The sequence below is a fragment of the Streptomyces sp. NPDC101165 genome (assembly GCF_044768135.1).
Classification (GTDB): domain Bacteria; phylum Actinomycetota; class Actinomycetes; order Streptomycetales; family Streptomycetaceae; genus Streptomyces.
This window is the reverse complement of sequence record NZ_JBIWPG010000011.1, coordinates 55,500-108,823: the sequence shown is the minus strand read 5'-3', so window position 1 is coordinate 108,823 and position 53,324 is coordinate 55,500. Positions and strand designations below refer to the sequence as shown.

At 70.8% G+C, this 53,324-nt stretch carries 58 protein-coding genes (2 of these 58 cut by a window edge); 19 read left to right on the top strand and 39 right to left on the bottom strand.

The genetic code is table 11. The annotated features are described in order from the left end of the window. Positions 1 to 120, bottom strand: partial view of a hypothetical protein gene (locus ACIRVH_RS24245; protein ID WP_403956572.1) — the beginning only. Its footprint begins 942 nt before the window's first position; the window shows 120 of its 1,062 coding nt (coding positions 1–120); its start codon is at positions 118 to 120; its stop codon lies beyond the left edge, outside the window. Positions 121 to 816: 696 nt separating this feature from the next. Here ACIRVH_RS24245 and ACIRVH_RS24240 point away from each other — a divergent pair. Then, positions 817 to 1,287 (top strand): hypothetical protein, encoded by a 471-nt coding sequence (locus tag ACIRVH_RS24240; protein ID WP_403956570.1) that lies wholly within the window; start codon positions 817 to 819, stop codon positions 1,285 to 1,287. A gap of 512 nt (positions 1,288 to 1,799) precedes the next feature. On the opposite strand, the gene ACIRVH_RS24235 is transcribed toward ACIRVH_RS24240, so the two are convergent. Next, positions 1,800 to 2,369 carry a DUF4232 domain-containing protein gene (locus ACIRVH_RS24235; protein ID WP_403956568.1) on the bottom strand — a complete coding sequence of 190 codons (570 nt, stop codon included), beginning with the start codon at positions 2,367 to 2,369 and terminating at the stop codon, positions 1,800 to 1,802. 982 nt (positions 2,370 to 3,351) lie between these two features. Then, positions 3,352 to 4,113 (bottom strand): phosphoglyceromutase, encoded by a 762-nt coding sequence (locus ACIRVH_RS24230; protein WP_145875934.1) that lies wholly within the window; start codon positions 4,111 to 4,113, stop codon positions 3,352 to 3,354. A gap of 162 nt (positions 4,114 to 4,275) precedes the next feature. Between ACIRVH_RS24230 and ACIRVH_RS24225 the strand changes: the two genes are divergently transcribed. The 4 genes from ACIRVH_RS24225 to ACIRVH_RS24210 all read left to right on the top strand — a co-directional run bounded on the left by ACIRVH_RS24225 (position 4,276) and on the right by ACIRVH_RS24210 (position 7,204). Then, positions 4,276 to 5,532, top strand: coding sequence for an MDR family MFS transporter (locus ACIRVH_RS24225; RefSeq protein ID WP_403956565.1), 1,257 nt, complete (start codon positions 4,276 to 4,278; stop codon positions 5,530 to 5,532). A 103-nt stretch (positions 5,533 to 5,635) separates the two neighbouring features. Further along, positions 5,636 to 6,109, top strand: coding sequence for a carboxymuconolactone decarboxylase family protein (locus ACIRVH_RS24220; RefSeq protein ID WP_145875930.1), 474 nt, complete (start codon positions 5,636 to 5,638; stop codon positions 6,107 to 6,109). Between the two features lie 242 nt (positions 6,110 to 6,351). After that, the gene (locus ACIRVH_RS24215; RefSeq protein WP_403956563.1) at positions 6,352 to 6,531 is read left to right on the top strand and encodes a hypothetical protein; all 180 of its coding nucleotides are present in this window, start codon (positions 6,352 to 6,354) and stop codon (positions 6,529 to 6,531) included. Between the two features lie 22 nt (positions 6,532 to 6,553). Continuing rightward, the gene (locus ACIRVH_RS24210) at positions 6,554 to 7,204 is read left to right on the top strand and encodes a DUF2637 domain-containing protein (protein WP_403956561.1); all 651 of its coding nucleotides are present in this window, start codon (positions 6,554 to 6,556) and stop codon (positions 7,202 to 7,204) included. A gap of 23 nt (positions 7,205 to 7,227) precedes the next feature. Here the strand turns inward: ACIRVH_RS24210 and ACIRVH_RS24205 are convergent, their stop codons facing one another. Further along, a complete protein-coding gene (locus ACIRVH_RS24205; protein ID WP_403956559.1) occupies positions 7,228 to 7,686 on the bottom strand; it encodes a DUF2000 family protein in 459 nt (152 codons plus the stop codon). Positions 7,687 to 7,735: 49 nt separating this feature from the next. On the opposite strand from ACIRVH_RS24205, the gene ACIRVH_RS24200 reads away from it, so the two are divergent. Further along, positions 7,736 to 8,536 carry an AraC family transcriptional regulator gene (locus ACIRVH_RS24200; RefSeq protein WP_403956557.1) on the top strand — a complete coding sequence of 267 codons (801 nt, stop codon included), beginning with the start codon at positions 7,736 to 7,738 and terminating at the stop codon, positions 8,534 to 8,536. Here the strand turns inward: ACIRVH_RS24200 and ACIRVH_RS24195 are convergent. From ACIRVH_RS24195 to mshA, 3 genes are all read right to left on the bottom strand, one after another. Further along, positions 8,515 to 10,170: a glycosyl hydrolase family 28-related protein gene (locus ACIRVH_RS24195; protein ID WP_403956555.1), complete on the bottom strand. Its 1,656-nt coding sequence runs from the start codon at positions 10,168 to 10,170 to the stop codon at positions 8,515 to 8,517. The two genes, ACIRVH_RS24200 and ACIRVH_RS24195, sit on opposite strands and share 22 nt — an antisense overlap. Before the next feature lie 144 nt (positions 10,171 to 10,314). After that, entirely contained in the window at positions 10,315 to 10,815 is a 501-nt protein-coding gene (locus ACIRVH_RS24190; protein ID WP_403956553.1) for a YbjN domain-containing protein, read from the bottom strand. Beyond that, the gene (gene mshA / locus ACIRVH_RS24185) at positions 10,808 to 12,145 is read right to left on the bottom strand and encodes a D-inositol-3-phosphate glycosyltransferase (RefSeq protein WP_403956552.1); all 1,338 of its coding nucleotides are present in this window, start codon (positions 12,143 to 12,145) and stop codon (positions 10,808 to 10,810) included. Before mshA ends, ACIRVH_RS24190 begins: the two co-directional genes overlap by 8 nt. A 286-nt stretch (positions 12,146 to 12,431) precedes the next feature. On the opposite strand from mshA, the gene ACIRVH_RS24180 reads away from it, so the two are divergent. From ACIRVH_RS24180 to ACIRVH_RS24170, 3 genes are all read left to right on the top strand, one after another. After that, positions 12,432 to 13,220 carry a class I SAM-dependent methyltransferase gene (locus tag ACIRVH_RS24180; protein ID WP_403956550.1) on the top strand — a complete coding sequence of 263 codons (789 nt, stop codon included), beginning with the start codon at positions 12,432 to 12,434 and terminating at the stop codon, positions 13,218 to 13,220. A 200-nt stretch (positions 13,221 to 13,420) separates the two neighbouring features. Beyond that, a complete protein-coding gene (locus ACIRVH_RS24175) occupies positions 13,421 to 14,506 on the top strand; it encodes an NlpC/P60 family protein (RefSeq protein WP_403956548.1) in 1,086 nt (361 codons plus the stop codon). Positions 14,507 to 14,813: 307 nt separating this feature from the next. Further along, entirely contained in the window at positions 14,814 to 16,118 is a 1,305-nt protein-coding gene (locus ACIRVH_RS24170; RefSeq protein ID WP_403956546.1) for a PP2C family protein-serine/threonine phosphatase, read from the top strand. An 18-nt stretch (positions 16,119 to 16,136) separates the two neighbouring features. Here the strand turns inward: ACIRVH_RS24170 and ACIRVH_RS24165 are convergent, their stop codons facing one another. The 3 genes from ACIRVH_RS24165 to ACIRVH_RS24155 all read right to left on the bottom strand — a co-directional run bounded on the left by ACIRVH_RS24165 (position 16,137) and on the right by ACIRVH_RS24155 (position 17,761). Continuing rightward, the gene (locus tag ACIRVH_RS24165; protein WP_403956544.1) at positions 16,137 to 16,478 is read right to left on the bottom strand and encodes a DUF2516 family protein; all 342 of its coding nucleotides are present in this window, start codon (positions 16,476 to 16,478) and stop codon (positions 16,137 to 16,139) included. A gap of 100 nt (positions 16,479 to 16,578) precedes the next feature. After that, entirely contained in the window at positions 16,579 to 17,181 is a 603-nt protein-coding gene (locus ACIRVH_RS24160) for a hypothetical protein (protein ID WP_403956542.1), read from the bottom strand. Between the two features lie 88 nt (positions 17,182 to 17,269). Continuing rightward, positions 17,270 to 17,761, bottom strand: a complete 492-nt coding sequence (locus ACIRVH_RS24155; RefSeq protein ID WP_403956540.1) for a helix-turn-helix domain-containing protein — start codon at positions 17,759 to 17,761, stop codon at positions 17,270 to 17,272. A gap of 221 nt (positions 17,762 to 17,982) precedes the next feature. Between ACIRVH_RS24155 and ACIRVH_RS24150 the strand changes: the two genes are divergently transcribed. Both ACIRVH_RS24150 and ACIRVH_RS24145 read left to right on the top strand, forming a co-directional pair. Continuing rightward, on the top strand, positions 17,983 to 19,179 hold the full coding sequence (locus ACIRVH_RS24150) for an NAD(P)/FAD-dependent oxidoreductase (protein ID WP_403956538.1): 1,197 nt from the start codon (positions 17,983 to 17,985) through the stop codon (positions 19,177 to 19,179). 25 nt (positions 19,180 to 19,204) lie between these two features. Next, entirely contained in the window at positions 19,205 to 20,101 is an 897-nt protein-coding gene (locus tag ACIRVH_RS24145) for an RNA polymerase sigma-70 factor (RefSeq protein ID WP_403956536.1), read from the top strand. On the opposite strand, the gene ACIRVH_RS24140 is transcribed toward ACIRVH_RS24145, so the two are convergent. After that, positions 20,025 to 21,437: an MFS transporter gene (locus ACIRVH_RS24140; RefSeq protein ID WP_403956535.1), complete on the bottom strand. Its 1,413-nt coding sequence runs from the start codon at positions 21,435 to 21,437 to the stop codon at positions 20,025 to 20,027. The two genes, ACIRVH_RS24145 and ACIRVH_RS24140, sit on opposite strands and share 77 nt — an antisense overlap. 160 nt (positions 21,438 to 21,597) lie before the next feature. After that, complete coding sequence (locus ACIRVH_RS24135; protein ID WP_403956533.1) at positions 21,598 to 22,263, bottom strand: DUF4097 family beta strand repeat-containing protein; 666 nt, start codon at positions 22,261 to 22,263, stop codon at positions 21,598 to 21,600. 232 nt (positions 22,264 to 22,495) lie between these two features. On the opposite strand from ACIRVH_RS24135, the gene ACIRVH_RS24130 reads away from it, so the two are divergent. Beyond that, positions 22,496 to 23,248, top strand: a complete 753-nt coding sequence (locus tag ACIRVH_RS24130) for a helix-turn-helix domain-containing protein (protein ID WP_403956531.1) — start codon at positions 22,496 to 22,498, stop codon at positions 23,246 to 23,248. Between the two features lie 16 nt (positions 23,249 to 23,264). On the opposite strand, the gene ACIRVH_RS24125 is transcribed toward ACIRVH_RS24130, so the two are convergent. Then, positions 23,265 to 23,750 (bottom strand): HAD domain-containing protein, encoded by a 486-nt coding sequence (locus ACIRVH_RS24125; protein WP_403956529.1) that lies wholly within the window; start codon positions 23,748 to 23,750, stop codon positions 23,265 to 23,267. 12 nt (positions 23,751 to 23,762) lie between these two features. After that, positions 23,763 to 24,386, bottom strand: a complete 624-nt coding sequence (locus ACIRVH_RS24120; RefSeq protein ID WP_403956527.1) for an RraA family protein — start codon at positions 24,384 to 24,386, stop codon at positions 23,763 to 23,765. Between the two features lie 158 nt (positions 24,387 to 24,544). Here ACIRVH_RS24120 and ACIRVH_RS24115 point away from each other — a divergent pair, with 158 nt between their 5' ends. After that, complete coding sequence (locus ACIRVH_RS24115; protein ID WP_403956525.1) at positions 24,545 to 25,387, top strand: nitroreductase family deazaflavin-dependent oxidoreductase; 843 nt, start codon at positions 24,545 to 24,547, stop codon at positions 25,385 to 25,387. Here ACIRVH_RS24115 and ACIRVH_RS24110 read toward each other — a convergent pair. From ACIRVH_RS24110 to ACIRVH_RS24090, 5 genes are all read right to left on the bottom strand, one after another. Further along, positions 25,384 to 27,423, bottom strand: coding sequence for a HelD family protein (locus ACIRVH_RS24110; protein WP_403956523.1), 2,040 nt, complete (start codon positions 27,421 to 27,423; stop codon positions 25,384 to 25,386). The genes ACIRVH_RS24115 and ACIRVH_RS24110 overlap by 4 nt on opposite strands. A gap of 40 nt (positions 27,424 to 27,463) precedes the next feature. Beyond that, positions 27,464 to 28,090, bottom strand: coding sequence for a TetR family transcriptional regulator (locus ACIRVH_RS24105; protein ID WP_403956521.1), 627 nt, complete (start codon positions 28,088 to 28,090; stop codon positions 27,464 to 27,466). 9 nt (positions 28,091 to 28,099) lie between these two features. Beyond that, positions 28,100 to 30,376 (bottom strand): phosphotransferase family protein, encoded by a 2,277-nt coding sequence (locus tag ACIRVH_RS24100; protein WP_403956519.1) that lies wholly within the window; start codon positions 30,374 to 30,376, stop codon positions 28,100 to 28,102. 86 nt (positions 30,377 to 30,462) lie between these two features. Next, the gene (locus tag ACIRVH_RS24095; protein WP_403956517.1) at positions 30,463 to 31,200 is read right to left on the bottom strand and encodes an HAD family hydrolase; all 738 of its coding nucleotides are present in this window, start codon (positions 31,198 to 31,200) and stop codon (positions 30,463 to 30,465) included. Then, positions 31,200 to 32,078, bottom strand: coding sequence for a GntR family transcriptional regulator (locus ACIRVH_RS24090; protein WP_403956515.1), 879 nt, complete (start codon positions 32,076 to 32,078; stop codon positions 31,200 to 31,202). The genes ACIRVH_RS24095 and ACIRVH_RS24090 overlap by 1 nt, the downstream gene beginning before the upstream one ends. A gap of 130 nt (positions 32,079 to 32,208) precedes the next feature. On the opposite strand from ACIRVH_RS24090, the gene ACIRVH_RS24085 reads away from it, so the two are divergent. After that, complete coding sequence (locus ACIRVH_RS24085) at positions 32,209 to 32,397, top strand: hypothetical protein (protein WP_403956513.1); 189 nt, start codon at positions 32,209 to 32,211, stop codon at positions 32,395 to 32,397. 13 nt (positions 32,398 to 32,410) lie between these two features. Here ACIRVH_RS24085 and ACIRVH_RS24080 read toward each other — a convergent pair whose 3' ends face one another. From ACIRVH_RS24080 to ACIRVH_RS24070, 3 genes are all read right to left on the bottom strand, one after another. Then, positions 32,411 to 33,319, bottom strand: a complete 909-nt coding sequence (locus ACIRVH_RS24080; protein ID WP_403956511.1) for a FadR/GntR family transcriptional regulator — start codon at positions 33,317 to 33,319, stop codon at positions 32,411 to 32,413. 303 nt (positions 33,320 to 33,622) lie between these two features. Next, on the bottom strand, positions 33,623 to 34,861 hold the full coding sequence (locus ACIRVH_RS24075; RefSeq protein WP_403956509.1) for a GNAT family N-acetyltransferase: 1,239 nt from the start codon (positions 34,859 to 34,861) through the stop codon (positions 33,623 to 33,625). A 58-nt stretch (positions 34,862 to 34,919) separates the two neighbouring features. After that, positions 34,920 to 35,510, bottom strand: coding sequence for an aerial mycelium formation protein (locus ACIRVH_RS24070; protein WP_403956507.1), 591 nt, complete (start codon positions 35,508 to 35,510; stop codon positions 34,920 to 34,922). Positions 35,511 to 35,669: 159 nt separating this feature from the next. Here ACIRVH_RS24070 and dtd point away from each other — a divergent pair, with 159 nt between their 5' ends. After that, positions 35,670 to 36,095 carry a D-aminoacyl-tRNA deacylase gene (gene dtd / locus ACIRVH_RS24065; protein ID WP_403957132.1) on the top strand — a complete coding sequence of 142 codons (426 nt, stop codon included), beginning with the start codon at positions 35,670 to 35,672 and terminating at the stop codon, positions 36,093 to 36,095. A gap of 33 nt (positions 36,096 to 36,128) precedes the next feature. Here dtd and ACIRVH_RS24060 read toward each other — a convergent pair whose 3' ends face one another. The 9 genes from ACIRVH_RS24060 to ACIRVH_RS24020 all read right to left on the bottom strand — a co-directional run bounded on the left by ACIRVH_RS24060 (position 36,129) and on the right by ACIRVH_RS24020 (position 44,182). After that, positions 36,129 to 37,094 carry a YgfZ/GcvT domain-containing protein gene (locus ACIRVH_RS24060; RefSeq protein WP_403956505.1) on the bottom strand — a complete coding sequence of 322 codons (966 nt, stop codon included), beginning with the start codon at positions 37,092 to 37,094 and terminating at the stop codon, positions 36,129 to 36,131. Positions 37,095 to 37,104: 10 nt separating this feature from the next. Then, positions 37,105 to 37,542: a Fur family transcriptional regulator gene (locus tag ACIRVH_RS24055; protein ID WP_145875871.1), complete on the bottom strand. Its 438-nt coding sequence runs from the start codon at positions 37,540 to 37,542 to the stop codon at positions 37,105 to 37,107. A 29-nt stretch (positions 37,543 to 37,571) separates the two neighbouring features. Beyond that, positions 37,572 to 38,204, bottom strand: a complete 633-nt coding sequence (locus ACIRVH_RS24050) for a restriction endonuclease subunit S (RefSeq protein ID WP_403956503.1) — start codon at positions 38,202 to 38,204, stop codon at positions 37,572 to 37,574. Continuing rightward, complete coding sequence (locus tag ACIRVH_RS24045; RefSeq protein ID WP_403956501.1) at positions 38,201 to 39,595, bottom strand: N-6 DNA methylase; 1,395 nt, start codon at positions 39,593 to 39,595, stop codon at positions 38,201 to 38,203. Before ACIRVH_RS24045 ends, ACIRVH_RS24050 begins: the two co-directional genes overlap by 4 nt. A gap of 299 nt (positions 39,596 to 39,894) precedes the next feature. After that, on the bottom strand, positions 39,895 to 40,563 hold the full coding sequence (locus ACIRVH_RS24040) for a hypothetical protein (RefSeq protein WP_403956499.1): 669 nt from the start codon (positions 40,561 to 40,563) through the stop codon (positions 39,895 to 39,897). Between the two features lie 392 nt (positions 40,564 to 40,955). Further along, on the bottom strand, positions 40,956 to 41,531 hold the full coding sequence (locus tag ACIRVH_RS24035; protein ID WP_403956497.1) for an FABP family protein: 576 nt from the start codon (positions 41,529 to 41,531) through the stop codon (positions 40,956 to 40,958). 226 nt (positions 41,532 to 41,757) lie between these two features. Continuing rightward, a complete protein-coding gene (locus ACIRVH_RS24030; RefSeq protein ID WP_403956495.1) occupies positions 41,758 to 42,675 on the bottom strand; it encodes a hypothetical protein in 918 nt (305 codons plus the stop codon). Continuing rightward, positions 42,672 to 43,439: a hypothetical protein gene (locus tag ACIRVH_RS24025; RefSeq protein ID WP_403956493.1), complete on the bottom strand. Its 768-nt coding sequence runs from the start codon at positions 43,437 to 43,439 to the stop codon at positions 42,672 to 42,674. The genes ACIRVH_RS24030 and ACIRVH_RS24025 overlap by 4 nt, the downstream gene beginning before the upstream one ends. Beyond that, the gene (locus ACIRVH_RS24020) at positions 43,436 to 44,182 is read right to left on the bottom strand and encodes a hypothetical protein (protein ID WP_403956491.1); all 747 of its coding nucleotides are present in this window, start codon (positions 44,180 to 44,182) and stop codon (positions 43,436 to 43,438) included. The genes ACIRVH_RS24025 and ACIRVH_RS24020 overlap by 4 nt, the downstream gene beginning before the upstream one ends. Positions 44,183 to 44,290: 108 nt before the next feature. Here ACIRVH_RS24020 and ACIRVH_RS24015 point away from each other — a divergent pair, with 108 nt between their 5' ends. Continuing rightward, complete coding sequence (locus ACIRVH_RS24015) at positions 44,291 to 44,653, top strand: DsrE family protein (protein WP_403956489.1); 363 nt, start codon at positions 44,291 to 44,293, stop codon at positions 44,651 to 44,653. 10 nt (positions 44,654 to 44,663) lie between these two features. Here ACIRVH_RS24015 and ACIRVH_RS24010 read toward each other — a convergent pair whose 3' ends face one another. From ACIRVH_RS24010 to ACIRVH_RS23975, 8 genes are all read right to left on the bottom strand, one after another. After that, complete coding sequence (locus ACIRVH_RS24010; RefSeq protein ID WP_403956487.1) at positions 44,664 to 44,927, bottom strand: DUF3099 domain-containing protein; 264 nt, start codon at positions 44,925 to 44,927, stop codon at positions 44,664 to 44,666. 89 nt (positions 44,928 to 45,016) lie between these two features. Then, complete coding sequence (locus ACIRVH_RS24005) at positions 45,017 to 45,304, bottom strand: DUF1416 domain-containing protein (protein WP_145875861.1); 288 nt, start codon at positions 45,302 to 45,304, stop codon at positions 45,017 to 45,019. A 44-nt stretch (positions 45,305 to 45,348) separates the two neighbouring features. Beyond that, the gene (locus ACIRVH_RS24000; protein WP_403956485.1) at positions 45,349 to 46,194 is read right to left on the bottom strand and encodes a sulfurtransferase; all 846 of its coding nucleotides are present in this window, start codon (positions 46,192 to 46,194) and stop codon (positions 45,349 to 45,351) included. A 131-nt stretch (positions 46,195 to 46,325) separates the two neighbouring features. After that, entirely contained in the window at positions 46,326 to 46,406 is an 81-nt protein-coding gene (locus ACIRVH_RS23995) for an Ms5788A family Cys-rich leader peptide (protein ID WP_350751515.1), read from the bottom strand. A 198-nt stretch (positions 46,407 to 46,604) separates the two neighbouring features. Next, positions 46,605 to 47,342: a DUF2993 domain-containing protein gene (locus tag ACIRVH_RS23990; RefSeq protein WP_403956483.1), complete on the bottom strand. Its 738-nt coding sequence runs from the start codon at positions 47,340 to 47,342 to the stop codon at positions 46,605 to 46,607. Between the two features lie 320 nt (positions 47,343 to 47,662). Further along, positions 47,663 to 48,865, bottom strand: coding sequence for a hypothetical protein (locus tag ACIRVH_RS23985; protein ID WP_403956481.1), 1,203 nt, complete (start codon positions 48,863 to 48,865; stop codon positions 47,663 to 47,665). A 4-nt stretch (positions 48,866 to 48,869) separates the two neighbouring features. Then, positions 48,870 to 49,124 (bottom strand): MoaD/ThiS family protein, encoded by a 255-nt coding sequence (locus ACIRVH_RS23980; protein ID WP_094217022.1) that lies wholly within the window; start codon positions 49,122 to 49,124, stop codon positions 48,870 to 48,872. 59 nt (positions 49,125 to 49,183) lie between these two features. After that, on the bottom strand, positions 49,184 to 50,089 hold the full coding sequence (locus ACIRVH_RS23975) for an alpha/beta hydrolase family protein (RefSeq protein WP_403956478.1): 906 nt from the start codon (positions 50,087 to 50,089) through the stop codon (positions 49,184 to 49,186). A 181-nt stretch (positions 50,090 to 50,270) separates the two neighbouring features. Here ACIRVH_RS23975 and ACIRVH_RS23970 point away from each other — a divergent pair, with 181 nt between their 5' ends. From ACIRVH_RS23970 to ACIRVH_RS23960, 3 genes are all read left to right on the top strand, one after another. Beyond that, entirely contained in the window at positions 50,271 to 51,050 is a 780-nt protein-coding gene (locus tag ACIRVH_RS23970; protein ID WP_403956476.1) for a winged-helix domain-containing protein, read from the top strand. Positions 51,051 to 51,147: 97 nt separating this feature from the next. After that, complete coding sequence (locus tag ACIRVH_RS23965) at positions 51,148 to 52,170, top strand: LacI family DNA-binding transcriptional regulator (protein WP_403956474.1); 1,023 nt, start codon at positions 51,148 to 51,150, stop codon at positions 52,168 to 52,170. A 162-nt stretch (positions 52,171 to 52,332) separates the two neighbouring features. Continuing rightward, positions 52,333 to 53,324, top strand: the 5' portion of a protein-coding gene (locus ACIRVH_RS23960; RefSeq protein WP_403956472.1) for a S1C family serine protease. Its footprint extends 22 nt past the window's final position; the window shows 992 of its 1,014 coding nt (coding positions 1–992); it begins with the start codon at positions 52,333 to 52,335; the stop codon falls past the right edge of the window.

The window sequence follows — 53,324 nt, the reverse complement described above, 5'->3', positions numbered from 1 at the left end:
GATCCGCGGGCGCAAAGCAAGAGCCAGGCCCAGAAGCACCAGGCCTATCATGGGCTGAACAACTGTGCGCAGTCCGACAACGATCAGCAACACGCTGCCGATGAACACCGCGGCCGTCACGAGATGGACCATGCCGGCGACGGCGTACGCGGCTGCCGGCCTGGCTTTTACACGCGTAGCGCTTACTGGCAGACTTCGGCGGTCACGTTCCACGAGTCCCCCTTGCGGTGAACGGCTGGTGCCGCTCGAACACGTGGTGATCCGACCATCGCGGCAGAGCCCGGGCAAGCGGTCTGAGCAACATCTGAGCCTGCTGGAGTCGGCACGTGGACAGCATCCCCGCCAACCGGCGGTTCTGGAACCAGAGCGAGTACGTAAGCGCAGGTCGAGGGCATGATCGCGAAAGCTACTTCTTCTTGCCCTGGGTTTCGACCGCCCGGTTTTTGGGGCTGGTCAGCGGGGTGCTCACCTCAACTGACCTGCGGCCGGGCGGTCGTTGGCGGTCGTTGTCTGTCGTTGCTGGTTGACCTCGGAGGTTCCAGAGAGGTTCCGGCTCCGGGGCCCCTCGCGGCCTCTACCGCTAGAGGTGAGACCCTCTAGCGGTAGAGGTTCTGCTAGCGGCCCGTACCACTCCTGACCAGGACGCTAGACGATAGAGCCCCATTCTCTGGAGCGCCGAGAAAACGGCCGTCCGGCAGGCCTCACGGCGGTCGCGCGCCCTGGCACTGGAACCAGCTCAGGCCAGCACAAGGCAGCCAGCATGCGTCAGCAGCGATGCTGTGGCCAACCGGCGCGGGATGTGGTCAACTCGCCGGCGTGGACACCGTCTTGGCCAGCGTGGTAGCCGTCGCTGGCACGCTGATCGGCTCGCTGAGCACTTATCTGTTCCAGCGCAGAACCACCGAGCACGCAGACGCCGTGGCACGGCAAGAACGTTTGCGGCAGGAGCGTCTGGCTGCCTACAGCGGATACGCCAGCGCCGTCACGGAACTCAAGCGTGGCGTAATCACGCTGTGGTTCCGCCGAAGGGCGTCCCCCCGCGACCAGGACGCCTACATGGCCGCACAGTTGGAGAGCGACAGGCTAGGAGCTGCGGCTGAAGCCGCCGCCTTCCATCTCCATCTGGTGGCAGACGACCCAGCACTCCGGCAGCTGATGGACGTCGTATCCGCCAAGATCGGTGCAATCGGCGAGGCCGATGACCGGCAACTACTCATCAGACTCGAAAACGAGTTGGAACAAGCGGTGCGTGCGTTCCTGGAAGCGGCCGCCCAGCGGATCCGCTGATCGCCGGGCCCTCACCGTGAGTCGTTAGGCCCGCTAACGTTAGCGACACCGATAGCAGGCACCCCTTACATTCGAGTCGCTATCGATAGCGACCCTGATAGCGATCAAAACCGCAGGTGACCAGGGTGTTAGCGGATAGCGGCCGATCCTCGCAGACCCCAGAAACGGCCCCATACGGGCTCCCGAGAGGGTGACCCGTGCTGCTATCGGCCGAGACTCCCGCCAGGTGTGGCCTACGCCTACGGCCGCGCGCCCCTTGCTAGCTCGCTACGCTCGCGCGCCGGCCGCCGTCGGGGCCAGGTGTCCCGTGCCACTGGATCTTGACCGTTTGCCATCGGACTTTGACGGACGCGAGTTTGTGTCATCGGAGTTTGATCACGGCAGGTCAGCGACTCAGCGCACCGAAGGTGCGCTGAGTCGCTGACCTGCACTTATGTGCGGTTCCTCGTAAACGTGCAGGTCAGAGCCTTGCGATCGTCATGCAGGCTGCTCGATTTGTGGGGACGGTGGGGTCAGGAAGGCTTGACCGCCGAGACCGGGGTGACGGTCACCTTGTTGTCGCACTCGGCCCACCACCCGTCGTTCAGGGCGACCTGGTGCTTCCCGGAGTGCGGCAGCCCGATGACCATCGTCGGATACGTCACCGGGTCCTTGCCCGACACGCAGTAGCCGTCGGCCTCCCCCTGGACCTGGACGAAGGTCAGCTTCACCCACGCCTTGCCGTGCGGCCGAACCGTCACGGTGGCCGCCCTGCCGGTGGGGGTGACCTTGAGCGGGGTGTTGTGGGAGGGGGAGCCGTTGCCGGCACCCGCGACCGTCGGATGGCCCTTCAGGACGCACGTCCTCCGGGAGACGTTGGTGAACTGCACGACCGCCGCCCCGGTCCCGGTCCCGACGGGCCGGTGGACGGCCTGCCAGGCGCTGACCTGGAGGGCGGAGGCCGGGCAGGCGGGCGGCGGGGTGGAGGTGGTGGTGCTCGCCGCCATGGCGGTGCCGGGCAGGATGCCGGTCACCGCCGCCGCGACGGCCGTGACCGCCGTCGTCGCCAGAGCCGCCCTGCGAATGCCGTTGCTGTGACGCATGATGTCGTCCCCCTGAGTCGTCTCGTCCGCGGGTTTCGGTCGTTGTTGCCCCGCGGTACGCGTGGTCGTGGTACGTGAGTGCAGATAGGGCGGGAGAGCGGCAGGGTTCCGTGCGGCGACACTTGTGACGGAACGGTGACGACAGGCTGCACCCGTGCAGATGGCCGTCAGGGCAGACAGAAGCACCTCCAGCGCGCCACGGGTTCTACCACGCCCCCGGCGCGCACCGAAGGTGCGCTGAGTCGCTGACCTGCGGTGATCAAACTCCGATGACACAAACTCGCGTCCGTCAAAGTCCGATGGCAAACGGTCAAGATCCAGTGGCACGGGACACCAGGGTGCTGCTCCTCCTTGGAAGGCCGTCCTGTGGGCTTTCCAAGGGTCGGACGGCAAGCGTGAGTGAGGACCGCCGGACCCCTCCCTCTCTGTACTGCTCACCGCGGCTCTTGAGGAGGGGGAATCGGCAGTACACACGGCGGCGTGCCGCCTCCTGAAGAGCCGACTCTCTGCCGTGAGCGCAGCGAGCCAGCAGCGCGCGGGGGGCGCCCAGTGCGCCCCATCCCACGCAGTTTTTGCGCTGAGCAGCAGTGAAATCTGAGTCCACGTCAAGGTTTGTTAAGCACCATTCGTTGGGGCCCTGCCCTGGTCCTACGCTCGGGGCGCTCCTTCGTGACGTCTGCCTCGCGCTTCACCTACCAGGTGAAGGCCCGGCCGCCCGGCCGGGCCACTTCGGATGCTACGGAGGTCCACATGGAAGGACAGACGGCCGCTGAAGATGGCGACGAGCACTGGCTCTGATCCGGGCCTGACGCTGAAGGTGTACGCGCACCTCATGCCGAGCAGCCGGGACCGGGCACGCAAGGCTCTCGGGCGAGCGCTCCGACTGCACCATCCCACGGACTGAGGTTCCAGAGAGGTTCCAGCGCATGAAAATGCCTCCCCTCCGCGCCGAAAGCACAGGTGGGAGGCATGATCACAAAAGCTACTTCTTCTTGCCCTGGTTCTTGACCGCCTCGATCGCCGCCGCGGCCGCCTCGGGGTCGAGGTACCGGCCGCCCGGGGTCACCGGCTTGAAGTCGGCGTCCAGCTCGTAGAAGAGGGGGATGCCCGTCGGGATGTTCAGGCCCGCGATGTCCGCGTCCGAGATGCCGTCCAGGTGCTTGACCAGGGCGCGGAGGCTGTTGCCGTGGGCCGCGACCAGGACGGTGTGGCCGTCGAGCAGGTCGGGGACGATGCCGTCGTACCAGTACGGGAGCATGCGGACGACGACGTCCTTCAGGCACTCCGTCTTCGGGCGCAGCTCCGGCGGGATGGAGGCGTAGCGCGCGTCGTTCGCCTGGGAGAACTCGGAGTCGTCCGAGAGCGCGGGCGGCGGGGTGTCGTACGAGCGGCGCCAGAGCATGAACTGCTCCTCGCCGAACTCGGCGAGCGTCTGCGCCTTGTCCTTGCCCTGCAGGGCGCCGTAGTGGCGCTCGTTCAGGCGCCAGGAGCGGTGGACCGGGATCCAGTGGCGGTCCGCGGACTCCAGCGCCAGCTGGGCGGTGCGGATCGCGCGCTTCTGGAGGGACGTGTGGACCACGTCGGGGAGCAGGCCGGCGTCCTTGAGCAGCTCACCGCCGCGGACCGCCTCCTTCTCGCCCTTCTCGTTGAGGTTGACGTCCACCCAGCCGGTGAACAGGTTCTTCGCGTTCCACTCGCTCTCGCCGTGGCGGAGGAGGATCAGCTTGTACGGTGCGTCGGCCATGCCTCAGAGCGTAATCCACGCATTAGACCCGCCAGGGCCCCCGCCCAGCAGCCGGACAGTTGACGGCATCTGTTAATTGAGTGGCCGAGATCAACCCGCCACAAGTAAGTTGCGCTGTTGGTTGCAGCCACTTACATCAGCGCGCATCGTGGGGGTTCCGTCATGTCCGTCGTCCGTCTGAGACGAGCCGCCCGGGAGACCGTCTCCGGGCTCCCCCGCGAGTTCTGGTGGCTGTGGACCAGCACCCTCGTCAACCGCCTTGGCGCCTTCGTCGCCACCTTCATGGCGCTCTACCTGACCCTCGACCGCGGGTACTCGGCCTCGTACGCCGGTCTCGTGGCCTCGTTGCACGGGCTCGGCGGGGTCGTCTCCTCGCTGGGCGGCGGGGTGATGGCCGACCGGCTCGGCAGGCGGCCCACGCTGCTGATCGCGCAGACCGCCACCGCCGGGTCCGTGGCCCTGCTCGGGTTCATGCGGGACCCCGCCGCCATCGCCGCCGTCGCCTTCCTCGTCGGCATGGCCTCCAACGCCTCCCGGCCCGCGGTGCAGGCGATGATGGCCGACATCGTGCGGCCCGAGGACCGGGTGCGGGCCTTCTCGCTCAACTACTGGGCCATCAACCTCGGCTTCGCCGTCTCCTCCATGGGCGCGGGGTTCATCGCCGAGTTCAGCTATCTCGCCGGATTCCTGATCGAGGCCGGGATGACCCTGGCGTGCGCGCTCGTCGTGTTCCTGAAGGTGCCCGAGTCCCGGCCCACCGCCACGGCGAAGCAGGCCGACGCCGACGTCAGCCTCATGACGGTGCTGCGCGACGGGCGGTACATGGCCGTCGTCGGGCTGTCCTTCCTCGTCGCCCTCGTCTTCCAGCAGGGCTCGGTCGGACTGCCGGTGGCCATGGGGCGGGCCGGGTTCTCGCCCGCCGACTACGGTCTGGCCATCGCCGTGAACGGCATCCTGATCGTCGCCCTGCAGATCCCGGTCACACGCTTCATCGAGCACCGGGATCCGCGCACGCTGCTGGTCGTCTCCTCGGTTCTCGCGGGCTACGGCTTCGGGCTCACCGCCTTCGCCGGGTCGGTCGGGGTCTTCGCGCTCACCGTGTGCGTGTGGACGCTCGCCGAGATCGTCAGCGCGCCGACCCAGACCGGGCTCGTGGTCCGGCTGTCGCCCGTGCACGGCCGTGGGCGCTACCAGGGCATGTACACGCTCTCGTGGTCCGTCGCCGCCCTGATCGCGCCGCTCATGTCCGGCGCCGTCATCGACCGGTTCGGCGCGGAGTGGCTGTGGGCCCTGTGCGCGGCCGTCGGGACGGTGGCGGGGGTGGGGTACGGCGTGCTCATGCGGCGGCTTCCCGTGGAACGGGACCCGGAGACACCTGACAGGCAGCAGCGGCCGCAGGCGTCCGAGCAGGCGGCCTGACCCATGGCGAGCGAGTGACGCAGGTCACTTTCAGTCCTGTCACATCTCACCGAGTCGTTCCGTCAACCAGGTGTAGCCAACAGCAACGACACAGGAGCCCACGATGGAAGCTCGCCTGAACCTCTTCGCCAACCCGGTCGCCGGCAAGTTCATGCGGTACATCAACTCGGCGGGCAAGGCGATCTCGGACTCGACCCTGCCGGCCGCGACCCAGGAGCTGGTGAAGATCCGCGCCAGCCAGATCAACGGCTGCGGCTTCTGCACCGACATGCACACCAAGGACGCCGCGCACGCCGGGGAGACCGCACAGCGCCTCCATCTGGTCGCGGCCTGGCGGGAGGCCAAGGTCTTCACCGACGCCGAGCGCGCCGCCCTGGAGCTGGTCGAGCAGGGCACCCGGATCGCCGACGCCGCCGGTGGCGTCACGGACGAGGCCTGGGCCGACGCCGCCAAGCACTACGACGAGGACCAGCTGGCCGCCCTGGTCTCCCTAATCGCCCTGATCAACGCCTACAACCGCCTGAACGTCGTCGTCCAGCAGCCCGCGGGCGACTACGAGCCCGGCATGTTCGGCTGAGCGGCCAACGCCTCACGAACACCCGCGCCCCCTCCGGCTCTGCCGGAGGGGGCGCGCGCGTAGGCCGCCCTCAAGCCCCCCGGCCGGCACCGACCATTTTAATTCCAGTACTCACGGAATTTAATTGCCCGGGTATTCACATTTCCTTCAAGCATATATTGACAGGCGCTCAAAAACTCCCCATTCGAGCGACCCGCATCCCCCGAACGCCTCACAACCCAGCCTCCAGTGACCGTCGTTAGGTGGTCGTGACGCGATTCAACTGGTACGCAAGTGAAGATCATCTGACGAGCATGCTCCGCTGGGACAGCGACGCGGGTCTCAAGTCGTGCTCGGACCTGCTCGATGATTTCCTGAACAATATCAACAGAATGGAAACAGAATATCTGCGGGCGATGGCGGATCTGTACGGAGCTTCCTGAGGCGGGAGCCGGAGGATTATCGATGGACAGGATTCACGACGAAGCCGGTCTCTACGACGACGCCTGGAGCGTCCCGGAGCCGGACATCGCACCGACCGACTGGGACCCGGTCGAGGAGCTGGCCCAGATGCTGTCCACGACGGCCAGCATGCCCACCGTTCCCAGCACTCCGCTGACCATCCCGTCCCCGCGCAGGAGCAGCCGTCGACGCCCCCGCCACGAATCCCATTTCCTCGACGGCGGCCGGCGCGTCACCCACATCTCGTTCCTGATCTTGACGGTCTCGCTCTGCGCGGTGGCCATGCTGGCCTGGTCGGTCTGCTATTCCTACAGCCAACTGCGCGGGATCGCCTCGTCGGTGCTGCCGACGGGACTGGCGCAATGCTGGCCGCTGACGGTGTACGGGCCCTGGTTCGTGGCAGCTCTTTCGGTGGTTCGGGCCACCGCTCAACGGCGGAGTGCCCGGCGGTCCTGGTGCGTCGTGGTGGCCGCCTCCGCGATGGCCGTGGCGCTGTGTGTCAGTCACTCGTCCCATGCGCTGCTGTCGTTAGTCATCTTCGGAATTCCGCCGCTCACCGCTCTGGTGTGCTTCTGGGAACTCGTCGGTCAGATCTCGTCCAGGAGCCGGCCCCGGCACGCCACACACACCGAGCGGCCGACGACCAAGTCGTGAGAAGGGGTGCGCGGCCGTCGCCCTCACGGGTGCATCCGCGCCCCCTTCAGCACCTTGTCCACCCCGTTTCGCGGGCCGTACACCGCCAGGCCGACCAGGTCCAGGTCCGCCGTCCGCACGGCCCGTACCGCCGCGCGGTTGTCGCGGTCGTTGCCCGTCGTGAAGAGGTCGGCCGTGAACACCGCGCACGGCAGGGCGCGCGCGAGGGCCCGGGCGTGCGCCGCCCGCAGGGTCTCCTTGGTGCCCTCGAAGACCAGCACCGGCTGGCGGAACATCGGCAGGTACGACACACCGTCCGCGTCCTCGTACGGGTCCCCGATCACCTCGGGGACCCGGCTGCCCAGGCCGCTGACCAGGAACGCGGTGACGTTCAGGCGCTGCCAGGGCTCCAGGTCCGCGCGGAGCAGCACGGCGATCCTGGTGTCGAAGCGGATCGGCTCTGCGGAGGCGTCGGGACGCTGTCCGGTGTTCTCGGTGTTCATGGGGTGAGACTGCCGACCGTCGTACGGCATCGTCTTGTACGTTTTTTGCGTGGCCGCCGCAGCCCAGCCCGAGGTCTCCGCCTGGCGCCCCCGCATCCCGGGTGTCGTGGAGGTCTTCCACGCCCACTTCACCGAGTACGCCTACCCGATGCACGTCCACGACGCCTGGACGCTGCTCATCGTGGACGACGGGGCCGTACGGTACGACCTCGACCGGCATGAGCACGGGACCCCGCACGACACCGTCTCCCTGCTGCCGCCGCACGTTCCGCACAACGGTTCCCCGGCCACCCCGCACGGCTTCCGGAAGCGGGTTCTCTACCTGGACGGCAGCCACCTCGGGGACGAGCTGATCGGTGCGGCCGTCGACGGTCCCGATCTCCGGGATCCCGTACTGCGGCTGCGGGTCGGGCAGTTGCACGGCGCGCTCGGGCGGCCCGGTGACGAGCTGGAGGCGGAGAGCAGGCTGGCGCTCGTCGGGGAGCGGTTGCGGGACCATCTGCGGCGGCGGGAGAGCGGTGCCGGCCGTCCCGACCCCGCCCTCGCCCGTTCGCTGCGGGAGCTGCTCGACGAGCATGTCGTCGAGGGGCTCGCCCTCGCCGGGGCCGCGCGGGTGCTGCACGCCCATCCCGCCCATCTCGTACGGGCGTTCAGCACCGCTTACGGCATCCCCCCGCACCAGTACCTGACGTCCCGCCGCGTCGGCCGCGCCCGCCGGCTGCTGCTGGACGGGCTGGCGCCGGGCGAGGTGGCGGTGGCGACCGGGTTCTGCGATCAGGCCCATCTCACCCGGCACTTCAAGAAGCTGGTGGGGGTCACCCCGGGGCGTTACCGGCTCAGTTCGCGCTGAGCCTCGTACAGGTTGCGCGGGCGCACCGCGTCCGTGGTGCCGTACAGCTCCAGGCGGGAGTGCAGGTCGCCGGTGAAGTCGGGGACGTCGATCTGGTCGAACTCCGTGACGGTGCCGAGGCCGACCGTCGCCGAGTACGGTGCCAGGCCGTCGATCTTCATCAGGCCCGCGCGGCCGTTGGTGACCCGGATGTTCCAGTGGGTGAAGCGGGCGCCGAAGAGCGGGCCGGCGCTGGCGTCCCCGCCGTGGCGGCCGTTGTTGTTCACCGTGATGTCGGTGCGCACGTCGGCGAAGGGCAGGCCGCGGTGCGAGTCGAAGGTGCCCATCTGCATGTCGCCGCGCGACCAGACGTTGTGGGAGGACAGGCCCTCGACGTTGATGCCGTGGAGCTGGGTGCCGGCGGGCGCGGGCACGGTCCGCTGCTCGATCGTGAAGTCCTCGATCAGGTTGTCGTGGGAGCCCTCGCGGCAGAAGTAGGGGTGGTGGGAGCCGCGGCCTGCGACCCGGGTACGGCGCAGGGTGCAGGCCGAGGCCGCGACCAGGCCGAAGCCGTTGTCCACGTGCCGGACCGTGACGTCGTCCACGAAGCAGTCGTAGGCGCACTGGAGGACGACCCCGTTGTAGCCCTTGTCGAGGAGGTGCGGGGACTGCGGGGTCTCCATCGCCTCCAGGGTCAGGCCCGTCACACCGGAGCCGGTCAACTCCGTGACGTGCGTGGTCAGTCGGGGGTCCCACTCCGGGCGCAGGTCGAGCGGGAGCGGGCGTTCGAGGGTGATGCGGCGGCCGTGGACGCGGGTGATGCGGACGGGCCATTCGTAGGGGACGTAGGAGGTCAGTTTGGTCTTGTCGTCCCAGATGTAGGCGGCGGGCCCCGGGCCGCCGCCCGCCATGTGCTGCAGGAGGGTGTGCGCCGGATCGTCGGCCAGGCGGAGCAGGACCAGTTGCCCCGGCGCCAGGTGGTCCGTGCCGGCGACGGTCACCGTCCAGGAGCCCCGGAGGGCGGGCTCGACCGTCGTGAGGGTCGTCCACTCGTCCCGCCTGTTGCCGGTCCAGCCCTCGAAGGGCCAGGCCCGGGCCCGGATCGCGGCCACCAAGGAGTCCCAACGAGCCCTCGGGGCCAGCCAGATCAGGCCTCCCGCCCAGGACCAGGACGACTTGTCGCCGCCGTAGCGGGAGCCGTAGACGCCGATCAGTTCGGTGAGGTTCTTCGTGGCGTACAGGGTGGTACGGCCGCTGCCGGCGCCGCGCAGGACCACGTTCGGGTCGGCGATGCGGATCACGTCGTCGATGCGGAAGGTGCCGGGCGGGATGGTGACCGTGCCCCCGCCGGCCCTTCCGGCTGCGGCGAGGGCACGGTTGATCGCGGGGGCGCAGTCCGTGGTGCCGTCGGGTACGGCGCCGTAGTCGGTGACGTCGGCGAAGGTGCGGGGGCGGGGGAAGCGGCGCGATCCGGCGCGGTGGCCCGCCCGGCCGACGTACGGGATCTGCGGGTGGGTGAAGGGGGCGCGGGTGAACTCCCGCCAGAGGGCGGGGACCTGCGTCGGTGCGGCGGTCGCCGTGCCGGTTGCCGCGGCCAGGGCCACGGCGGTGGCGCCGGCGAGGAGTGTCCGTCTGCTGACGTGCCCGTGGTTCATGTCCGGCCGCCCCTTCATATTCATGGATATGAACTACGTTCAGGAATGCGTTGGCGGCGAGCATGCCACGGAGCCCCGGTGCGGGGAAGGGGTCGTAACAAGGGAGCTTCTACCGGGAGCGGACGCGCTGCTGCCGAGGGGCGGTCAGTCGGCCGGGCGCTCGATCAGATGCTTGAACGCGTCCAGGTTCCGGGTCGGCTCGCCGCGGGACACCCGCCACGCGTACTCCCGGCGGATCGCGGAGGCGAAGCCCAGCTCCAGCAGGGTGTTGAAGGCGCCGTCCGCCGCCTCCAGGACCTGGCCGAGGAGGCGGTCGATCTCCTCGGCGGTGACGGCGGCCAGGGGCAGCCGGGCGGTGACGTAGACGTCGCCGAGCCGGTCGACGGCGTAACTCACGCCGTACAGCTTGAGGTTGCGCTCCAGCAGCCAGCGGTGGACGCCCGCCTCGTTCTCGTCGGGGTGGCGGACGACGAAGGCGTTGAGCGAGAGGGTGTGGCGGCCCACCCGGAGGGAGACCGTGGTGGAGAGCTTGCGGGTGCCGGGGAGCTTGACGACGTAGGTGCCGGTCTCCGGGCTCTCCCACTCCAGTTCGGCGTCCTTCAGGACCCCCTCGACGACCTGCGCCGCCTGCTCCACATCACCCATGCTGGGAGCGTACGCGACGGCGGTGGGACTGGGTCGCGGCCATGTAGACGTCGGCGGTGGCGGCCGCGGAGGTGTCCCAGCCGAAGGACTGCGCGTGCCGGGCGGCGGCCGCACCCATCTCGGCGGACAGCGACGGCTCGTCGGCGAAACGGCGCAGCACGCGCGCGTACTCGGCCGGATGATGACCCGTGGCCAGGAAGCCGGTGGTGCCGTCGCGCACGGCCACCGGGAGGCCGCCGACCGCCGCCGCGAGCACCGGGGTGCCGGCGGCCTGCGCCTCTATCGCGACCAGGCCGAAGGACTCGCTGTAGGACGGCATGACCAGGACGGACGCGGCCCGGAACCAGTCCGCGAGCTGCTCCTGGCCGACCGGCGGGCGGAACCGTACGACGTCGGCGATGCCGAGCCGGGCGGCGAGCTTCTGCAGCCCCTCGGGCTTGGCCAGACCACTGCCGCTGGGGCCACCGACGACGGGTACGACGAGCCGGGAGCGCAGCTCCGGGCGCTCCTCCAGCAGGACGGCGACCGCCCGGAGCAGCACGTCGGGAGCCTTCAGGGGCTGTATGCGGCCCGCGAAGAGCGGGATCAGCGCGTCCTGGGGCAGGCCGAGGCGGGCGCGGGCGGCGGCCCGGCCGTCGGCGGGGCGGAAGCGGTCGAGGTTGACGCCGGGGTGCACGACGGCGACCTTCGCCGGGTCGGCGGCGTAGTGCCGCACCAGCTCGTCGGCCTCCTCGGCGGTGTTGGCGATGAGCCGGTCGGCGGCGGCGACGATCTGGGTCTCGCCGATGACCCGCGCGGCGGGCTCGGGGGTGTCGCCGTCGGCCAGGTTGGCGTTCTTGACCTTGGCCATGGTGTGCATGGCGTGCACCAGGGGGACGCCCCAGCGCTGGGCGGCCAGCCAACCGACGTGACCGGAGAGCCAGTAGTGCGAGTGGACGAGGTCGTAGTGGCCGGGGCGGTGACCGGCCCAGGCCTGCATCACGCCGTGCGTGAAGGCGCACAGCTGGGCGGGCAGGTCCTCCTTGGCCAGGCCCTCGTAGGGACCGGCGTCGACGTGCCGGACGAGGACGCCGGGCGCGAGCTGGACCGTGGGCTCGAGGCCGCCGGCCGTGGCCCGGGTGAAGATCTCGACCTCGATGTTGATCGCGGCGAGGCGCTGGGCCAGCTCCACGATGTAGACGTTCATGCCGCCGGCGTCGCCGGTGCCGGGCTGGTGGAGCGGTGAGGTGTGCACGGAGAGCATGGCGACGCGCCGGGGCCTGCGGTGGAGCCTGAGCCGCGAGGGGGCCGCCGGGGAGCGACGCCCGAGCCTGCTGACGTACTGGCTCACGTGGCGTTCCTCCTTGCTGCGGGCATGCCTGCCGGAGGACCGTCCTCGCCCTCCAAGGGGGTGCAACAGCGGCGAGGGTGGCCCGAATTCCCGTGCGGCAGCCTTTACCGAATCATTACTGTCATCCGCTCAACCGTTCGACAGGCACCGCGTACCCGATCCGGGCCTCCGCCCCTGCCGGCGCCGGCACCCGGCCTCCTGGGGTCCGCCTACCCTCGTAGGTATGACAGCCCGCGCGACGCCCCTCCCCCACTCTCGGCTTCGTTCGAGCGGGCGGACCCCCGTCGTGGGATCGGTGACGCGCGGGACGACCAACCCCAACCGGTTGCGGCGCATGGACCGCTGGATAGCGGCCACGCACGGCGCCGAGCTGCGGCGTGCCGCGGATCCGGTGGCGGTCGACCTCGGGTACGGGGCGGCGCCCTGGACCGCGGTCGAGCTGCTCGGCCGACTGCGGACCGCCGCACCTCGCGCCCGTGTGGTCGGCGTCGAGATCGAGCCGGAGCGGGTCGCGGCGGCGAAGCCGTACGAGCGGGAGGGCATGGTCTTCCTGCACGGCGGCTTCGAGGTCCCGGTGCCCGGGCGGCCGCTGCTCGTGCGGGCCGCCAACGTGCTGCGCCAGTACGACGAGGACCAGGTCGCCGCCGTGTGGGAGCGGCTGTGCGCACGGCTCGCACCGGCGGGCGGGGGCTCGCGGGGCGGGCTGCTGGTCGAGGGGACCTGCGACGAGATCGGACGCCGGCACGTCTGGGTGGCACTCGGCCCCGAGGGCCCGCGGACGGTGACCTTCGCGGCCCGGCTCGGCTCTTTGGAGTGCCCCTCGGACCTCGCCGAGCGGCTGCCGAAGGCCCTGATCCACCGCAATGTGCCCGGCGAGCCCGTGCACGCCTTCCTGCGCGACTTCGACCGCGCCTGGGCAGCCGCCGCCCCCTACGCCTCCTACGGCGCCCGCCAGCGCTGGATCCGAACAGTCCGGGACCTATGCACCGATTGGCCCATAACGGATGCACCGGCGCGCTGGCGCCAGGGGGAAGTGACGGTGGCCTGGGGGGCGTTGGCGCCGCGAGGGCGCTGAGCGCCCTCGGGAACGATCTCCCTGCGTCGTTCGTCACATCGGCGCGCCGATCGTCGTAATCGGCGTGGACAGGGGGAAGTGCGCCGGATGGGCGGGGCGAAAATCCGACTTCCCGTGACCTCTGTCGTTTTGCGCGTCGCCGTGGCACGATCCGTCAGGCGACCGTAAGTTACTGACGGTAAATCAGTTTGGGGGAGCATATGGGTACGGGCAAGCGCGGTCTGCTCACGGCCGCCGTGACGGTGGTCTGCGCGGTGACCGTACTGGCGGTACCCGGCACGGCGTTCGCCGCCCCGACCCCCACACCGAGCACGAGCGCGTCCCCGAGCGCATCGCCGACTCCCCCGCCGAGCAAGGACCTTGAGAAGGTCCGCGAGAAGCTCGACACGCTCTACCACGACGCCGCCGTCGCCACCGACGCCTACAACGCGGCCGAGGAGCGGACAAAGGAGCAGTCCGCCCGCATCGTCGAGCTGGCGAAGAAGATCGTCGAGGGGCAGCAGAAGCTGGAGCGGCTGAAGAACCAGGCCGGTGCGGCGGCCCGGGCCCAGTACCGCACCGGCGGGCTGCCGCCCACCGCCCAGTTCCTGCTCAGCGACGATCCGCAGGAGTTCATCGACGGGGCGGGCACGGTGCTGAACGGCCAGCGGGCGACCAACAAACTGATCGCGGAAATGACCCGCACCCAGAAGGACTTGCAGAGCTACGCCGACGACGCCTCCGCCCAGTGGCAGAAGCTGGAGTCCAACCGCAAGGCCAAGGCGGCCGCCAAGAAGAAGATCAAGCAGCAGATCTCCGAGGCGGAGCAGCTCGAGTCCCGGCTGGAGAAGAAGGAGCAGGAACGACTCGCCGAGCTGGAGCAGCAGGCGGCCGCCCAGGCCCAGACCAAGTGGCTGGACACCGGCATCCTCGACGAGATCAACGGCAAGGCCTCCGCACAGGGCAAGAAGGCCGTCGAGTTCGCCACCGCCCAGCTGGGCAAGCCGTACGTGTGGGGCGCCGAGGGCCCCAAGTCCTACGACTGCTCGGGCCTGACCTCCCAGGCCTGGCTGAACGCCGGCCACCCCATCCCGCGCACCTCGCAGGAGCAGTGGAAACAGCTCAAGCACGTGGACGTCGAGGACATGCGGCCCGGCGACCTCATCATCTACTTCGACGACGCCAGCCATGTCGCGATGTACGTGGGCGACGGCGCGATCATCCACGCCCCACGGCCCGGACGTACGGTGACGATCGCGGGCGCGGGTTCGATGCCGATCCTGGGAGTCGTACGACCGGACGCGTGAGCGTCGTACGACCGACGCGTGAGCCAGGTCATATGACGGCCCCCACGCGCCCCGCGGACCCTCCCGTGTGACCCACCGCACGCCCAACGACCGCCCAAACCGGGGCGGTACGTGAGCTTCGTCATCCCAGCTCGCCGGGCGTCCTGTCCAACTGCGATACGGATCGCGGCATATGACAGGGGACTGCACCCGGGCGACGCGGCTCACACCATTCCATCGGGGCGGGCAGTACCGCTATGGTCACCCGACGGTGGGTCGAGGTCCCTCGCCCCGCCTGCCCTCGGGGGGAGGGAAGGAAACAAAGACGATGCCCGTACCCGTACCGCGGCAGAGAGCGATCCCGGCCGTGGAAAGTGGTCAGGCGCAGGCCGCCGCCCATGGCGGTCCCCTCAAGGAAGAGGCTCAGCGCAGCGCCACGGCCGGCGGCACCACCGGCGCCCCTCTCACCCTGCTGCTGATCGAGGACGATCCGGCAGGCTCGCCGATCGTGCCCGAACTGCTGGACGCCTCCGGCAAGCCGATCCGCGTCCGCACCGCCCGCAACCTCACCGAGGCCGGGCGGCTGCTCACCGACGACGTCCACTGCATCCTGCTGGACCTGGCGCTTCCGGCGCCCGGCCGGGCCGCCGACGAGGACGCCGACGAGCTGGCCGTGCTCAAGCACGTGCTGGAGCTGGCGCCCCGGCACGCCGTGCTCGCGCTGACCGCCTCCGGCGACGCCGAGCGCGCCGCCGAGGCCGTGCGCGTCGGCGCCCAGGACTACCTGTTCCGGGACGAACTGGACGGCCGCCTGCTCAGCCGCGCCATCCGTTACGCGGTGGAGCGGAAACGTTCCGACACCGCCGAGCGGCGCCTGGCGGAGGGCCGGCTGCGCGCCCAGGAGAACCGCCGGCTCGAACGCGGGCTGCTGCCCACGCCGCTGCTGGACGGCTCCTCGCTGCGGTTCGCCGCCCGCTATCGCCCCGGCCGCTCCCGGGCCCTGCTCGGGGGCGACTTCTACGACGCCGTCCGCACCCCGGACGGCACCGTGCACGCCATGATCGGCGACGTCTGCGGCCACGGCCCGGACGAGGCCGCGCTCGGCGTGGAGCTGCGCATCGCCTGGCGCGCGCTGACGCTGGCGGGGCTGTCCGGCGACGAGCTGCTGAGCACGCTCCAGCAGGTGCTGGAGCACGAGCGCTCGGACGAGGAGATCTTCGCGACGGTGTGCACGGTGGACATCGCACCGGACGGACGCTCGGCGGGCCTGTGCCTGGCCGGACACCCGGCCCCGCTGCTCGCCCGCCCCGGCCGCACCGCGAAGCTGCTGCCGTACGACAAGAACGGCCCCGCCCTCGGCCTGCTCCCCGGCGCCCGCTGGCCGCGGATGCAGGTGGAGCTGGGTGCCGAGTGGAGCCTGATGCTCTACACCGACGGTCTGATCGAGGGCCGGGTGGGCAGGGGCGGGGAACGCCTGGGCCAGGACGGGATGGTGGAGATGATCCGCCGCCAGCTCTCCGAGGGTCTGCGGGGCGAGGGTCTGCTGCGGGCCGCGGTGAGTGAGGTCCGCGACCTCAACGGCGGAGAGCTGACGGACGACGTGGCAGTGGTCCTGCTGGACCGGACGCCGTAAGCCCCCCGCCGGTCGGGCTCAGCGGCCGCCGTTGTACGGGCCGTAGGGGCCGTCGCTGCTGCTTCCGCCGCGGCGGCGGCCCGGGCCGCCGGAGACCTGCTTGACCGCGGGGCGTACGTCGACGATGTAGACGATGCTGGCCACCAGGCCGGCGATCGGCAGTATGCCGAGGATCGAGAACATCGCGCTCACGACGAGGGCGATGCCGAGGATGATCAGCCAGAAGACCTTGTTCTGCTTGTCGGCCGCACGGAAGGCGTCCTCGCGTCGGAACGCGGCATCGAAGAGCCCGAACGCGGCGAGGGCCATCAGGATGATCTTCAAGATCCCCATGAACCCCGCGAAGCCCAACATCAGCATGCCGTCCACCGCCCGCCGTCTCCCGATCCGTACCTCGCCACCGTACCCATAGAACGGGCCGGACACCCCCAAGGTGCCCGGCCCGTCCACGCCTCGTCGGTCACGCTCGCTTCGCCGGCGGGGTCGTCTTCTTCGCGGTGGCGGCCTTGCGGGGAGCCGGGGCCTTGCGGGCCACGGGCTTCTTCGCCGGGGCGGGCTCGGTCTTGGCCTCGGCCGGCTTCGGCTCCTCCCCGGCCACGGCCGGCTCGGTCTTGCCCTCGACGGCGATGGCCAGCTCCTCGATCTCCTCGGCGGCCTCGCCACGCCAGCCCTTCACGGCCTGCTCGCCGTGCTCGGCGACCCGCTCGTAGGTCTCGCGGGCCTTGACGGCGTACTCGGCGGCGACGCCGACACCGCGCAGGGCGAGGTCCTGGGCGCTCTCGCCGAACTTCTTGAGGTCGACGTCGAGGGTGCCGATGAAGTCGTTGACCTTGGTCTGCAGGGTCGCCTGCGCCTCCTTGGCCCGGGCGGCGGCCTTCTCCTGCACGGCCTTCGGGTCGGTGTTGCGCACGGCGTCGATCCGGGCCGGGGCCTCGGCACGCAGCTGCTCGACCAGGCCGGGCACCTTCTTGGCCTGCTGGAGAGCGAGGTCGGCGGTGCCGGCGGCGAAGTAGAGCGGGGTCGGGTCGCTGAGGGTCTTGCGCAGGTCGTCGGTGATGGCCATGGTGATGGTCCTCCCGGATTCGCGTTCGGCTGAGGGTTGGTGTGGTCCGCGGTGTGGCGCCCGGAGGCTGACTTGCCAGGGTCCGGCTCTATCCGGCCGTCCGCCGCGGACCGGCATCACTGCCGCCGGCCGTGCGGGTGCCGCGTACGACGGTGTCGCTCGGGTCATCGGTGTCGCCGGGCACTTCCTCCGCCGCCCCTTCACCGAGGTCCTCCACCGCTTCGCCGATCCCGAATCCGTTCTCCTTGCGGAAGGACTCGTAGATCTGGAGCAGCACCTGCTTCTGCCGCTCGTTGAGCGAGGGATCGGCGAGGATGACGGCGCGGGTCTCCACGTCGTCCCGGTCCCGTTCGGCGTCGAGGATGCCGGCGCGGACGTACAGCGTCTCGGCGGAGATGCGCAGCGCCTTGGCGACCTGCTGGAGCACCTCCGCGCTGGGCTTGCGCAGCCCGCGCTCGATCTGGCTCAGGTACGGATTGGACACCCCGGCGGCGTCGGCGAGCTGCCGCAGCGAGAGCTGGGCGTTGCGCCGCTGCTCGCGCAGGTAGTCACCGAGATTGCCGACGTTGAGCGATGCCATACCCCCACCTTGCACCAGTCGCGCTAACTATTGCAAGCACCTGCTTGCAATAGTGTGCCGCGCCACTCCAGGACTTCACCCGGTCGCCGCAAGGACGAGCCGCACCCCTCCCGCGAAGTGAACTGGATCACACCCTGTCACGGCGATCCGACCCGCGGTGTCTTGAGGTCGAACTCCCGTACCGAACCCCGTACCGAACCTCCGAGGCGAAGGAAGAGACCATGCCCGAGAACACCGAAGTGCTCGTGATCGGCGGCGGTTACGCCGGCGTCCTGGCGGCCAACCGCCTGACGCAGCGTGCCGACGTGTCCGTGACCCTGGTCAACCCGCGCCCGTCCTTCGTCGAGCGGATCCGCCTGCACCAGCTGGTGGCCGGGACCCACACCGCGGTCGTCGACTACAGCCAGGTGCTGGCCGAGGACGTCCGGCTGGTGGTCGACACCGTGACCCGGATCGACACGGTCGGGCGGGGGGTGGCGTTGGCTGCCGGCGGCACGGTCGGCTACGACTACCTGATCTACGCCGTGGGCAGTGGCAGCGCCGACCCGCACGTACCCGGAGCGGCCGAGTTCGCCTACCCGGTCAGCAGCCTGGAGGACGCGCAGAGGCTGCGGACGGTTCTCGACTCCGCGTCAGCGAAGGCTGCCGTGACCGTGGTCGGAGCCGGTCCGAGCGGCATCGAGACCGCCGCCGAGCTGGCGGAGCGGGGCCACGGCGTGACCCTGGTCTGCGGCGGGGTGCTCGGCCCGTACCTGCACCCGCGGGGTCGGCGCTCGGTCGCCGGGCGGCTGGCCGGACTCGGTGTGACCGTGCTCGAAGGTCCCGACGCGAAGGTGACGGCCGTGACACGCGCTGCCGTGCGGCTCGGTGACGGCCGTGAGCTGCCGAGCGAGGTGACCGTCTGGACCGCCGGATTCGGCGTTCCGGACCTGGCCGCGCGCAGCGGCCTGAGCACCGACGCCCTGGGCCGCCTGCTCACCGACGAGACCCTGACGAGCGTGGACGATGCGCGGATCGTCGCGGCCGGGGATGCGGCGGCACCGTCGGACCTGCCGTTCCGGATGAGCTGTCAGGCCGCCACGAGGATCGGCGCACATGCCGCCGACACGGTGCTCAGCCGGATCGCGGGTGGCCAACCCGTACCCATCAACCTGGGGTTCTTCGGTCAGTGCATCAGCCTGGGGCGCCGCGCCGGTATCTTCCAGTTCGCCTCCAAGGACGACACCGCCACAAAGCTCTACCTCGGTGGACGACCTGGCTCAAAGCTCAAGGAGCTCGTTTGCCAGGTCACCGTCAAACATCTGGCGAACGAGGCACGCAAGCCCGGCTCGCTCACCTGGGTCAGGGACGACAAGCGCGGGCAGCTGCTGCGGGCCAGGCACGGCGAGGCGCCGGCCGCCTCCGGACAGGCTGCCTAGCCAGGCGAACGAGGGGGATCACGACATGAGCGACCACGCCACGGACCCGGCGACCGAGGCTTTCGCCGCCCACCGCAACCTGCTCTTCACCGTCGCCTACGAGATGCTCGGGTCTGCGGCCGACGCGGAGGACGTCCTCCAGGAGACCTGGCTGCGCTGGGTCGAGGTCGACCTGGAGCAGGTGCGCGACCAGCGCGCCTACCTGGTCCGGATCACGACCCGGCAGTCGCTCAACCGGCTGCGCACCCTGTCGCGCCGCAAGGAGGCGTACGTCGGCCCCTGGCTGCCCGAGCCGCTGCTCACCGCGCCGGACGTGGCCCAGGACGTCGAGCTGGCCGAGAGCGTGTCAATGGCGCTGATGCTCGTCCTGGAGACGCTGTCGCCGACGGAACGCGCCGTGTTCGTGCTGCGCGAGGTCTTCGACGTCGGCTACGACGAGATCGCGGCCGCCGTCGACAAGAGCCCGGCGGCCGTCCGACAGATCGCGCACCGCGCCCGCCGGCACGTCGACGCCCGCCGCCCCCGCGAGGTGGTCTCCGCGAGCCGGACCCGGGCGGCTCTGGAATCGTTCCGGCACGCGCTCGACACCGGGGACCTGCAGGGCTTCCTCGACGTGCTCGCCCCCGAGGTCGTCCTGGTGAGCGACGGCGGCGGCATCAAGCAGGCCGCGGTGCGGCCGGTCGTCGGCGCGGACAAGGTGGCCCGCTTCATCGTCGGCGGCGCCGGCAGGCACACGGCCACGATCACCACTGAGCTCACGGTGGTCAACGGCAGCCCGGCACTCGTCCTCCGGCTGGACGGCGAGATCGACGGTGTCATGGCGATCCGCATGGAGGACGCCCGTATCACCGGCCTCTACTACATGCGCAACCCGGAGAAGCTGACCCGCGTCGAGTCCGAGACCCCGCTGACCCTGCGCTGACCGAGTCTCGGTCGCCGCGCGGGGGGACGGACTTCCGGACGACGAGGGCGGCGGTGAGGCACACGGCTCCGGCGACCGCCGCTCCTGAGGCGGGGCCGAGAGCCGCCATCACCCCGTTGGCGGCCGCCAGGGTGAGGGTCTCCAGGCTCATCCGCGCCGTGCTGAACAGCGCGGCGCCCGCCCCTCCGCGCCGGGCGGGCACGTACCTGAGTGCCTGCCCGTCCGGGACACCCTCGGTCAGCCCTAGGCACAGCCCGACCACCGCGGCCGCGGCGAGCAGGGCCCCGGGACGGTCGGTCACCTGAAGGACGACCGCGGTGACCGCGCAGGCGAACAGGGCGGTGGTCACCAGCGGCCGGGCCAGTCGGCGCGCGAGCCGTGCGGCGAGCAGCGGAAGGACCGTCGACGGCACGGTCAGCAGGCTGAGCATGACCGCTGCCTCGCCCCGGCCCATGCGCTGGGCGGAGCCGAGCTGCGGGAGCACGGTCAGTCCCACCACGAGCATCCCCATGAAGGCGCCCGTCGCCACGGCGTACGCGCGATAGGCGGGGATCCGCAGGAGGTCCACGGGTATCGCGGGATCGGCGGCGCGCCGTTCCACGCGGACGAGTCCGACGGCGCAGGCCGCCGCGACGAGGACGAGTACGGCCGGCCCCCACCACGGGACGCCGGACCCGAAGCCCAGCCCGAGCGCGGTCACCGCGGCGGCGACGGTCACCCCGAACAGGACGGCACCGGCCCGGTCGAAGCTCTCGGACGGCTCGGGGTCGCGCAGGCCCGGCAGCCCGAGCGTGGCCAGGGCCGCGACGGCGGCGACGGCGCCCGGCACGACGAAGACCAGCCGCCAGCCTCCGACGGCCATGAGGACCTGGGCCACGACCGGCCCCGACGCCAGAGCGCTGCCCAGCACGGCGCCGGCATAGCCGTACACCCGGCGCCGCTCCTCGGGCGGGTACACGGCCAGGACCATCGACGATCCGCCGGCGGCACACATCGCCGCCCCGACGCCGCCGATGGCGCGCAGTGCCACCAGGGACGGCAGGTTCGGCGCGAGGGCGGAGAGGACCCCGGTGGCCGCGACGAGGAGGTTGCCGACGGCGAAGAAGCGGGTGCGGGCGCTGCGATCCGCCGTCGCTCCCGCCAGCAACAGGGCCGCGGCGAAGAGCCCGTTGTAGGCGAGGACGAGCCAGGGACCCAGGGCTGCCCCACCCGGCAGTTGGGCCGTCACATCGGGGACAGCGGCTGTCGCGCCGGTGATGGCGAGGGGGAACACGGCTGTGGAGACGAGGTCGGCGACGAGGACACGCCGACGCTGACGAACGGACAAGGGGAACATGGATGCGCTCCGGAACAGGGAGATCCGAGCGCCACGAAGGCGCTCCTGGCCAAGAGGTCAGGAGCGACGGCGAGAACGGGGGTTGTGCGCCGTCGCTCTCAGCGACGGCGCACCCTGTCTGTTTCCGGCACGGGCCCACGTTAACAGCGGAGTTGAAGACCTACAGGCTGCGGGCGGTGATGTCACCGTGGGAGGTGGTGGCCCGGATGTCGAGTTCGGTGGTGCCGTCGTTCTTGAGGGCGTTGCTGATGCGGCCGTAGGCGGTGTCGGCGTCCAGGGCGGCCGAGACGCCGGCGGCGGCGCCGACCGTGATGTCGCCGGACTGGGTGCGAAGCACGACCGTGCCGCGCACGGCCTCGGCGATCCGGATGTCGCCCCTTGCGGTGCTGATCTCCGCGGAGCCGCCGAGCCGGCCGATCTCGACATCGCCGTCGACCGCGGTGAGGCGGACGCTCGCGGCCTCGTCGATCTTGATCCGGCGGTATGCGCCCTCGAAGGCGACGTCGCCGAGGCGACCGACGCCGCGGAGCTCGGCGCCGACGGCCTTGGCCTCGACACGGGAGCCGGCGGGCAGCTGCACCGTCACCTCGACGGATCCGGAGGGGCCGAAGAGCTGGTTCTTCGCCTCCCGGGCCGCGATCCGCAGGACGCCGTCGCTGTAGGTGACCTCGATCTGCTCCACCGCCTTCACGTCGCGGCTCTTGGCCGCGTCGGCAGGCAGGACCTCGACCGTGGTGTCGGCCCGGTCGGCGCCGATGAACTGGATGCGTCCGGCGGGGATGTCGAGGACGGCGGTCACCGGGGCGGTGGTGTCGAACTTCTGCATCGTGCTCTCCTTGGACTCGCTGTTTCCGATGAAGGAAAAGCTACGTTGCGTTCAATGATTTGGCAACACACTCGTTGCGCAAGATTGCCATTTCTGCAGGTGAAATACAGGAAATCGTTGCAACGAGCTTGCACCTAACGCAACGAACCTCTTCGGGTTCGTTGCAATGGATTGAGTGTGAACGCTATGCTGGAGACGTCAGGAACCAGGAAGGACCGCAAAGGAGACCGCGATGCCGGGAGGCAGGCTCACCCAGCAGGAACGCCAGCAGATCGCGCTGGGACTGGCCGACGGCCTCGCCTACGCGGAGATCGCCAGAGGCCTCGACCGCCCGACCTCGACCGTCACGCGTGAGGTCCTGCGCAACGGCGGCCCCACCGCCTACCGCGCCGACCTCGCCCACCGCGCCACCGAACACCGCGCCCACCGCCGCAGGCAGACCACGCCCCGGGACTCGAGGACACCCCCGCAGCCCCACGGACGCGACACCGAGGCCGTGCGCGAGTACGAGGAGGCGTTCACCACCCTCCTCATGCAGCAGGGGCTGCCCAAGATGATGTCCCGGGTACTGACCTGCCTCTACACCACCGACGAGGGCAGCCTCACCGCGTCCGAGCTCGTCCAGCGCCTCCAGGTCAGTCCGGCGTCCGTCTCCAAGGCGGTCACGTTCCTGGCGGGCCAGGGCCTCATCCGCCGGGAGCGCGACGAACGCCGCCGCGAGCGCTATGTCGTCGACACCGACGTCTTCTACCAGGGGATGATCGCCGCTGCCCGGTCCAACGCCCAGCTCGCCGAGACCGCACGACAGGGCGTCGGCATCGTCGGCCGCGACACCCCGGCCGCCGTCCGCCTCGAGAACATCGCCCGCTTCGTCGACTTCGTCGCCGAGAGCATGATCCGCGCCGCGGAGCAGGCCCGCGACATCCTCTACGCGAAGCCCGAGTCCCCCTCGGGCGGCACTGCCGAGCCAGGTGCGGATCGCTGACGGACGACTGCGACCTTCAGGTGCCGCCGAGCCACTCCCGTACCGTCTCGAAGTCGGCCTCCGTCAGGCCGTAGCGGTGGTCGACGCGGTGGAGGAGGGCCGGACCGGGGTGATGGACGGCGACCCAGGAGCGGTCGGCCTCGGTGAGTTCGTCGTCGATCCAGACGAAGGGGCGGCCCGCCGCCCAGGCGACCAGGGGGCGGGTCTTCCAGTGCAGCAGGGCCGGTGGCTCGTCCTCGTCGGGCCACTCCACGACCGGCAGCGGGGGCAGACCCAGCCAGGGGGCCAGGCAGGCGTTGGCGTCGTCCATCCAGGTCGTGGCCCACACCAGCTCGCAGCCCAGCCCCGCGAGCCGGCCGCCGAGCGCGGGGTCGACGCGGTTCAGCAGCGGATGCCCGGCGGCGTCCGGCGGCAGGGACCGGCCGCTGTCGTACACCGGGTAGGCGCGGTCCGCCGCCCCGAACGGGATGAGCGGACCGTCGACGTCGAGGAAGAGCAGCATCACCGACCAGGATCAGCCTTCGAAGCCCCGCTCGGCGAGGAGGGCGTCGATCCGGGCGCGGTGCGCCTTCTCCCAGTCGTCCAGGCTCTCCGCCGCCTCCTTGGCCAGCTTGGCCCGCGCTCCCTGAAGGATCTCCGCCCGGCGGGCGGCCGGTACGGCGACCACGCCCTCCTCGTCGGCCACGACCACGTCCCCGGCCTCGATCCGTACGCCCCCGCAGCGCACGGGCTCGTTCAGCGGCCGTACGGCCTTCTTCGCGCCCGGGATCGGGATCACGCCCCGGGCGAAGACCGGGAAGCCCAGCTCGCGCACTTCGGCGAGGTCGCGGATCAGACCGTCCGCGACGAAGGCCGCGACCCCGCGCCGCCTGGCCACCGCGCAGACGTTTCCGCCGGCCAGCGCCCAGTCCAGGTCCCCGGACTCCACGACGATCACCGAGCCGGGCTCCGCGCGGTGGATCGCGGCGTGCAGCATCAGGTTGTCGCCGGGCGGGCAGCTCACGGTGAACGCCGGTCCGGCGATCCGCGGCACCGGGGCCCACAGCGACCGTATGCCGATGTCCATGACCTGGTCGCGGCCGAGCAGATCGGCCAGGGTCGTGGTGGGGATGTCCTGGAACTCGGTGGCATCAGTCATGAGAGGGACGGTAGCGTCCCTGCCATGACTGCCGGGTCGGCCTTGTGCCGTGAGCGAGTTGGGTGCCCGGCCTCTGAGTGAGGTCCGCGCGGGCCAGGAGCCCGCCGCTTTCTCTGCGCACTGAGACCAGTCATCAGCCGCAGAGAAGGAAAGCTTGAGTGCCCAACCCTTTCAACCAGAACATCATCGATGAGTTCCGCGCCCACCACGGCCGCATGAGCGGCTACTTCGAAGGCGCCCGGCTCGTCCTGCTCACCACCACCGGTGCCCGCACCGGCACCCCGCACACCACCCCGGTCGGCTACCTCGCCGACGGCGGCGAGCGGATCCTCGTCATCGCCTCGGCCGGGGGCTCGCCCCGCCACCCCGACTGGTACCGCAACCTGCTCGCGCACCCCGAAGCGACCGTCGAGAGCGGGGTGTTCACCTACCGGGCCCGTGCCGAGGTGCTCACCGGCGAGGAGCGCGACCGGGCCTTCGCACGGGCGGTGGAGGCCGACCCTGGCTGGCAGGCGTACCAGGAGAAGGCGGGCGGCCGGGTGATCCCCGTCGTCGCGCTGCACCCGATCGCGCAGGGCGGGCCGCCGAACATCGCCGCCGACTCCCCCGGCGAGGCGATCCGGCTCGTCCACGACATGTTCCGGCGTGAACTCGACCTGATCCGGAAGGAGATGGCCGCGGGCGACGGTGCCACGCTCGGCGCCCAGCTCCGCGTCAACTGCCTCACCCTGTGCGCGGGGCTGCACAACCACCACACCGGCGAGGACACGGCCCTGTTCCCGTTCCTCGCCGGCCGCCATCCGCACCTCGCGCCCGTCCTGGAGCGGCTGCAGGAGGAGCACGGACATATCGCGGACCTCGTGGAGCAGTTGCGCCGGGCGGTCTCCGGCGAGCATCCCGACCCGGCCGCGGCCCGTGCCGAGGTGGACCGGCTGACGGCCGCGCTGGAGGCGCATCTGACCTACGAGGAGGAGCAGTTGGTGCCCGCACTCGGCGGCTAGAACGGCAGCGGCCGCGCGTGTACGACGTCCAGCCGGGACACCGCCCGCGTGAGCACGACGTACAGCCGGTGCGCGCCGCGCTCCTCCGCCTCGGCGACGGCGGCCGGTTCGACGGCGACGACGTGGTCGTACTCCAGGCCCTTGACCAGGCTCGCGGGCACCACGGTCACCCGGGCGCCGAGTTCGTCGGGTCCGGCCGGGTCGATGCCGGCCCCGGTGAGCGCGGCGCACAGGCCGGGCACGTCCGCGTCCGCCGCGACGACACCGACCGAGCCCGCGTGGGCAAGGGCCTCGCGTACGGCTTTCACGGTCGTGCCGAGCACGTCGCCGGTCGGCCGGAGGGTCAGCTCGCCGTCCGTGCGCAGCGACCGTGCGGCGGGCACGGCCACGTCCAGCCGGTCCAGCAGCCGGTTGGCCAGTTCGACGACGGCGGCGGGCACCCGGAACCCGGTGGTCAGCGGCACCACGACGGCGTCCGGCTTGCCCAGGTGGCGCAGCTGGACGTCCCAGTCGCGGGCCGCCCACGGGGTGGTGCCCTGGGCCAGGTCGCCGAGCACGGTCAGCGAGCCGAACACGGCCCGGCGGGCGATCGCCCGGCACTCCATCGGCGAGAGGTCCTGCGCCTCGTCCACGACGATGTGGCCGTACCCCTCGGGGTGCTCGATCAGCCCCGCCAGCTCGTCCAGGAGGACGAGGTCGGCGGCCGACCAGCGGGCGGACTTGTACGAGCGCGGCGGGCGCGGCCACAGCAGTGCCGCCTGCTCGTCGGGGTCCAGCAGCCCGTCGGCGGCCGCCGACAGCGCCTCGCCGTCGGTCAGCAGTCCGGCGAGGACCTCCTCGGGCCGGACCCTCGGCCACACCACGTCGAGCCGGGCGGTGAGCGGCCGCATCCGCTCGACCTGGCGCAGCCAGGCGTTCGGCGGCGGCCCCGAGCGCCGCTCCACCTGCTCCAGCAGGAGTCGTACCACCCGGGCGCGGACCCGCTCGCGCCCGATCGCGTACGGCGGCTCCTCCGCGCGCACCTCGTCGACGACGCCGGCCAGCTGTCCGGCGGTGACCCGCAGCCAGTAGGAGCCGTCCCGTACGGCGAGGTCGGTCACCCCCTCGGCCGACACCCGTGCGTACAGCGCCCGGCGCAGTACCTCGGCCATGCGGGGGTCGTGCTTGAGCGCGGCCGTGGGGGTGGGGTCGGTGCCGGTGGCCGGGTGGCGGGCGATCTCGTCCTGGAGGGTGGCCTGGCGGACCCCGCTCTCGCCGAGGGAGGGCAGCACCTCGGCGATGTAGGAGAGGAAGGTGCGGTTGGGGCCGAGGATCAGCAGGCCGGAGCGCTGGACACGCTTGGCGTGGGTGTAGAGCAGGTAGGCGGCGCGGTGCAGGCCGACGGCGGTCTTGCCGGTGCCCGGGGCGCCCTGGACGCACACGGAGGCGGTGACGCCGCCGCGCACCAGGTCGTCCTGCTCGGGCTGGATCGTGGCGACGATGTCCCGCATCGGGCCGACCCGGGGCCGCTCGATCTCCCGCGCCACGATGTCGCTGACCTGGGTCTCGCCCCGGCCGAGGTACTCGTCCTCCAGCCCGGTGAGCTCGGCGGAGTCGCCCCGGCTGCCCGGCGCCCAGCCGAACCGGCGGCGGACCTCGACGCCCTGCGGCTCGCGCGCGCCGGCCTGGTAGAAGGCGCGGGAGACGGGGGCCCGCCAGTCGACGACGAGGGGTGGGGCGGCCGGGTGCTCGGTGATCCGCAGGCGCCCCACGTGGTAGCTCTGTCCGCCGTGCTCGGGGTCGGTCGCGGCGAAGTCCAGCCGGCCGAAGAAGAGCGGGCCCCGGGGCAGCTCGCGCAGCGCCTTGACCTGGCTGCGCAGCCGGTAACCGAGGACCTCGGCGTCGGCGCCGGAGGCGGAGACGTCCTCGCCGATGACGACCTGTTCGGCGGCGCCGTCGACCATGGCGGCGAGGGCGCCGCGGCAGGTGTCGTGGTAGGCGCGTTCGCGGTGGAGGGTGGCCTCGATGTCCTCGGGGGCGGGGTGGAGTGACGTCATGACTCCACCGTACCCAGAAAATGTAACCGAGTTAAATATGTTACCGAGTCTCTATGGGTGCGGCGGTCAGCCCGGACAGCCCCGCCGCCAGCCGCTCGAAGGCCCGCTCGGCGGCCCGTACCGCGTCCGGCCGCACCTGCTCCACGCCCTCCCCCGCCGCGATCCGCCGCCAGTTCTCCAACGCGAGGATTCGCAGGACGGCGATGATCTGCCCGGCGGCGAGCCGGGCGTCGAGACCACCCCCGAGCGCCTCGGCGAGCGCCGCCTCCGACCGCTCCTGATAGCCGTACACCCGCGCCACCAGGGCGGGAGTCCCGTACAGCAGCCGGTGGAAGGCGAGCACCGCGGGATGGTCGTTCAGCCCCGTGACCGGGTCGGAGCGCTCCAGCCCGGCCAGGAAGTCGCGGCGCAGCGCGTCGAGCGGGTCGGCCGCCCCGGCGACCACCCGCGCGGCCTGCGCCTCGTGGTCCGCGATCCGGTGCAGGACCAGGTCCTCCTTGGCCGGGAAGTACCGGAAGAGAGTCGGCTTGGAGATCCCGGCCGCGGCGGCCACCTCCGCGACCGACACGGCGTCGAAGCCGCGCTCCAGGAACAGCGCCACGGCGGTGTCCGACACATCCTGGTACATCCGCCGCTTCTTGCGCTCCCGCAGGCCCATCTCATCCATGGGACGAGCCTACGCAGCACCGTCCGGCAGGGTCGGCCAGGCCAGGGCGCCGGTGAGGTACGGGCTGGTCCGGTGCCGGGACGACAGGCCCAGGGAGGCGGTGGCCGCCGCCAGGGTCATCGCGTACGACTCCACCGCGCGGCGGACGTTGGGGGCGTCCAGGCTCGCGCCGGTGACCAGGCGGTCGAGGTCGACGTAGGCCGAGCGGACGATCTCGACCCACCGGTACACCCGCCAGTCCCGCCGCCAGTCGTGGGTGTACCGCGCGGGCAGGCGGGTCTCCCAGCGGCGGAACATGCGGTCCCGGATCTCCGGCCGGGTGGGGGTCAGGTGCATGTGCCGGACCAGCTCGTACAGCGGGTCGCCGACCAGAGCCATCTCCCAGTCGATGACGGTCAGGGCCGGGCGGTCGTCACGGCGCACCAGGTTCCAGGGGTTGAGGTCGCCGTGCAGCAGGGCCGGGGCGCGGGCGGTGACCTGGTGCCGGGCGAGGATCTCGCGCAGCCTCGGCGCGTCGGGCAGGCCGAGGAAGCGGGCCAGCTGCTGGGACGCCTTGGGCAGGCCGGCGACCAGCGCCACGAGCTGCTCGCTGAGCCAGCCGTAGAAGCCGCCCTGGCCCGCGACCGGGTCGATCTCGGTGTAGTCGACCCCGGTGAGCGCGGCCAGCTGGTCGACGAGATCGTCCGCCTCGTGCGGGAGCAGGCCGCCCACCGGGTGGACGGGCCTGCGGCCGGGGTCGCTCGGGCCCTCGTAGGTGTGGATGGCGAAGCGGTCCCCGGAGTACGTCCGGATGCCGGAGCGGTCCATCGAGTGGCTCTCGCCCAGCGCCAGCACCCGGGGCGCGGCCACCGCCGCCCCGGACCGCTCGATCGCCCTGAGCACGGCGTGCTCGCTGAGGAAGCTGCGTTCGCGCCGGGGCACGTTCACGGCCTTGCGGCGGACCACGACGGGGAACGGGGTGCCGGGCACCCGGAGCACCGTGTTGAGGTGCGCGGTGCCCTTGAAGACCCGGTCGGCCGGGGCCGCGCCCTCCAGCAACAGGGCGTCGGCGACGGCCCGGTGGGGGAAGTCGGGGTGCTCGGGGACGCGCCGGTCCGGCGTCCAGTCGATCGCCCGGACCACGGGCCCGTGCAGCGCCCCGCCGCCGGTCGCCGTCCGTACGCCGGGCCGCACGGACGCCCGCCAGCGGAACAGGATCCGCTCGATCTCCCGCTCCCCGGGCACATGGGCGAGGCGCAGCGGCCCGGCCGCCGCCTCCAGGGCTCGCCGGACCCGGGCCGTCGCCTCGTCCAGGCTCTTCTGGTCGAAGGACTCGTCCAGGGACGTCGCGGCCCGCATCACGTCCGGGTACACCGACTGGGCCTGCTCGAAGGCGACGTAGTGACGCAGGTCCCTGGTCACGCCGTTGACGGCCGCGGGGCGGACCTCGCGCATGGCGCGCACCCACGCCTCGACGACCTCGTCCCGCTGGTGGTCCGGGTAGCGCATCCGGACCAGGTGGGTGGCGAGGTCGTGCAGCGGGTCACCGTAAGTCGCCAGCTCCCAGTCCACGCGGACCAGGAGCGGGGTGCCGCCGTGGGGCATGATCACGTTGTCGCGGTGCAGGTCGGCGTGGAGCAGGCTGTAGGGTCGGCGGGTCATGACCGGGACCCGCTCGGCCAGCCGGACCAGGGCGTCCTCGGGGATGCCCAGGGCGGCGAACAGGCCGCCGAAGGAGACCCGGTTGGGCTGTCGGATCTGCAGGTCGGCCATGCCGGCCAGGGTCCGCAGAAAGCCCTGGCTGTCGGTGAAGTTCCGGGGCCACAGGGCGGGCAGGGGCGGCAGCGCGGCACTGCTGCGCACCTGGGCCGTCTCGGCGAGCAGGCCCGCCAGGGCCCTGACCAGCAGGCCGTCGACGGGCTTCCCGTCGCCGCAGACGCTGGAGAGCGGCACACCGTCCACATGGCTGTGGACGGCGAAGCCGTCTCCCTCGGCCAGGCACTCGGGCACGCCGGACAGGACACCCCTGACGGCCCGCAGGACCGCCGTCTCGTTCTGCCAGGTCCGGATCACCACGGGCAGGGCGCCCGCGCGCCGCACCCGCACGGTCACGGTGGTCCCCGGCTGACGGCCGATCAGCCGGGCCATCGGCTCGTCCAGCGGCACCACGTAGTTCTGGTGGTGGAAACCTCCGCTCGCCCGCCCGGTCGCGGTGGCCCGCGCCAGAAACTCCTGGCACACGGCGCGGGGCAGAACTCGGTCGGCGCGCCTCCCGGTCGTGTCGCGGGGGACGGGTGGTGCGCCCACGGGCCGCTCCGGGGTTCGGTCGCGCTGTGCTGGAGGGGGACGAACGGGTCGGGGAAACGCTAACTCCCCACAGATGGTTCGGCATGCTAGCGCACGGACCGCACCGTCCGGAGCAACAGCAGCAACGGCTCCAGCGACCGCACGACACGCTCGGCCCCCGCGGCCCTCAGGAGTTTCTCCTTCCCTTCGTTACGCGCGTAGCCGAGGAACGGAACGCCCGCCTCACGGGCCGCCAGCAGGTCGGAGGGGGTGTCGCCGATCATCAGGGCCTTGGCGGGCGGGGCGCCCGTCCCGTTCAGGGCGCGGTTGAGGCAGTGCGGGTCCGGCTTGAGGAGGTGCAGGTCCTGGGTCCGGCCGTAGACGTGGGGGGCGAAGCAGGCGTCGAGACCGCGCTTCTCGAGGTAGGCCCGGACCACCCGGGGGGAGTTGTTGGTCGTGATGGCCAGGCGGGATCCGACGGCCGTCCAGGTGCGGATCAGGGGATCGGCGTAGGCGGTCGGCAGCGCGGAGGCGGCGGCCCGCAGCTCCTCCTGGGTGAGCCGTTCCTCCACTTCGGCGACGAGGTCGCTGCCCGGGTGCCGGCGGTCCACGGCGCGCAGCACGACCTGCGGGTCCAGCGTCTCCCGCTCGGTGTCGGTGAGCAGCCCGCGCAGGCCCTGCAGCTCGAGCCACTCCACCAGCTCGGCAGCCACGCGTGCCGCCTTGTACCTGGCGAACAGGCGGCAGATCGGCCCGTCGAAGTCCCACAGGACGACCCGCGCAGCTGTGATCAGTTCTCGTAGCTTCTCGATCTCGTTCGCATCAGGAGTCGCATCAGAAGTCACTAGGAGAGTGTCAGGTCCGTCGTGATGGTTTCCCAGAGGGCGTCGAACCACTTCTGGGATTGTTCGACGAACGCCGCGTCCCGCTGACCGGCCCGCTTCTCGAAGGAGAAGAGGAGGGACTCGGAGCCGACGGTGTCGTACATCTCCAGCATTCCGCTGTCCGTCGGCTCCTCGCGGCGCGTGATCATGTAGTACGCGTACAGCGCCTCGGACCCGTTGAGCAGGTACAGCTTGGCCGGCGGGGTGAACGGCAGGGCCCGGAAGGTGACGTGTACGTCGATGTCGTGGGTGGAGCGCAGGGCCTGGAGGTTGTACTGCAGGACCTGGCCCTGGGCGTTGCGCATCGCCAGCCAGCGCTGGTGCACGGTGTCGTCGTCGGGGCGGGCGTCGACCGAGACCGGGAAGGCGAGGTTGATGTCCCGGGACGGCAGCAGGATGCGGACGTCGATCCGGTCGGGGCGCAGGCGGCCCTCGTGGATCAGGCGGAGCGGCTCGCCCAGGGCGGGGATCAGGGACTGCGCGGTCAGGCAGGCCGCGTCGATGCGCACGTGCGGCGCGGAGAACGCCTCGGTCAGCCGGGGGGCGAGGCCCACCATCGTCGGCTGGGGCTCGTCGTGGGCGGGGGCCGGTTCGGCGATGCGCGGGGGGCTGCCCTTGCTGACGTTGCTGAGCAGACCGTCGTCCGCGAGTGCCCGGATGGCCTGGCGTACGGCACCACGCTCCACCCCGAACTCCTCGGCCAGCTCGGCCTGGGTGGGCAGGCGCTCGCCCGCCTTCAGGTCGCCGGTGCGGATGCGTTCCCGCAGGATGTCGGCGATCTCCTGGGACGTGAGCCTTCTGCTGCCGTTCACTGCCACGTTCTCCTGGGCCACAACCAAACGCTACAACCCTGATCCATCTAAGGGGAGTTGTTCCGAAGTTGTTTGCGAGTAGCGACCAAGTGGGGACAACTTAATCATAGTTGGTTGCCAACTTGGTCAAGTTGGCAGGCCGAAAGGGGGAACCACCATGCCCGTCCTCGCACTCCTCTGCGCCGTCTTCGTCGTCGGCTTCGAGCAGCTCGTCCAGTGGAAGTACGGCGCCGCCGGCATCGTCGGCCTGCTCCTGCTCTCCGTCGGCATCAAGGCCAAGAGCCCGGCGGTCAGCTCCGCCGGGGCCGTGCTGCTCGCGGTGCTCCTCACGGGCCCCACTCTCTGATCCCGGGCCTTCGCTACGTCAGCACCAGCTCCGAACTGATCGTCCCCCACAGTGCGTTGAACCACAGGTGGGACTGCTCCACGAACGTGGTGTCGCGCAGGTCGCCGCCCTGTTCGAAGGCGAACAGCAGCGACCGCGTGCCCTCGGCGTCGTACAGCTGCAGGTGCTCGTGGTCGATCTCCCGCTCGCGGCGGCTGAGCGTGTAGTACGCGAACAGCGCCTCGGACCCGTTGAGCAGATACAGCTTGGCCGGCGGCGTGAACGGCAGCGCGCGGAAGGAGACGCGCACGTCGATGTGGTGCGTGGTGCGCAGCGCCTCCAGGTTGTGCCGCAGCACCTGGCCCTGGGCGTTGCGCTGGGACAGCCAGCGCCGGTGCAGCAGGCCGCCGTCGGAGGCGTCCACCGGCGCCGGGAAGGCGAGGTCGATGTCCCGGCTGGGCAGCAGCACCCGGACATCGATCTTGGCCGGTTTCAACTTCCCGGCGTGGATCTGGCGCAGCGCGACGCCCAGGGCCAGGGTGAGCGAGACCGAGGTCAGGCAGAGGGCGTCGATCTCGACGTGCGGGGCGGCGAAGGCGGCCGCGATGCGCGGGGCGAGGCCCACCATGGTGGGCTGCGGCACCGCAGGGACGGTCACCGGGCGGGTGTGCCGCTCGGGCGCGGCCACGGTGGCGGGGCTGCCCTTGGACACGTTGGTGAGCAGGCGCTCCGACTGCAGGATGCGCAGGGCCTCCCGTACGGCACCGCGCTCCACGCCGAACTCGTCGGCCAGCTTGGCCTGGGTGGGCATGCGCTGGCCCGGTCGCAGCACACCGGAACGGATCCGGGCGCGCAGCGCGTCGGCCACCTCGCGATGTGACGTGCGTGACCGCTGTGGCCTCTTCCGTTCACTGGCGGAGGCGTGTTCCGGGTCCACGAACAAACACTACAACTTCCCGCCATCTTGCGGCAGTTCACGGAAAGGTGGTTATGAGACGCATCCAAGCGGAGATAAGCACAGTGAAGTTGGTAGCCAACTTGAACAACATGGTCGAGCTTCCCCAGTGGTTGGCCGATCGGGCTCCCTTCCGGAGGGGAGCCGGGAGCCCGGGCAGGGGGCGGCCACCGGAGCGCACAGTCACAACTGAACAGCCGGCACAGTCACAACTGAACACGGTCATGGCACAGCCACAACTGAACAGTCAGCTACGGATGCACAGTCAGCGTCGGCCGGACGAGGGGAGCCTCAGAAGATGTCCGGGCACCACGGTCGCCCGGACGTGCGAAACAGGGCGTCGGCCTTCCGGGCGGCGCCCTCTCGTTCTTCCCGGACCCGGCCGAGCGCCGCGAGCCGCACCAGGGACTCGTCCCCGAGCCAGACCGTGGCCAACTCGGCCACCGGCAGGGTGAGATCGACGGCGGCGCCGCCCGCCGGAGTGCAGGACGCACCCTCCGGCGAGGCCTCCAGCCGGAACCGGCCCCCGGCCAGTCCTGCCGCGTCCACGACCTCCAGCACCAGCGAGCCCGTCCCCTCGTACGTCCGCGCCTCCAGGGCCCGTACGACGTCCAGGATCCGCACCCACAGCCAGTCCGCGTGGTCGGTGACCCTGGCCGCTCGCGGGTCGGGCAGGAAGAACGGCAGGAGGTCGTCCGGGCCGCGCCAGCCGCTCTTGACCTTGGTGATCCAGTCGATCGAGCACAGGTACCGCCACAGGGCGCGCTCGGCCGCGGGGGTCGTGGCGAGCAGCCAGCTGACGTCGGCGGTGTTGTGCGGCTGCTTGTCGTGCCAGGTGTCGTCCGACCGGTACGACACCAGGCCCTCGACCTCACCGGAGGCGGAGCGGTACACGGCGAAGAACGGCTCGGTCCAGTCCTTGACGAAGAGCACGGTGCCGGTGATCTTCTGCCACCACAGCTCGTCCCGGCTGACCGCACCGGGCTGGGCACGGCGGACCCGCGCGTGCAGCTCCGGGCCGAGCTTGCGGACGTCCTCGCCGTCCACGAGATCGATCCGGCCGCCGTCCTCCGGGCCGGACCAGCGCGGATCGAGACCCGCGCGGGGCACCTCGACGGTCCACTGGGTCGTCCAGGTCGCCGGGCCGAAGCCGTAGCGGCCGTAGATCGGGTACTCCGCCGCGATCAGGGTGGCGACGACGTCGCCGCGCTCCTTCGCCGCCGCGAGGTCCCGGCTCATCATGCGGGTCAGCAGGCCGCGGCGGCGGTGGGTCGGGGTGACCGTGACGTTGGAGATGGCGTTCGCGGGAACGAACGCGCCACCCACCGCGGTGAGTTCCTGGGCGAAGGAACGGAAGGTCGCCACGCAGCGGTCGCCGTCGAAGGCACCGAGCACGCGGGAGGACACGCACTGCCGCCGGTGGGCGTCGATCTGGTCCGCGTTCGGCCCCGGTTCTCGCAGGAACCCGGTGTTCAGGGCGCGCAGCCAGCCCTCGAAGTCGGCCTCGGAGACGGTGCGTACGTCGGTCATGGAGCCACCGTAGGCATCCTCCGGACGGCGTGTCGCCCCCATTTCAGCCCGCCACCCCTCACATCAGCAGGTCGTCCACCTGCGCCTCGCCCTCCCGGTACCGGCGGGCGATCTCCCCGCTGCAGTCGTCGGTGACGCGCTGCAGGCGCTGGCGGCGCCGGGAGACCTCCTGCTCGTAGCGGACCAGGCGGCCCATGGCGGTGGTCAGTTCCAGGTCGGTGCGGGCCTCCAGGTCCGACAGCTCGACCTCGCCGAGCATCTCCGCGGCCAGTAGCCGGTACTCCTCGTTGTGCGGGGTGCCGAGCGTGACGTGGCGGGCCGAGGAGCGCTGCCGGGCCGGGGCGTCGGTGAGGATCTCCGGGAGCCGCTCCACCACGGAGGCGTCCGCGGGCGCCGGCACGGACGCCCGGCCGCGCCGGGCCAGTTCCGCGCGCAGGATGTCGATCCGGCCCTGCAGCAGCCGCCGCACATAGCTGAGGTCCGCCTCGTCGCGCTGCGCGTCACGGCGCAGGACGCGCAGTTCGGGCAGGCTCAGCCGGGCCAGGTCGTGCTCGGGCGGCTCCGCGGGCAGCGACGGGCCGGTCGGGCCGTCGCCGCGCTGCGCGGGCGGCCGGTACGTCTCCAGCCGCCCGGTACTCGGTGTGCTCATGTGCCTGTGACCGTCCCCTCGACCCGCGTATGGAAGCATCGTGCCACCCCAAGTGGCCGCTATGTGACCGAGTGCCCCCGAACGGACCCAGATGGGGGCTTAAGGATCAATAATGGACCGCCTATGACCGCGGCCGGTGCACCCGGCATGATGGTCGGCATGCGTGCGGTGGTGCAGAGAGTGGACGGCGCGAGTGTCGTCGTGGACGGCGAGACGGTGGGCGCGATCGAGGGCGAGGGCCTGTGCGTCCTGGTGGGGGTGACCCACGAGGACACCAAGGAGAAGGCGGCCCAACTGGCCCGCAAGCTCTGGTCGATCCGCATGCTGCACGACGAGAAGTCCTGCTCGGACATCGACGCCCAGCTGCTCGTCATCAGCCAGTTCACCCTCTACGGCGACGCCCGCAAGGGCCGCCGCCCCACCTGGAACGCGGCGGCCCCCGGCGACGTCGCCGAGCCCCTGGTCGACGAGGTCGTCGCCCAGCTGCGGGCCCTGGGCGCGACGGTGGCGACGGGCCGGTTCGGGGCCCAGATGCGGGTGTCGCTGACCAACGACGGGCCCTTCACGGTGCTGCTGGAGATCTAGCGCCGCGAAAGCCGACGGCGCTGCCTCGCTGAGCTACGGCTTGACCACGACCTCCTGCGCGGCGGCCGTGTCTCCGGCCAGGAGCCTCGCGTCGGTCGGGACGTTGCGCTTCACCAGGGCCAGGGCGATCGGGCCCAGCTCGTGGTGGCGTACCGACGTCGTCACGAAGCCGATCTTGCGGCCGTCGGGGCCCTCGTCCGCGAGGTGGATCTCGGTGCCGTGGACCGGCAGGTGGACCTCGCTGCCGTCCAGGTGCAGGAAGACGAGGCGGCGCGGCGGCTTGCCCAGGTTCTGCACCCGGGCCACCGTCTCCTGGCCGCGGTAGCAGCCCTTCTGGAGGTGGACGGCGGTGCCGATCCAGCCCAGCTCGTGCGGGATCGTGCGGTGGTCGGTCTCGAAGCCGACGCGGGGCCGGTGGTGCTCGACGCGCAGCGCCTCGTGGGCGAGCAGACCGGCCGCGGGGCCGGCCCCGGCGGCGAAGGACTCCAGGTCGGCACGGGGCAGGAAGAGGTCACGGCCGTACGCCGTCTCGCGTACGACGACGCCCTCCGGCACCTCGGCGATCGAGCCGGCGGGCAGGCTGACGACCGCGAAGTCGTCGGTGCGGTCGGCGACCTCGACCCGGTAGAAGAATTTCATCGACTCCAGGTACGCGATCAGCGCGTCCTGGGTGCCGGGCTCCACATGGGCCCAGACCGTGGTCCCGTCGTCCACCAGGTACAGCGCGTGCTCGATGTGGCCGTGCGCGGAGAGGATCAGTGCCTCGGTGGCCTCGCCCACGGGCAGTTCACTGACGTGCTGGGTGAGCAGCAGATGCAGCCAGCTGAGGCGGTCCTCGCCGGACACGGTGACCACCCCGCGGTGGGAGAGGTCGACGAATCCCGTGCCGTCGGCGAGGGCGCGCTGCTCGCGGAACAGGTCGCCGTAGTGGGCGGCGACGCCTTCGTCCACGCCCTCGGCGGGGACGGCGCCGGGCAGGGACAGCAGAGGGCTCTTCATACGGGTAAGCCTACGACTTGGTACTTGAACCCTTGAGCGAACAGTCCTGGCAGCGGCCGAAGATCGCGAAGTGCTTCATGTCGGTGTCGAAGCCGAACTGCCCCCGCAGCTTGGCCGTGAACTCCGCGGCCACGTCCACGTCGGCCTCGATCACGTTCTCGCAGTCGCGGCACACCAGGTGCAGATGGTGGTGGCGGTCGGCGAGGTGGTAGGTGGGCGCACCGTGGCCGAGATGGGCGTGGCTGACCAGGCCCAGCTCCTCCAGCAGCTCCAGCGTGCGGTACACGGTGGAAATGTTGACCCCCGACGCGGTCTTCCTCACTTCACCGAGGATGTCGTCGGGGGTCGCATGCTCCAGGGTGTCCACGGCTTCGAGCACGAGTTGCCGCTGCGGCGTCAGCCGGTAGCCGCGCTGCCTGAGGTCGCTCTTCCAGTCGGTGCTCACCACACCGCCCAGTGTAGAAGGGCCCACGCCCGTCAAGGGCCTGTTGGCAGGCGGCCCGTCATCAGGAGCTCCGCAAGGGTCTCGCGCAGGTCCGCGGCCACCCGGACGATCTCCTCGTGTGCCCTGATCTGCTCGTCGACCGCCTTGAGCGCGGCTCCGATCTCCCGTTGCCGGTCGAGTGGGGGCAACGACACCGGCAGGTCCTGCAGTGTGCGCACTGTGATCGACCGCATGCCGGTGGTTCCGGCCGCCCGGCGCTCGAGCCAGTCGGCGACCCGTCGGTGGGAAAGGTAGGCGAGCAGGTACGGGGCCTGCGCCGGATCGTGCGCTCGCACACGCAGAAGGTGGGTGTTGTACAGCCACCCGCTCTCGTCGTCGGTGACGAGCGCTACCCGTCCCACCGTTCCGGTGCGGGTCACCAGAATGTCGTCGGTGACGATCCGGTACTTGCGCAGTCCCCGTGCCGTCTCGGGATCGACGTGCACCATCGCGGACCGGGCCGAGATCCGCTGGTGACCGAGATCGGCCGGGCGAACCAGCGGAATCCCTGTCTGCGCCTGTTCGTTTCTGCGCACGGCCGGGCCGCCCGCCTGGATGTCGCAGATCTCACCGAGAGGGGCACGCCGCCATCCCTGCGGGAGATCGTCGAGTCCGTCCTCGCTCACAGGCCATACCTCCCCAGCAGTTCTTCGACCGCGGCGTCCACGTCCCGGGCTCGCGTGTGCAGCTCGGTCAGATGCCCGGCAAGGGCAGCCAGGTCTGCGGGCTCTGCGAACCTGGCACCGGACGGCGTACCGCTCGGCACGTAGAAGGCAGGGCTGAGGGTGTAGTCCTTCTCCCTGATCTTCTCAATGGACACAGCCCTGCTCAGGCCCTCGGTCCCCGCGAACGCGCTGCCCTCGGCCCGGGCAGCGGTCCAGGACCGGTATTCCTCAAGGATGCGTTGGGTCTCGTGCGGTGCCAGTTCCCGCTGGACACGGGAGACAAGCGAGCCGAGGTGACTGGCGTCGACGAACAGAATCTCGTCGCACGTCCCCGTCGGATGCCGTAGCAGCCAGATCGTCACACGGATGCCTGTCGTCGTGAAGAGCTGAGCCGGCAGCGCGATCAGCGCCTCCACCGCGCCGTCCTCCACCATCGCGGCCCTGATCCTCCGCTCCGAGGGGTTGGCGGAGAACGCGGCGATGTCAGGCATGAGGACGGCTGCGCGACCGTCTGGCTTCAGGAAGGTCACGGCGTACTGGAGCCAGTCGAAGTTGGCGTTGTGCTGGGGCGGCGAGCCGTAGCGCCAGTGCCCGTGCCCGTGCCCAACGGGATGGTCAAGCTTCATATTGAACGGGGGATTGGTCACGATGCGGTCGAAACTCTGGTGCCAGGGGGCGTTCCCGGCCGAGGGAGCTGTGCTTCCCGTCCAGAGCCGGGCTTCGGGAACGCCGTGCAAGGCGAGGTTCATGCCCGCCAGCGCCAGCGGGTGCTCGCCCACGCCCGCGCCACTCACTTCGAGAGGGCTGCCCTGTGCGTCCGCCACCGCGTCCCACGCAGCCGACAGCAGCTCACCCGCCCGTACGAACGGATCATGCACACTCCTGACGTCCTGACTGCCGTCGGCGACGAGCTTCGTGAGAACGTCGACGGCGGCCCGAGGCGTGAAGAAGTCGCCCGCCCTCTTGCCCATGAGATCGCTGTAGCAGGCCATGAGCCTTTCAAAGGCATGGGCGTGTTCGGCTCGGTCCACCGGTCCCGTGTCGTCCAGCAGCCGGATGGTGTCGGCCACGCGGGAGCCGCCCAGGTTCTGGGAAAGGGCTAGGAGAAGGCGCTCATGCTCGGGTCCCAGCCCTCGACGGACCGCGCTCGCCAGTATGCGCACCAGCAGTTCGCCGGAGTGCGGAAACTGAAATCGGCGGACCTCGCTCACGATCCTCTCCCACTCCTCGGGCAGGCATCCTCTGACGTAGACGAGAGTGAGCAGCACGGTGATGTAGTCGGCGTGGGACAGCTCCCCACGGAATCGTTCCGCCTCTGGACCGCTCAGCCTGTCCACGGCCTTGAGCAGCACTCCGGTCCTGGTTCCGCCGAGCGAGGATCGGAACCGATCACCGTAGGTGGTTCCTTCGAGCTCGTCGGATCGCCTGGCGTTCGCCGGGATGGCGCGCCGGTCGAGCCAGGCCAGCACCTCCGCCGCCGAGAAAACCTCGATATCTGCGGGCCCCCGGGTGGGCTCCCCGAAAGGTTGGGGGAAGTCCGCGTGCCGGCGCTCCCAGTTCGTCACCGCAGGTCGCTTCACCCCGGCGAACCGGGCGATGTCGGCCCTTGAGACGAGGACCCCCCCGAAGTCGCTCACCGCTCCTCCACCCATCAGAATCGCGAAGGCCTGGAACCACGCAGAGCATCCCGCTTGCCCGCGAGAACGGACGGAAAGCGGTCCATGGCCTGGGCCTCCTTGGCCAGCCCGGGGTCGAGGTACCCGAGCATGCGGTAGATCTTGGCATGGTCGGCGGCGAGGTCGCGGTGGTGGATCGGCTCGTGATGCATGATCCGGTTACGCAGCAGCACCAGCGACCACAGGCCGTCGTACAGGGCATCACGGCGCCCCGAGTAGTGTGGGAACGCCTTGTGCACGGTGGGCACCCAGAACAGCCGGTCGTAGCCCGATCCCCCACTGACCAGCGACGCCCAGAAGCCGAAGGACAACTCGGCAACCATGCTGTCGGGCGGTGCCGGGACGAGTCCCCGGCGCTCGCACTTGGTCCGAGCCTTGGCCACAAGGCGCTGCCCGTTCGGATTGAGGGGAGCCGTCGTCCACCAGTCGTCCCTGTGGTGGGCGAGGGAGAGCTGTTTGTGGACCGCGTTGCGCAGCGCGAGTTCCAGGCAGTGCAGAGAACCGTAGAGCGCGGCCGAAGCCTCGACGTTCCACCAGTACAGTCGCCCCGCCACCACAGCATTGCCACGCGCCGCTCGGACGTAGCGCGCCAGCCGCAACGTCGAGAACGCTCGCAGCATCCACTCCGGCAGCTTGTTGCTCATCGAGATCCCCCTCATTCGGGCACACCAGGGCCCGAGACGCGTTTCAGTACAGGAACAGACTCAGCGTGATACGTTGGGTAGCGAAAGCCCTGGGCTCGCCTCTGCACAGCACGCCACCCAGGGCACGGATTTACAGGCCCCCGGCCGCCCCTAGGGCAGCCGGGGGTTTCTGTTTCGCGCACAGCTTCTCTGCATAGCGCCAACTCCGTTGGCATGCCGCGCCGTTGAACCCAACCGTAGCGACAGACGACACCCCTCTGCAACCGCAGTGCACTGCGCCCCAAATCTGTTAACCCCACCTGGCTGTTCGGAACACCGAGGTGCCAGAAACAGTTGATGGCCCCAGCGCAGTGCGCGGAGCCATCACGATGACGCAAACCTGAATGACTGGCCTACTTGAAGAAGGCGATCCCGTCGTCGGGCAGGTCGTCCGGCAGGGCCTTGGCCCAGCGCTCGACCTCCTCCGGGGTGACGACCTTCTTCAGGTGGGCCGACATGTAGGGGCGCAGCTCGACCTCGGGGGTCTGCTTCTCGCCGACCCACATGAGGTCGCTCTTGACGTAGCCGTACAGACGCTTGCCGCCGCTGTACGGCTGGGAGGCGGCCGTGCGCGCCACGGCGTCCGTGACCAGGTCGATCTGCGGCTTCTTGGCAGCCAGCTCGCCGTACCAGATCTCGATGACGCCGTTGTCGCGGGTCATCGTGACCTCGACCTTGCGGCCCGCGTCGATCCGCCAGAAGCCGGACTCCGACTCCAGCGGACGGACCTTGTTCCCGTCGTTGTCCAGCACCCAGGTGTGGGAGCGGTACTCCAGGAAGTCCCGGCCGTCGTGGGTGAAGGTGACCTCCTGCCCGAAGTTGCACTTCTCCGAGCCGGGGAAGTCGTGGACGCCCGCGCCGGCCCAGTTACCGAGCAGGAAGGCGAGGGGGACCAGGTCCTTGTGGAGGTCGGACGGGATCTCGATCATGAGCGGCAGTTCCTAGGTGGGGGTCAGCGCTGGCCCTGGTACAGCTTCTTCACGGTCAGTCCGGCGAAGGCGAGGACGCCGACGCAGACCAGGACCAGCAGGGTTTCGAAGAACATCTCCACGGGTGCTCCTTGAGCGAGGGTGGGCGTACGACAGAGCCGGGCCCCAGCTTACGCGTCCGGGGCCCGGGGCTCCCGGTCAGGTACGCCCTCGGGCGTCCCCCGGATCAGCCGAGCAGCTGGCTCTGCAGGACGACGGTCTGCTGGAAGGGAACGGCGGGTGCGGTCCCCTTCCGGGACTGCAGGATCACCGCGAAGACGTCCCCCGCGGCGACGTAGGCCTGCCGGACCTGCTCGGCGCCGTACGGCTTCGACTCGACGTAGGCGGTGCGCTCGACCCCGGAGACGGCGGCCCGCTCGGGGAAGCCCTCGTCGTAGACGGCCTCGCCGGAGCCGCGCACCTGGTAGGCCGGGGTGCCGTAGGCGACGTTGTCGCTCGCGAACTGGTTGTCCACGACGTTCGCCGTGTCGAACTGCAGCAGGTAGACGCGGGTCCGGATGCCGTCCGGGGTGGTCCAGCCGCGGGCCGCGATGTGCCGCAGGCCGGCGTCGACGAGCTTCTGCCGCAGCTCGTCCCGCTCCTCCTTGACGGCGTACTCCGCCAGGTAGTCCCTCGTCGCCAGCCAGCCGTCCGAGCCGCGCAGCGCCTTGTCCTCCTTCACACCCTCGGGCGCGGGCAGGAGCAGGGCGCGCAGGTCGGCGTAGTGGGCGCCGGCCGGGTTCGCGTCGGCGAACGGCCCGGGGCTGCCGGAGGGCAGCGGCGGCCTGGTCAGCTCCGGGTAGTCCCAGCGGCCGTCCGAGGCGGTGGCCAGTCCGGGGACGTCCGTCCGGTCCATCCGGGTGATCCCGTACGCCGTTCCCGTGCCGACCACGGCGCAGACCGCGACGGCCGCGGTCCAGCGCAGGACGGCCCGCAGGACGCGGCGATCCTTGCCGGGGGCGGGGGCCTGGGCCTCGGTCTCGGTCTCGGCCTCGGAAGGGGCCGGTGCCACGGGCTGCTGCGGGAGGGTCGTGGTCGCGGCCTCCGGCGCCGTCTCCTGCGTCATCTCAAGCGCCGTCTCCGGTGCCGTCTCCTGCTCGCTCATACGGCCTTCCCCGGTTCGGCGATGCGGTCGAGTTGGGTGGTCATGAGCTTTGCGACTCCGTCGGCGTCGAGCGACTTCGGGCCGTACGCGGTGGCGTTCACCAGGATGTCTCCGACATAGCCCGAGCAGAGCATCATGCCGAGGTCCTCGTCGGAGCCCTTGGGCGAGCGGAAGCACTTGGCGTTCTCGTGGCCCTTGATCTGCGGGCCCGCGCGCAGGACGCCCAGGGCGTCGAGGAACGTGTTCTGGAGCCTGGAGGCGGAGCGCACCGCGGCCGTGTCCTCCATCTCGGCCAGCACGATGTTCACCGAGTAGATCTGCTCGTTCCACAGGTAGGCCTTGGACTGGTCGCTGTAGTAGCTGCGCATCGCCATGCCCTTGAGGTGCTGCCGGTCGATCTGCTGCTCCATCCGCTTGCGCAGGGACCGCGGGAGGCTGCTCACCGACTCCTTCCGCAGGGCCGTGGCCTGGGCGCCGCTCAGCTGCGCGTCGGAACCGAACTGTCCGATGTCGGGGCCGCGGGTCCAGTTGTCGGTCCCGTACGGCACGAGCATGCCGGCGAGCCCCTTGCGCGACTCCGCCCGCTCCTTGTCGGCCTTGGCCTTGGGGAACTTCCACGCGGGAGCACCCGCGTCGCGGTCGGCGCCCTGCACGGTCACGACGGTGCAGCCGACCCCGGCGACGACGGCTCCTGCCAGCAGCACGGAACCGACGACGGCCGCGACCCGGTCCCGGCGGCGGGGCTCGTTCTGGTTCTCGGTCACAGCCGCTCCATCTGCCGCTCGGCCAGGTCCGTGATCGTCTTCTTGGTGATCGGCTTGGAGCTGTAGGCCCAGATCTCCATCGCTATGTCCCCGCGCCAGGCATGCGCCTCGGCGCTGTAGAGCGGCGCGTGGTTGTGCACATACGCCCTGCCGTCCCCGGTGCCGGGGATGCTCCAGCTGTCGGTCGGCGACACGGACTCCGCGTCGTCCTGGAGGTTGTGGCTGGAGTCGGTGGCCGCCATGGAGTCCTCCTGGCGGAACTGGACCAGCCGGATCTCCACGCTGTACGCGTGGCCGACCCTCCAGCCGGTGACGGCCGCCCGGCGGAACTGGTCCGTGACGAGCGAGCTGAACTCCTGGCCCGCGTCGGTGTAGTCGCCGGCGTACGCGGCCAGGTCCATCCAGCCGTCCCGGGGCAGCCAGTCCGCCGCCCGCGTGCCGCGCGGCTTCGCCAGCAGCAGCTTGCGCAGGTCGCCGTCGGTCCTGACCTTGCGGTCCTGCGCGGCCGAGAGCGGTTCGACCTCGCCCTTGGCCTGCTCGATCACCGGCTGGGAGAGCGGCGGCAGCTTCGTGGGCTCACGGTCGGCCTGGACGAGGTACCCGGCACAGGTGCCGGCGACCAGGCCGAGCAGGGCGGCGGCGCCGACCAGCCGGGGCGTACGGCCGCGCCGGCGGGGCCGGGTCGGGTCGGGCGCATCCGGCACAACCGGTGCGTCCGGCGCGTCGGATCTCTCTTCTGTCACTTCCAAGACGTCTCCCTGATCACGGGAAGCGTGGATTCCGTCATCCGCGCGCACAGAAGACTCATGGCATGTGCATGGAGTTGTAAGGGAAAGGATTACGATTCGGCCATGGCGAAGAAGCTCGTGATCAAGGTGACCGCCGGGGCCGACGCACCCGAGCGCTGCTCACAGGCGTTCACGGTGGCGGCGGTGGCCGTGGCCAGCGGGGTCGAGGTCTCGCTGTGGCTGACCGGGGAGTCGTCCTGGTTCGCTCTGCCGGGGCGGGCCGCCGAGTTCGAACTGCCGCATGCCGCGCCGCTGCCGGACCTGATCGACTCGATCCTCGCGGCCGGCCGCATCACGCTGTGCACGCAGTGCGCCGCCCGGCGCGAGATCACCGAGAAGGACGTCCTGGACGGCGTACGGATCGCGGGCGCGCAGGTCTTCGTGCAGGAGGCGTTGGGGGACGAGACGCAGGCGCTCGTCTACTGAGCAGCCCGTCTCACGACCTGGGCCGCTTCTTCCCGTCCAGCTCGTCCCACCACTCGTCGGACTGCGGGTCTCCCGAGGGGTCGTCCCACCAGCGGTCGTCGGGGCCGCGCCGGTTGGCCACCATCGCGGCCACGGGCGGGATGACCATGGCGACCACGCACATGCCGACCGCCGCGGGGATCGACCAGAGGCGCACGACTGCCCACGCCAGGACGAAGAGACCGATGCAGGTCCCCATCATGGCGAGGTACAGATGACGTCGCCTCGAGAGCACGATTCCAGGGTAGGTCCGGGCAGGCCGAAGGGCCGCACCCCAGGCGTCCAACCCGGGGGGTGCGGCCCTTCAGCCGGTTCTGAGGTTGCTCAGACCGCGATCGCGACCTCCGCGAGGCCGCCCTTCTGGGCCACGACCGTGCGGTCGGCAGTGGCGCCGGGGACGAGGGCGCGGAGGGTCCAGGTGCCCTCGGCCGCGTAGAAACGGAACTGTCCCGTGGCGGAGGTGGGAACCTCCGCGGTGAACTCGCCGGTCGAGTCCAGCAGCCGGACGTAGCCGGTCACCGGCTCGCCGTCGCGGGTCACCTGACCCTGGATCGTGGTCTCACCGGGCTTGATCGTCGAGGCGTCCGGGCCGCCGGCCTTCGCTCCACACATGTCTTTCTCCAGAGGGGTCTGACCAGAAGGTCGGTCGGAATGGATTACTTGTTGGCGCCGAGCTCGATCGGCACGCCGACGAGGGAGCCGTACTCGGTCCAGGAACCGTCGTAGTTCTTGACGTTCTGGACGCCCAGCAGCTCGTGCAGCACGAACCAGGTCAGGGCCGAGCGCTCACCGATGCGGCAGTAGGCGATCGTGTCCTTGGCGAGGTCCACGTTCTCGTCGGCGTAGAGCTCCTTGAGCGCGTCGTCCGACTTGAAGGTGCCGTCGTCGTTGGCGTTCTTCGACCACGGGATGTTGCGGGCGGTCGGGACGTGGCCCGGACGCTGCGACTGCTCCTGCGGGAGGTGCGCCGGGGCGAGCAGCTTGCCGGAGAACTCGTCGGGCGAGCGGACGTCGACGAGGTTCTGCGAGCCGATGGCCGCCACGACGTCGTCGCGGAAGGCGCGGATCGAGGTGTCCTGGGCCTTGGCCTTGTAGTCGGTCGCGGCGCGCTCGGGCACGTCGGCGCCGTCGACCAGCTCGCGGGCGTCCAGCTCCCACTTCTTGCGGCCGCCGTCGAGGAGCTTGACGTTCTCGTGGCCGTAGAGCTTGAAGTACCAGTAGGCGTACGACGCGAACCAGTTGTTGTTGCCGCCGTAGAGGATCACCAGCGTGTCGTTGGCGATGCCCTTCTTCGACAGGAGCTTCTCGAAGCCCTCCTGGTCGATGAAGTCGCGGCGGACCGGGTCCTGCAGATCCTTGGTCCAGTCGATGCGGATCGCGTTCTTGATGTGGTTCTTCTCGTAGGCGGACGTGTCCTCGTCCACCTCCACGATCGCGATGCCGGGGTTGTCCAGGTTGTCCTGGACCCAGTCGGCGTCGACGAGGACGTCGCTGCGGCTCATGCTCTTCTCTCCTCCGGGGCAGTTACGGCGAGGCGTGCGAATGCGTACGGGTACGGCTCCGGTTCGTCCGGAGGCGCACGGGTGCCCTTCCATCAGGGCTGGGGTGAGATGCGGAAGTCGGGGACTTTCGCTCAGAAGGGGCGACAGAGCATGGCGGCAACGCGGCACAGGTCGACTGCCCGCCGCTTCGTGAGATCCGCCTGTCGCTTCATGGCCCCGATCGTAGGGACGTCCGGGCGGGCGTGTCACCGGCGTGTCGGACTCTGAGACGAGATCGTCCGAATATTGGGACAGAGAAGCGCCCGGGGCGTCGTGGGACGGCCTCCGGGCGCTTGTGCCGGTCAGTGCATCTGCGGTGCGGACAGGGGCGTCTCGCCTGTCGGACACCCGCCGTTCGGTCGGCTGTCGTACTACCCCGCCAGCCGGACGTTCGAACCCTTCACGCTGATCTCCACGCCGTCCTCGGCGGCCTGCACCTTGTCCAGCTTGATACCGCCGGGGAGCTGGTCGACAGCCTGCTGGAAGTCGGTGATCTGGCGGATGCGGTTCTCGGCGATCGCGGCGGCGCCCAGCTTGGGCAGGCTGTCCGCGTGCACCCGGACCTTGTCGTTCTCGACGGTCACCGAGCTGAGGACGGGCACCGTCTGCTTGAGCCCGACCGACGCGACGGTCCCCTCCACCATGACCTTGATCTTGCCGTTGCCGCCGTCGGAGAGGCCGACGACCCGGGCGGTGATCCCCGGGGCGACCTCGGTCGGCTCGGACTTGGCGGTCTTCAGCAGCTCGTCGTAGGAGATCGTCGCGGTACCGGTGGCGGTCGCCGCGGTGGCGGAGCTGTAGTCGCCGGAGAAGTCCACGCCCTTCATGTCGGCCTTGAGGTCGTCGATGCGGATGGTCTTGCCGTTGGTGCCGGTGGCCGCCTCGTAGTCCTTGATGCCGACCTCGACGTCGTCCAGGGAACCGCCCGCGACCTGGGTCAGGAAGGGGAAGCCCTTGATGTCCACGTCCGGGGTCGACGCCAGGTTCTCGGTCGTCCTCAGCTTGTCCGCGGCCTCGCCCTCGGCGAAGTGCACGGCGACGCGGTCGGCGATCACGAAGAGCCCGCCCAGGATCACGACGAGGATCAGGATTATTCGCAGGGCGCGCATGTGTGGTTCCCCCGGGTCGGCGACGGTGTCCAGCTACGCAACGGTAACCCTGCGGGGCTCGGCCGGGTTCGGATTGTGGATCAGTTGTGACGGGGCGCAGTGGGCTGGGCCGGGTGCGGGGTTGCGCCGTGGGAGTCCGGGTTCCATGCCGGGTGCGGGTGCGTTGTGGCTGGTCGCGCCCGCGCGGCGGAGCCGCATGTCGGACACAGCCCCGCGCCCCTTGAGGTCGGTCAGCGCAAGCTACCCAAGGGGCGCGGGGAACTGCGCGAGCAACCCCCCAGGCACCCGCACAAGGGGTCGGCCCCCAGGCCCAACGGCGCCTAGCCCAAGGCCCGCCCCAGTACCCAGACGACAGGCGCCGCCGCCGACAACGGAAGCGCCACGCCCGCCGTGAAGTGGACGAAGCGGGACGGGTAGTCGTAGCTGGCGACCCGGTGGCCGATCAGGGCGCAGACCGCAGCAGCCGCTCCCAGGGCGGAGCCCTTCGCGCCGAGACCCGTCATGCCGCCCACCGCGATACCCGCGCCGGCGGCGGCCAGCACCGAGACCACGACCGACGCCGGGGTCGGCAGCGGCAGCGCGCGGGCCAGGATCGCCACGGCCACCGCCGCCGCGCCCACCGAGACGGCGTGCGGGTCGGCGGCCAGGTAACCCGTCGCGAGGACCGCGAGGGACGAGGAGGCGACCGTCGCCATCAGGCCGTACATCCGCTCGTCCGCCGAGGCGTGCGAGCGCAGCTGGAGGACCAGGGACAGCAGGACCCAGAGGCCGAGGGGGCCGAGGATCGCGGCGGGCGCGTTGTCGCGGCCCGCGACCAGGACCGCCACGTCCGCGGTGAGCGCGCCCAGGAAGGCCAGCGCGATGCCCTGGCGGGCGGGCCACATGCCGTTCAGCCGGAACCAGCCCGCCGCCGTCACGGCCTGGAGCAGCACCAGCGGTACGACGAGGGCGTACGAGGCGACGGGGGCCGTCGCGGCGAGGAGCAGGCCCAGCGCGGCGGTGAGCAGCGCCGGCTGCATGCCGGGCTCGATGACCGGGGAGCGTCCCTCCAGGCGGGCGCGCTGCGCGTCGGTGATGCGGGAGTTGCCGGAGAGGGTGGCGGGGCCGTAGGAGGCATCCGCCTCGGACTCGGGCTCGGGCTGCGGCTGCTGGTACTGCTGGGACGCGGGCTGCGGCTGCTGGTACTGCTGGGGCTCGGCGGCCGGCGCCTGCGGGGCGAACGGCTCCTGCGCCGGCAGGTACGCCGTCTCCGCCGCGTGCACGTGCCCGTGCGTCTGCGTCTCCCAGGTCTGGCCCTGCCACTGCTGGGTGTGCTGCGGGTCGTACCCCGTCTGCGGGTACGCGTCGGCGTACTGGCCCTGCCCGCCGCCGTACTGGTCGTACCCGGCCTGGGGCTGCTGCCCGGGCCAGGCCTGCGGCGCCGCCTGGTGCTGATGCTGCTGTTGTTGCTGCTGGTGCTGTCCGTACGGGTCGTAACCCTCGTACCCCTCGTACGGCCCGCCCTGATACGGCTGGTCGCTCAACGCCTCATCCTCCTGCGAACGGCGGGAGCACCTCGACCGTGCCGCCCTCGGCCAGCCGTACCGTCTCATGCGCGCGGGTCCCCACGGGGTGACCGTCGACGATGAAGGAGCATCGCTGCAGGACGCGCGTGAGTTCACCGGGGTGTCTCTCACGCACCGCGGCGAGCGCGTCGGCGAGGGTGGCCGCGTCGTACGGCTCCTCGGCGACCTGGGCCGCGGCCTTGGCAGCGGCCCAGTAGCGGACCGTGACCTTGGGCATCTGGTTCCTCAATCGACGACAGGAGAGCTGACAAGAGACTAGGGACGGACGGTGTCAGGCTAAGGCACCCCGGCGGCGCCGGAACGCGCGTGGCCGACGGCCCAGTCGCCGATCCGGGCCAGCAGGGCCTCGTCCGCCGCGTGCTCGGCGTGGCCCATGCCGGGCTCCAGCCAGAGTTCGGCGTGGTCACCGGCCGCCTCGGCGAGCATCCGGGGGTGGTCGAGGGGGAAGTAGCCGTCGCGGTCGCCGTGCACGATGAGCAGCGGGGTGGGGGCGATCCTCGGGACCGCCTGCACCGGGGAGAGCGGCACCGGGTTCCTCCCCCACTGCCCGAAAGGCGTGGGAGGTGCCCCCACGCGGTGGTGGATACGGGTGCGCAGGCCGTAGCGGCCGACCAGGCGGCCCTCGGGGCGGGTGATCAGCCAGTGCAGCCGGCGCATGGGAGCCGTGCCCCGGTAGTACCAGCGCGCGGGGGCGCTGACCGAGACCACCGCGTCGACCGTGCCCGGGGACAGGGCCGCGTGCCGCAGCACCACCGAGCCGCCCATGGAGAAGCCGACGGTCACCACGCGCGCGTGCCCGAAGCCGCGCGCCCACTCCACCGCGGCGGCCAGGTCCAGCACCTCCCTGTCGCCGACCGTGGACCGGCCGCCCGAGGCGCCGTGCCCCCGGAAGGAGAAGGTGACGACGGCGCCGTAACGGGCGAGGACGCCCGCCACCCTTCGTACATGCGGCCGGTCCACGTCCCCGGTGAAGCCGTGGGCGATCACGAACACCAGGTCGCCGGAGAGTGGACGTGAGGTGTCCGGCGCTGCTTCGTATACGACCGCTGCCGGGTTGTATACGGAATCGACCGGAACTCCGTCGGCCGTGCGCAGAAACGTCCTGTTAGGGCCCCGTCTGCCTGTCTCGGGATTCGGACGAACGGTGGAACGTGCCGTATGACCTGCCGGACGGTTGCTCATGTGGGCTATTCTGCTGGGCAGAGGACTCGGGCAGCGTAGCCCCCGGGTCCTTTTGTGCTTTCGGAAGCGTTGTATACGAAGCGGGAAACCTCAGGTGACCGCGGACATACGGGGCCTTCGGGATCGCAGAGCAGTGCCGCACCGCACACGTCCTCGCAGGGACCGAGGAGGAACCAGACGTATGAGTTCTCTGCTGCTCCTGACCAACGCCCTCCAGCCGTCGACGGAGGTGCTGCCCGCGCTGGGTCTGCTCCTGCACAACGTGCGGGTCGCCCCGGCCGAAGGCCCCGCCCTGGTCGACACGCCGGGCGCCGACGTCATCCTCGTCGACGGCCGCCGCGACCTGCCGCAGGTGCGCAGCCTCTGTCAGCTGCTGCGCTCGACCGGCCCCGGCTGCCCCCTTCTCCTCGTCGTCACCGAGGGCGGCCTGGCCGCCGTCACCGCCGACTGGGGCATCGACGACGTCCTGCTCGACACCGCGGGCCCGGCCGAGGTCGAGGCCCGGCTCCGGCTCGCGATGGGCCGGCAGCAGATCGTCAACGACGACTCCCCGATGGAGATCCGCAACGGCGATCTGTCCGTGGACGAGGCGACCTACTCGGCCAAGCTCAAGGGCCGGGTCCTGGACCTCACCTTCAAGGAGTTCGAACTCCTCAAGTACCTCGCCCAGCACCCGGGCCGCGTCTTCACCCGCGCCCAGCTGCTGCAGGAGGTGTGGGGCTACGACTACTTCGGTGGCACCCGGACCGTCGACGTGCACGTACGGCGGCTGCGCGCCAAGCTCGGCCCCGAGCACGAGTCGCTGATCGGGACCGTCCGGAACGTCGGTTATCGATTCGTTACGCCCGAAAAAGGCGACCGGTCCGGTGACGGCTCCAAGGCCAAGGCGGACCCGGCAAAGGCGGAAGATACGGGCGCATCGGCGGTCCTGGACGACTCCGAGGTCCACGCGGACGCGTAGCGGAGGCATGGGACCCGCTTGTGCGGGGCATTGCTACCGCACAGTCAGCATGCGATACGCCCTGCCCAGAGCGGGTCCATCCGCGTAGACTCCGCGCGTGGCCAAGGTGACTCGGGATGATGTGGCACGGCTGGCTGGGACCTCCACCGCCGTCGTCAGTTATGTCATCAACAACGGACCCCGGCCGGTCGCCCCGGCCACGCGCGAGCGTGTCCTCGCTGCCATCAAGGAGCTGGGGTACCGGCCCGACCGGGTCGCCCAGGCGATGGCGTCCCGGCGCACCGACCTCATAGGCCTGATCATCCCGGACGCCCGTCAGCCCTTCTTCGGCGAGATGGCCCACGCGGTCGAGCAGGCCGCGTCCGAGCGCGGAAAGATGGTGCTCGTCGGCAACACCGATTACATCGGCGAACGCGAGGTGCACTACCTGCGTGCGTTCCTCGGTATGCGGGTGTCGGGCCTGATCCTGGTCAGCCACGCGCTGAACGACCTCGCGGCCGCCGAGATCGAGGCCTGGGACGCCCGGGTGGTGCTGCTGCACGAGCGTCCGGAGGCCATCGACGACGTCGCCGTCGTCACCGACGACCTGGGCGGCGCCCAGCTCGCCGTACGGCACCTGCTGGAGCACGGCTACGAGTACGTCGCCTGTATGGGCGGTACGGCCGAGACGCCGGCCGTGGGCGACCCGGTCTCCGACCACGTCGAGGGCTGGAAGCGGGCCATGGCCGAGGCCGGCATCTCCACCGAGGGCCGCCTGTTCGAGGCGCCGTACAACCGCTACGACGCCTTCCGCGTGGCCCTGGAGGTCCTGGCCGGTCCGAACCGGCCGCCCGCGGTCTTCTGCTCCACCGACGACCAGGCGATCGGCGTACTGCGGGCCGCGCGCGAGCTGCGCATCGACGTGCCCGGCGAGCTGGCGGTGGCCGGGTTCGACGACATCAAGGAGGCGGCGCTCGCCGACCCGCCGCTGACGACGATCGCCTCGGACCGCTCGGCGATGGCCCGGGCCGCGGTGGACCTCGTCCTGGACGACGGGCTCAGGGTGGCGGGCTCGCGGCGCGAGCGGCTGAAGACCTTCCCGTCCCGGCTCGTGGTCCGCACGAGCTGCGGCTGCGTCTGAGCCCTGCGCGAGGCCGAGCCCTTCGGCCGAGCGCTTCATGAAGGGCTCGTGAGAGCCCGGCCCGGGGCGCGAGAGGCCTCTTTACATCGGGCAAACGAGGTTCTGCCGGGCTTCTCAGGAAGCACTCAGGAAGCTCTCATGGTTGCGGGACATCCTCATGTCATGACCGAGAGCCAGGGCGCATACAGCCAGCAGCCGCACAGCTACTCCGCTCCCGTGAACCCCGAATGGCCGCCCCCGCCGCCGTACGAGCCCCCGACGGCCACGATGCCCGCCCCCGAGCCCGGTCCCGCGCCGAGGCGCAAGCGCACCCGCGGCCCGATAGGGCTGCTCGCGGCGGTGGCCGTCGTCGCGGCCGCGGTCGGCGGCGGCACGGCCTACGCCTTCCAGGAGCTGACCGGCAAGGACACGGTCGACTCCACCGGTACGACCACCACGGTGGTCCCCTCCAGCAAGAAGGGCGACGTCGCCGCGATCGCCGCCGCGGTCGGCCCGAGCGTGGTCGAGGTCCGGGCGACGCTCGGCAGCGGCTCGTCCACCGGCTCCGGCGTGGTCATCACCGGTGACGGCGAGATCGTCACCAACAACCACGTCGTCTCCGGCGCCACCTCCGTCAAGGTGCGCACCAGCGACGGCAAGAGCTACACCGCCGAGATCGTCGGCACCGACAGCTCCAAGGACCTCGCGCTGATCAAGCTGAAGGGCGCCTCCGGTCTGAAGACCGCCTCGCTCGGCGACTCCTCGAACGTCCAGGTCGGCGACTCGGTCGTGGCGATCGGCTCCCCCGAGGGCCTGACCGGCACCGTCACCAGTGGCATCGTCTCGGCGCTCGACCGCGACGTGACCGTCTCCACGGACGAGAACCAGGGCCAGAACCAGGGCGGCGACGGACAGTGGCCGTTCCAGTTCGGCGGCCGCCAGTTCAACGGCGACACCGGCTCGTCCACGACCACCTACAAGGCGATCCAGACGGACGCCTCGCTGAACCCCGGCAACTCCGGCGGCGCGCTGATCGACGCGAACGGCAACATCATCGGCATCAACTCCGCGATGTACTCGTCGAGTTCGCAGTCCTCGTCCTCGTCGGACGCGGGCAGCATCGGCCTGGGCTTCGCGATCCCCGTCAACACCGTCAAGTCCGACCTGGCCAAGCT

Excerpts from the sequence above, each read along its gene's own strand:
- ACIRVH_RS24005 (WP_145875861.1), bottom strand. The coding sequence starts at position 45,304 with ATGTGTGGAGCGAAGGCCGGCGGCCCGGACGCCTCGACGATCAAGCCC.
- ACIRVH_RS24105 (WP_403956521.1), bottom strand. The coding sequence starts at position 28,090 with ATGGATGAGATGGGCCTGCGGGAGCGCAAGAAGCGGCGGATGTACCAG.
- ACIRVH_RS23970 (WP_403956476.1), top strand. The coding sequence starts at position 50,271 with ATGAGTTCTCTGCTGCTCCTGACCAACGCCCTCCAGCCGTCGACGGAG.
- ACIRVH_RS24190 (WP_403956553.1), bottom strand. The coding sequence starts at position 10,815 with ATGGGTGATGTGGAGCAGGCGGCGCAGGTCGTCGAGGGGGTCCTGAAG.
- ACIRVH_RS24170 (WP_403956546.1), top strand. The coding sequence starts at position 14,814 with ATGCCCGTACCCGTACCGCGGCAGAGAGCGATCCCGGCCGTGGAAAGT.
- ACIRVH_RS24070 (WP_403956507.1), bottom strand. The coding sequence starts at position 35,510 with ATGAGCACACCGAGTACCGGGCGGCTGGAGACGTACCGGCCGCCCGCG.
- ACIRVH_RS24120 (WP_403956527.1), bottom strand. The coding sequence starts at position 24,386 with ATGACTGATGCCACCGAGTTCCAGGACATCCCCACCACGACCCTGGCC.
- ACIRVH_RS24125 (WP_403956529.1), bottom strand. The coding sequence starts at position 23,750 with ATGCTGCTCTTCCTCGACGTCGACGGTCCGCTCATCCCGTTCGGGGCG.
- ACIRVH_RS24130 (WP_403956531.1), top strand. The coding sequence starts at position 22,496 with ATGCCGGGAGGCAGGCTCACCCAGCAGGAACGCCAGCAGATCGCGCTG.
- ACIRVH_RS24040 (WP_403956499.1), bottom strand. The coding sequence starts at position 40,563 with ATGAGCAACAAGCTGCCGGAGTGGATGCTGCGAGCGTTCTCGACGTTG.
- ACIRVH_RS24225 (WP_403956565.1), top strand. The coding sequence starts at position 4,276 with ATGTCCGTCGTCCGTCTGAGACGAGCCGCCCGGGAGACCGTCTCCGGG.
- ACIRVH_RS24205 (WP_403956559.1), bottom strand. The coding sequence starts at position 7,686 with ATGAACACCGAGAACACCGGACAGCGTCCCGACGCCTCCGCAGAGCCG.
- ACIRVH_RS24075 (WP_403956509.1), bottom strand. The coding sequence starts at position 34,861 with ATGACCGACGTACGCACCGTCTCCGAGGCCGACTTCGAGGGCTGGCTG.
- ACIRVH_RS24155 (WP_403956540.1), bottom strand. The coding sequence starts at position 17,761 with ATGGCATCGCTCAACGTCGGCAATCTCGGTGACTACCTGCGCGAGCAG.
- ACIRVH_RS23995 (WP_350751515.1), bottom strand. The coding sequence starts at position 46,406 with ATGAAGCGACAGGCGGATCTCACGAAGCGGCGGGCAGTCGACCTGTGC.
- ACIRVH_RS23975 (WP_403956478.1), bottom strand. The coding sequence starts at position 50,089 with ATGAGCAACCGTCCGGCAGGTCATACGGCACGTTCCACCGTTCGTCCG.
- ACIRVH_RS23980 (WP_094217022.1), bottom strand. The coding sequence starts at position 49,124 with ATGCCCAAGGTCACGGTCCGCTACTGGGCCGCTGCCAAGGCCGCGGCC.
- ACIRVH_RS24110 (WP_403956523.1), bottom strand. The coding sequence starts at position 27,423 with ATGACGTCACTCCACCCCGCCCCCGAGGACATCGAGGCCACCCTCCAC.
- ACIRVH_RS24135 (WP_403956533.1), bottom strand. The coding sequence starts at position 22,263 with ATGCAGAAGTTCGACACCACCGCCCCGGTGACCGCCGTCCTCGACATC.
- ACIRVH_RS24030 (WP_403956495.1), bottom strand. The coding sequence starts at position 42,675 with ATGAGCGAGCAGGAGACGGCACCGGAGACGGCGCTTGAGATGACGCAG.
- ACIRVH_RS24175 (WP_403956548.1), top strand. The coding sequence starts at position 13,421 with ATGGGTACGGGCAAGCGCGGTCTGCTCACGGCCGCCGTGACGGTGGTC.
- ACIRVH_RS24145 (WP_403956536.1), top strand. The coding sequence starts at position 19,205 with ATGAGCGACCACGCCACGGACCCGGCGACCGAGGCTTTCGCCGCCCAC.
- ACIRVH_RS23990 (WP_403956483.1), bottom strand. The coding sequence starts at position 47,342 with ATGCGCGCCCTGCGAATAATCCTGATCCTCGTCGTGATCCTGGGCGGG.
- ACIRVH_RS24140 (WP_403956535.1), bottom strand. The coding sequence starts at position 21,437 with ATGTTCCCCTTGTCCGTTCGTCAGCGTCGGCGTGTCCTCGTCGCCGAC.
- ACIRVH_RS24150 (WP_403956538.1), top strand. The coding sequence starts at position 17,983 with ATGCCCGAGAACACCGAAGTGCTCGTGATCGGCGGCGGTTACGCCGGC.
- ACIRVH_RS24060 (WP_403956505.1), bottom strand. The coding sequence starts at position 37,094 with ATGAAGAGCCCTCTGCTGTCCCTGCCCGGCGCCGTCCCCGCCGAGGGC.
- ACIRVH_RS24015 (WP_403956489.1), top strand. The coding sequence starts at position 44,291 with ATGGCGAAGAAGCTCGTGATCAAGGTGACCGCCGGGGCCGACGCACCC.
- ACIRVH_RS24165 (WP_403956544.1), bottom strand. The coding sequence starts at position 16,478 with ATGCTGATGTTGGGCTTCGCGGGGTTCATGGGGATCTTGAAGATCATC.
- ACIRVH_RS24195 (WP_403956555.1), bottom strand. The coding sequence starts at position 10,170 with ATGAACCACGGGCACGTCAGCAGACGGACACTCCTCGCCGGCGCCACC.
- ACIRVH_RS24085 (WP_403956513.1), top strand. The coding sequence starts at position 32,209 with ATGCCCGTCCTCGCACTCCTCTGCGCCGTCTTCGTCGTCGGCTTCGAG.
- dtd (WP_403957132.1), top strand. The coding sequence starts at position 35,670 with ATGCGTGCGGTGGTGCAGAGAGTGGACGGCGCGAGTGTCGTCGTGGAC.
- ACIRVH_RS24000 (WP_403956485.1), bottom strand. The coding sequence starts at position 46,194 with ATGAGCCGCAGCGACGTCCTCGTCGACGCCGACTGGGTCCAGGACAAC.
- ACIRVH_RS24235 (WP_403956568.1), bottom strand. The coding sequence starts at position 2,369 with ATGCGTCACAGCAACGGCATTCGCAGGGCGGCTCTGGCGACGACGGCG.
- ACIRVH_RS24160 (WP_403956542.1), bottom strand. The coding sequence starts at position 17,181 with ATGGCCATCACCGACGACCTGCGCAAGACCCTCAGCGACCCGACCCCG.
- ACIRVH_RS24210 (WP_403956561.1), top strand. The coding sequence starts at position 6,554 with ATGGACAGGATTCACGACGAAGCCGGTCTCTACGACGACGCCTGGAGC.
- ACIRVH_RS24230 (WP_145875934.1), bottom strand. The coding sequence starts at position 4,113 with ATGGCCGACGCACCGTACAAGCTGATCCTCCTCCGCCACGGCGAGAGC.
- ACIRVH_RS24035 (WP_403956497.1), bottom strand. The coding sequence starts at position 41,531 with ATGATCGAGATCCCGTCCGACCTCCACAAGGACCTGGTCCCCCTCGCC.
- ACIRVH_RS24220 (WP_145875930.1), top strand. The coding sequence starts at position 5,636 with ATGGAAGCTCGCCTGAACCTCTTCGCCAACCCGGTCGCCGGCAAGTTC.